At 60.8% G+C, this 57671-nt stretch carries 40 protein-coding genes and 1 riboswitch (2 of these 41 running past the window's edge); of the genes, 25 read left to right on the top strand and 15 right to left on the bottom strand.

Annotated elements, in window-relative coordinates; translation table 11 throughout:
- Window positions 1-1789 carry the 5' portion of an acyl-CoA dehydrogenase gene (locus AC3IX1_RS02365; RefSeq protein WP_489386978.1) on the bottom strand. The gene continues 14 nt to the left of window position 1, outside the view, so the window shows 1789 of its 1803 coding nt (coding positions 1-1789); it begins with the start codon at window positions 1787-1789; its stop codon lies off the left edge, out of view.
- A gap of 255 nt (window positions 1790-2044) precedes the next feature.
- The gene (gene putA, locus AC3IX1_RS02370; RefSeq protein ID WP_489386979.1) at window positions 2045-5995 is read right to left on the bottom strand and encodes a trifunctional transcriptional regulator/proline dehydrogenase/L-glutamate gamma-semialdehyde dehydrogenase; all 3951 of its coding nucleotides are present in this window, start codon (window positions 5993-5995) and stop codon (window positions 2045-2047) included.
- 460 nt (window positions 5996-6455) lie between these two features.
- Here putA and putP point away from each other — a divergent pair, with 460 nt between their 5' ends.
- The 3 genes from putP (at window position 6456) to AC3IX1_RS02385 (ending at window position 9667) form a co-directional block, all read left to right on the top strand.
- Window positions 6456-7940 (top strand): sodium/proline symporter PutP, encoded by a 1485-nt coding sequence (gene putP, locus AC3IX1_RS02375; RefSeq protein ID WP_489386980.1) that lies wholly within the window; start codon window positions 6456-6458, stop codon window positions 7938-7940.
- Window positions 7941-8389: 449 nt separating this feature from the next.
- Window positions 8390-8713 (top strand): hypothetical protein, encoded by a 324-nt coding sequence (locus tag AC3IX1_RS02380; protein ID WP_489386981.1) that lies wholly within the window; start codon window positions 8390-8392, stop codon window positions 8711-8713.
- Window positions 8714-8827: 114 nt separating this feature from the next.
- Window positions 8828-9667: a 23S rRNA (adenine(2030)-N(6))-methyltransferase RlmJ gene (locus AC3IX1_RS02385; RefSeq protein ID WP_489386982.1), complete on the top strand. Its 840-nt coding sequence runs from the start codon at window positions 8828-8830 to the stop codon at window positions 9665-9667.
- A gap of 110 nt (window positions 9668-9777) precedes the next feature.
- Here the strand turns inward: AC3IX1_RS02385 and msrA are convergent, their stop codons facing one another.
- From msrA to aceE, 5 genes are all read right to left on the bottom strand, one after another.
- Window positions 9778-10428 carry a peptide-methionine (S)-S-oxide reductase MsrA gene (gene msrA, locus AC3IX1_RS02390; RefSeq protein ID WP_489386983.1) on the bottom strand — a complete coding sequence of 217 codons (651 nt, stop codon included), beginning with the start codon at window positions 10426-10428 and terminating at the stop codon, window positions 9778-9780.
- Between the two features lie 63 nt (window positions 10429-10491).
- A complete protein-coding gene (locus AC3IX1_RS02395) occupies window positions 10492-13185 on the bottom strand; it encodes a putative bifunctional diguanylate cyclase/phosphodiesterase (RefSeq protein WP_489386984.1) in 2694 nt (897 codons plus the stop codon).
- A 235-nt stretch (window positions 13186-13420) separates the two neighbouring features.
- On the bottom strand, window positions 13421-14815 hold the full coding sequence (locus AC3IX1_RS02400; RefSeq protein ID WP_489386985.1) for an alkaline phosphatase D family protein: 1395 nt from the start codon (window positions 14813-14815) through the stop codon (window positions 13421-13423).
- Between the two features lie 274 nt (window positions 14816-15089).
- A complete protein-coding gene (gene aceF / locus AC3IX1_RS02405; protein ID WP_489386986.1) occupies window positions 15090-17042 on the bottom strand; it encodes a dihydrolipoyllysine-residue acetyltransferase in 1953 nt (650 codons plus the stop codon).
- 11 nt (window positions 17043-17053) lie between these two features.
- Complete coding sequence (gene aceE, locus AC3IX1_RS02410; protein WP_489386987.1) at window positions 17054-19699, bottom strand: pyruvate dehydrogenase (acetyl-transferring), homodimeric type; 2646 nt, start codon at window positions 19697-19699, stop codon at window positions 17054-17056.
- 383 nt (window positions 19700-20082) lie between these two features.
- Between aceE and glnE the strand changes: the two genes are divergently transcribed.
- The 15 genes from glnE to AC3IX1_RS02485 all read left to right on the top strand — a co-directional run bounded on the left by glnE (window position 20083) and on the right by AC3IX1_RS02485 (window position 38219).
- Window positions 20083-23022, top strand: a complete 2940-nt coding sequence (glnE, locus tag AC3IX1_RS02415; RefSeq protein WP_489386988.1) for a bifunctional [glutamate--ammonia ligase]-adenylyl-L-tyrosine phosphorylase/[glutamate--ammonia-ligase] adenylyltransferase — start codon at window positions 20083-20085, stop codon at window positions 23020-23022.
- 243 nt (window positions 23023-23265) lie between these two features.
- Window positions 23266-24300 (top strand): lipopolysaccharide heptosyltransferase II, encoded by a 1035-nt coding sequence (waaF, locus tag AC3IX1_RS02420; protein ID WP_489386989.1) that lies wholly within the window; start codon window positions 23266-23268, stop codon window positions 24298-24300.
- Window position 24301: 1 nt separating this feature from the next.
- Window positions 24302-25363: a lipopolysaccharide heptosyltransferase I gene (waaC, locus tag AC3IX1_RS02425; RefSeq protein WP_489386990.1), complete on the top strand. Its 1062-nt coding sequence runs from the start codon at window positions 24302-24304 to the stop codon at window positions 25361-25363.
- Complete coding sequence (locus tag AC3IX1_RS02430) at window positions 25363-26484, top strand: glycosyltransferase family 4 protein (protein WP_489386991.1); 1122 nt, start codon at window positions 25363-25365, stop codon at window positions 26482-26484. The genes waaC and AC3IX1_RS02430 overlap by 1 nt, the downstream gene beginning before the upstream one ends.
- Entirely contained in the window at window positions 26485-27291 is an 807-nt protein-coding gene (gene rfaP / locus AC3IX1_RS02435) for a lipopolysaccharide core heptose(I) kinase RfaP (RefSeq protein ID WP_489386992.1), read from the top strand. It begins immediately after the preceding gene.
- The gene (locus tag AC3IX1_RS02440) at window positions 27291-28025 is read left to right on the top strand and encodes a lipopolysaccharide kinase InaA family protein (protein WP_046039745.1); all 735 of its coding nucleotides are present in this window, start codon (window positions 27291-27293) and stop codon (window positions 28023-28025) included. The genes rfaP and AC3IX1_RS02440 overlap by 1 nt, the downstream gene beginning before the upstream one ends.
- Window positions 28022-28774 (top strand): lipopolysaccharide kinase InaA family protein, encoded by a 753-nt coding sequence (locus AC3IX1_RS02445; protein ID WP_489386993.1) that lies wholly within the window; start codon window positions 28022-28024, stop codon window positions 28772-28774. The genes AC3IX1_RS02440 and AC3IX1_RS02445 overlap by 4 nt, the downstream gene beginning before the upstream one ends.
- On the top strand, window positions 28774-30225 hold the full coding sequence (locus AC3IX1_RS02450; RefSeq protein ID WP_489386994.1) for a lipopolysaccharide kinase InaA family protein: 1452 nt from the start codon (window positions 28774-28776) through the stop codon (window positions 30223-30225). Before AC3IX1_RS02445 ends, AC3IX1_RS02450 begins: the two co-directional genes overlap by 1 nt.
- Window positions 30226-30466: 241 nt before the next feature.
- Entirely contained in the window at window positions 30467-30802 is a 336-nt protein-coding gene (locus tag AC3IX1_RS02455; RefSeq protein ID WP_489386995.1) for a YceK/YidQ family lipoprotein, read from the top strand.
- A gap of 166 nt (window positions 30803-30968) precedes the next feature.
- The gene (locus tag AC3IX1_RS02460; protein WP_489386996.1) at window positions 30969-32726 is read left to right on the top strand and encodes a carbamoyltransferase family protein; all 1758 of its coding nucleotides are present in this window, start codon (window positions 30969-30971) and stop codon (window positions 32724-32726) included.
- Window positions 32710-33840 (top strand): glycosyltransferase, encoded by a 1131-nt coding sequence (locus AC3IX1_RS02465; protein ID WP_489386997.1) that lies wholly within the window; start codon window positions 32710-32712, stop codon window positions 33838-33840. Before AC3IX1_RS02460 ends, AC3IX1_RS02465 begins: the two co-directional genes overlap by 17 nt.
- Window positions 33840-34736 carry an antimicrobial resistance protein Mig-14 gene (locus tag AC3IX1_RS02470; RefSeq protein WP_489386998.1) on the top strand — a complete coding sequence of 299 codons (897 nt, stop codon included), beginning with the start codon at window positions 33840-33842 and terminating at the stop codon, window positions 34734-34736. Before AC3IX1_RS02465 ends, AC3IX1_RS02470 begins: the two co-directional genes overlap by 1 nt.
- 8 nt (window positions 34737-34744) lie before the next feature.
- On the top strand, window positions 34745-36187 hold the full coding sequence (locus AC3IX1_RS02475) for a PIG-L deacetylase family protein (RefSeq protein WP_489386999.1): 1443 nt from the start codon (window positions 34745-34747) through the stop codon (window positions 36185-36187).
- Window positions 36184-37338, top strand: coding sequence for a glycosyltransferase family 4 protein (locus tag AC3IX1_RS02480; protein ID WP_008016942.1), 1155 nt, complete (start codon window positions 36184-36186; stop codon window positions 37336-37338). The genes AC3IX1_RS02475 and AC3IX1_RS02480 overlap by 4 nt, the downstream gene beginning before the upstream one ends.
- Window positions 37335-38219 carry a glycosyltransferase gene (locus tag AC3IX1_RS02485; RefSeq protein WP_489387000.1) on the top strand — a complete coding sequence of 295 codons (885 nt, stop codon included), beginning with the start codon at window positions 37335-37337 and terminating at the stop codon, window positions 38217-38219. Before AC3IX1_RS02480 ends, AC3IX1_RS02485 begins: the two co-directional genes overlap by 4 nt.
- A gap of 27 nt (window positions 38220-38246) precedes the next feature.
- Here AC3IX1_RS02485 and AC3IX1_RS02490 read toward each other — a convergent pair whose 3' ends face one another.
- Both AC3IX1_RS02490 and AC3IX1_RS02495 read right to left on the bottom strand, forming a co-directional pair.
- Window positions 38247-39467 (bottom strand): acyltransferase family protein, encoded by a 1221-nt coding sequence (locus tag AC3IX1_RS02490; protein WP_489387001.1) that lies wholly within the window; start codon window positions 39465-39467, stop codon window positions 38247-38249.
- Window positions 39467-41329 carry an O-antigen ligase family protein gene (locus AC3IX1_RS02495; RefSeq protein WP_489387002.1) on the bottom strand — a complete coding sequence of 621 codons (1863 nt, stop codon included), beginning with the start codon at window positions 41327-41329 and terminating at the stop codon, window positions 39467-39469. Before AC3IX1_RS02495 ends, AC3IX1_RS02490 begins: the two co-directional genes overlap by 1 nt.
- A gap of 154 nt (window positions 41330-41483) precedes the next feature.
- Here AC3IX1_RS02495 and msbA point away from each other — a divergent pair, with 154 nt between their 5' ends.
- Window positions 41484-43286: a lipid A export permease/ATP-binding protein MsbA gene (gene msbA, locus AC3IX1_RS02500; RefSeq protein WP_489387003.1), complete on the top strand. Its 1803-nt coding sequence runs from the start codon at window positions 41484-41486 to the stop codon at window positions 43284-43286.
- A gap of 204 nt (window positions 43287-43490) precedes the next feature.
- Complete coding sequence (gene hldE / locus AC3IX1_RS02505) at window positions 43491-44915, top strand: bifunctional D-glycero-beta-D-manno-heptose-7-phosphate kinase/D-glycero-beta-D-manno-heptose 1-phosphate adenylyltransferase HldE (RefSeq protein ID WP_489387004.1); 1425 nt, start codon at window positions 43491-43493, stop codon at window positions 44913-44915.
- Window positions 44916-45041: 126 nt separating this feature from the next.
- Here hldE and AC3IX1_RS02510 read toward each other — a convergent pair whose 3' ends face one another.
- From AC3IX1_RS02510 to AC3IX1_RS02525, 4 genes are all read right to left on the bottom strand, one after another.
- Window positions 45042-46010 (bottom strand): metal ABC transporter ATPase, encoded by a 969-nt coding sequence (locus AC3IX1_RS02510; protein ID WP_489387005.1) that lies wholly within the window; start codon window positions 46008-46010, stop codon window positions 45042-45044.
- Between the two features lie 32 nt (window positions 46011-46042).
- On the bottom strand, window positions 46043-46855 hold the full coding sequence (locus AC3IX1_RS02515; protein ID WP_489387006.1) for an aldo/keto reductase: 813 nt from the start codon (window positions 46853-46855) through the stop codon (window positions 46043-46045).
- Window positions 46852-48027: an NAD(P)/FAD-dependent oxidoreductase gene (locus AC3IX1_RS02520; protein WP_489387007.1), complete on the bottom strand. Its 1176-nt coding sequence runs from the start codon at window positions 48025-48027 to the stop codon at window positions 46852-46854. Before AC3IX1_RS02520 ends, AC3IX1_RS02515 begins: the two co-directional genes overlap by 4 nt.
- 195 nt (window positions 48028-48222) lie before the next feature.
- Window positions 48223-48555 (bottom strand): DMT family transporter, encoded by a 333-nt coding sequence (locus AC3IX1_RS02525; RefSeq protein ID WP_489387008.1) that lies wholly within the window; start codon window positions 48553-48555, stop codon window positions 48223-48225.
- 103 nt (window positions 48556-48658) lie between these two features.
- On the opposite strand from AC3IX1_RS02525, the gene AC3IX1_RS02530 reads away from it, so the two are divergent.
- Together AC3IX1_RS02530 and waaA are read left to right on the top strand one after the other, a co-directional pair.
- Window positions 48659-49561 carry a LysR family transcriptional regulator gene (locus AC3IX1_RS02530; RefSeq protein ID WP_191622243.1) on the top strand — a complete coding sequence of 301 codons (903 nt, stop codon included), beginning with the start codon at window positions 48659-48661 and terminating at the stop codon, window positions 49559-49561.
- An 11-nt stretch (window positions 49562-49572) separates the two neighbouring features.
- Window positions 49573-50850, top strand: a complete 1278-nt coding sequence (gene waaA / locus AC3IX1_RS02535; RefSeq protein WP_489387009.1) for a lipid IV(A) 3-deoxy-D-manno-octulosonic acid transferase — start codon at window positions 49573-49575, stop codon at window positions 50848-50850.
- An 83-nt stretch (window positions 50851-50933) separates the two neighbouring features.
- On the opposite strand, the gene AC3IX1_RS02540 is transcribed toward waaA, so the two are convergent.
- A complete protein-coding gene (locus AC3IX1_RS02540) occupies window positions 50934-52373 on the bottom strand; it encodes a TolC family outer membrane protein (RefSeq protein ID WP_489387010.1) in 1440 nt (479 codons plus the stop codon).
- A 204-nt stretch (window positions 52374-52577) separates the two neighbouring features.
- Window positions 52578-52683: riboswitch (TPP riboswitch) on the top strand.
- A gap of 166 nt (window positions 52684-52849) precedes the next feature.
- On the opposite strand from AC3IX1_RS02540, the gene thiC reads away from it, so the two are divergent.
- Both thiC and cytX read left to right on the top strand, forming a co-directional pair.
- Complete coding sequence (gene thiC / locus AC3IX1_RS02545; RefSeq protein ID WP_489387011.1) at window positions 52850-54739, top strand: phosphomethylpyrimidine synthase ThiC; 1890 nt, start codon at window positions 52850-52852, stop codon at window positions 54737-54739.
- Between the two features lie 199 nt (window positions 54740-54938).
- Window positions 54939-56231 (top strand): putative hydroxymethylpyrimidine transporter CytX, encoded by a 1293-nt coding sequence (gene cytX, locus AC3IX1_RS02550; protein WP_489387012.1) that lies wholly within the window; start codon window positions 54939-54941, stop codon window positions 56229-56231.
- Here cytX and AC3IX1_RS02555 read toward each other — a convergent pair.
- Window positions 56200-56946, bottom strand: coding sequence for an RsiV family protein (locus AC3IX1_RS02555; RefSeq protein WP_489387013.1), 747 nt, complete (start codon window positions 56944-56946; stop codon window positions 56200-56202). The two genes, cytX and AC3IX1_RS02555, sit on opposite strands and share 32 nt — an antisense overlap.
- A 226-nt stretch (window positions 56947-57172) precedes the next feature.
- Between AC3IX1_RS02555 and AC3IX1_RS02560 the strand changes: the two genes are divergently transcribed.
- On the top strand, window positions 57173-57671 hold the 5' portion of the coding sequence (locus tag AC3IX1_RS02560; RefSeq protein ID WP_489387014.1) for an NUDIX domain-containing protein. Its footprint extends 119 nt past the window's final position; the window shows 499 of its 618 coding nt (coding positions 1-499); its start codon is at window positions 57173-57175; its stop codon lies off the right edge, out of view.

Here is a 57671-nt window from a genome sequence, read left to right on the forward strand (position 1 = left end):
CCTGCATGCCCAGACAAACATCATCCCGAGCCTCAAGAATCGCCAGTTCATGGTGGCAGCCCGGCACTTCCCAGGTCAGGAAGTAGCGAGCAGCCTGCAGCTTGCCTTTATAGAAGCTCACATCTGCCGCATCACCCTTGGCCAACCCTTCTTCGGCGCGGATCGCTTGTTCCAACCAGCGCCAGCCAATGACGGTGTGCCCGAAAACCCTCAGGTACAGCGCCGAGTTCGCCAGGCTGCTGTTGACCTTGCCTTGGGCCAGGTCGGTCAGCAGGCCGATGGTCACGGTTTGCAGGCGCGCCACCAGTTTCTCCAGCGGTTCGCGCAGCGGCGTCAATGCATCAAACGCCTGTGCTCGCTCGGCAGTGTCGGCGATCAGGCGGATCAGTTGCTTGAGCCCCGCGCCACCGTTCTGCGCCAGTTTGCGACCCAGCAGGTCCAGCGACTGAATACCGTGAGTGCCTTCGTGGATCAGGTTCAGGCGGTTGTCACGGTAGTACTGCTCCACCGGGTATTCGCGGGTGTAGCCGTGACCGCCAAGAATCTGGATCGCCAGTTCGTTGGCCTTCAGGCAGAACTCCGACGGCCAGGATTTGACGATTGGTGTCAGCAAATCCAGCAGTTCATGGGCCTGTTTGCGCTCGGCTTCGGTCGTAAGCGTGGTGGTGTCATCGAACAAGCGCGCCGCGTACAGGCCGAGGTCGAACGAGCCTTCGACGTAAGCCTTTTGTGTCAGCAGCATGCGTTTGACGTCGGCGTGCTGAATGATCGCCACCGGCGCAGTGTTCGGGTCCTTGCTGTCCGGCACGCGGCCCTGTGGACGCTCGCGAGCGTACTCCAGCGAATATAGATAACCCGCGTAGCCAAGCATCACCGCACCCATGCCGACGCCGATCCGTGCCTCGTTCATCATCTGGAACATGTAGCTCAAGCCCTGGTGCGGTTTGCCCACCAGATAGCCGACACACTCACCGTTATCACCGAAATTCAGCGCGGTGGACGTGGTGCCACGCCAGCCCATCTTGTGGAACAGCCCGGCCAGCAACACGTCGTTGCGCTTGCCGAGGCTGCCGTCGTCGTTGACCAGGAACTTGGGCACGATGAACAGCGAAATGCCCTTCACCCCGGCCGGCGCGTCCGGCAGCTTGGCCAGCACCATGTGCACGATGTTTTCCGACAACGGGTGATCGCCACCGGAGATGAAGATCTTGTTGCCCTTGAGGCGATAAGTGCCGTCGGACGCAGGTTCTGCGCGGGTACGAATATCCGACAGCGACGAGCCCGCGTGGGGTTCGGTCAGGGCCATGGTGCCGAAGAAACGGCCGTCGATCATCGGCTGCAAGAAGCGGCGCTTCTGTTCATCGGTGCCGAAGCTTTCGATCAGGTTCGCCGCGCCCATGGTCAGGAACGGGTACGACGTTGAAGCAGCATTGGCCGATTGAAAGTGCGCGAAGCAGGCCTGGGACAGCAGCGTAGGAAGCTGCATGCCTCCAGCGTCGAAACTGCGCGCGGCGTTGAGGAAGCCGGCTTCGAGGAAAGCATCCACCGCCGGTTTCACTTCCGGAATCAGAATCGCCTGACCGTTCTCATAGCGCGGCTCGTTCTCGTCGCCCTTGCGGTTGTGCGGGGCGAAGAATTTTTCGGCGATGCTGCGGGCGGTGCCGATGGCGGCATCGAAGGTTTCGCGATTGTGCTCGGCGAAACGCTCACGTTGGGTCAGGCCCTCGGCATCGAGGACTTCATACAGCTCGAAAGCCAGATTGCGGGAACTGAGCAACGTCTCGGACATGGCGGCCTACCTTTTGTTGGAATGGGCCGAGTCTAAGACGGGGAATAGAGGCTGGATAGGATGATTGATAAGGGTGATGTTGGAGCCGCGCAGAAACTTAGCAGTCACCTCAAAACAACTGTAGGAGTGAGCCTGCTCGCGATGGCGGTCGCACATCCACAACAGATGTGACTGACAGACCGCTATCGCGAGCAGGCTCACTCCTACAGGGTATTGCATTCCGGGCGGCCATTGCGGCTGCCCGGCTTATCGGTTTTAGCCGATGGTCATCAAGCTCGCATTACCACCCGCCGCAGCGGTGTTAACGCTCAGCGCACGCTCGATCACCAGGCGTTCCAGCGCAATGTTGGATTCGCCTTGCGACAGGCCCTGCACACCGACGATGGCGCCGGCACGCTTGGCAACCTGCTGGCACACCGCACGCAACTGGTCGGAATGGCCGTGATGCACAACCGCATCAAACACCACTTCGTCCTTGTTCCAGTCGGAAACCAGCTTGATGCGCGCCTGAATGTCCTTCGGCAGGCGTGCGAACAATGCCTTGGTCATGTCCGCTTCTGACCATACCGCCGAACCACCGACAGCCAATACCGCCGCCAGTTGCGTCAGCAGATCGCCTTCGACTTCCGCCAGGCACAGCACGTGTTCCCGTGGCAGGATCGCGTAGCTGTTGCGCTCGCCGGTCGGGCCGGCCAGGACGCGAGTGATGCCGCTTTGCGATTGCGCGGCGAACTGCACGCACAGGGTGCTCAGGTCGGCGAACTTGTGGCTGTCGGCCCAGGCTTTCAGGGCCGTCAGCGGCTTGCTCATGGCATCGCGCAGACGAACGTCCGGTGCCGCGGCAGCATCGCCGCGAGCGAAGGATTGTTCAATCGCATCCGCAGGGCGGGTCGACAGCAGGCGGTACAGGTACAGCGGACCACCGGCTTTCGGGCCGGTACCCGACAGGCCTTCGCCGCCGAATGGCTGCACGCCGACCACGGCACCAACGATGTTGCGGTTGACGTAGACGTTACCGGCGTTGACGTTGTCGATCACCTTGGCGATGGTCTCGTCGATGCGGGTGTGCACGCCCAGGGTCAGGCCGTAGCCGGAAGCGTTGATCTGAGCGATCAGTTGGTCGATGTCTTTGCGCTTGTAGCGAACCACGTGCAGTACCGGGCCGAAGATCTCCCGTTGCAGTTCGTCGAAGCTTTCCAGTTCGATCAGCGTCGGCATCACGAAGGTGCCGCGTTTGACTTCTTCGGCATCGGCGATGGCCACCTGGTACACGCTGCGACCTTTGTCGCGCATGGCCTGGATGTGCTTCTCGATGCCAGCCTTGGCTTCGGCGTCGATGACCGGGCCGATGTCCACGGACAGGCGCTCAGGGTTGCCGAGACGGCTTTCAGCCATGGCACCTTTGAGCATTTCGATGACGCGGTCGGCAGAATCTTCCTGCAAGCACAGCACGCGCAGGGCCGAGCAACGCTGACCGGCGCTGTCGAAGGCCGAGGACACCACGTCGATCACCACTTGTTCGGTCAGCGCCGAAGAATCGACGATCATTGCGTTCTGGCCACCGGTTTCGGCGATCAGCGGAATTGGACGACCCTGGTTGTCCAGGCGACCGGCGATGTTGCGTTGCAGCAAGCGAGCGACTTCGGTGGAACCGGTGAACATCACGCCTTTGACGCGATCGTCGCCGACCAGACCCGCACCAACGGTTTCCCCACGGCCCGGCAGCAATTGCAGCACGCCTTCCGGAATACCGGCTTCGAGCAGCAGGCGCACGGCTTGGGCGGCAACCAGTGGCGTTTGTTCCGCAGGCTTGGCCAGTACCGGGTTACCGGCGGCCAGCGCAGCAGCCACTTGGCCACTGAAGATCGCCAGCGGGAAGTTCCACGGGCTGATGCATACGACTGGACCCAGCGGGCGGTGAGCGTCGTTGGTGAAATCATTGCGTGCCTGCACTGCGTAATAACGCAGGAAGTCCACGGCTTCACGCACTTCGGCGATGGCGTTGGCGAAGGTCTTGCCGGCTTCGCGAGCCAGCAGGCCCATCAGCGGCTGGATTTCGGCTTCCATCAGATCGGCGGCACGCTCCAGGATCGCGGCGCGCTCGGCGGGCGGCGTGGCCTGCCAGATTGGCGCAGCGTTCAGGGCGCACTGGATGGCGTTGTCGACGTCTTCGACGGTCGCTTCCTGCACATGGCCGACCACGTCACGCAGATCGGACGGGTTCAGAACCGGTGCCGGCGCTTCGCTGCTGGAGGCACAACCGAGCATCGGCGCCGCTTTCCAGTGGTTGTGTGCGGTAGCGAGCAGCGCGCAGGACAGGGAGGCCAAGCGATGTTCGTTGGCCATATCGATGCCGCTGGAGTTGGCGCGCTCGGAGCCATACAGGTCACGCGGCAGCGGAATGCGCGGGTGCGGCAGGCCGAAACCACCTTCCACGGTTGCCATCTGCTCGATGCTGGCTACCGGATCGGCTACCAGTTCCTGGATCGAAATCGATTGGTCGGCGATGCGGTTGACGAACGAGGTGTTCGCGCCGTTTTCCAGCAGGCGACGCACCAGGTAAGCCAGCAGGGTTTCGTGGGTGCCGACCGGAGCGTACACGCGGCACGGACGGTTCAGCTTGCCTTCGGAAACTTTGCCTACAACCTGTTCGTACAGCGGTTCACCCATGCCGTGCAGGCACTGGAACTCGTACTGGCCCGGGTAATAGTTCTGACCGGCGATGTGATAAATGGCCGACAGGGTGTGGGCGTTGTGCGTGGCGAATTGCGGGTAGATGACTTCCGGCACCGACAGCAGTTTGCGTGCGCAAGCGATGTAGGAAACGTCGGTGTACACCTTGCGGGTGTAGACCGGGTAGCCTTCCAGGCCTTCGACCTGGGCGCGCTTGATTTCGCTGTCCCAGTACGCGCCTTTCACCAAGCGGATCATCAGGCGATGACGGCTGCGACGAGCCAGGTCGATCACGTAGTCGATCACGTACGGGCAACGCTTCTGGTAAGCCTGGATCACGAAACCGATACCGTTCCAGCCAGTCAGTTGCGGCTCGAAGCACAGGCGCTCGAGCAGATCCAGCGACAGCTCCAGGCGGTCGGCTTCTTCGGCGTCGATGTTCAGGCCGATGTCGTATTGCTTGGCCAGCAGGGTCAGCGACAGCAGGCGCGGGTACAGCTCGTCCATCACGCGCTCGTACTGCGCACGGCTGTAGCGTGGGTGCAGGGCGGACAGTTTGATCGAAATGCCCGGGCCTTCATAAATCCCGCGACCGTGGGAGGCTTTGCCGATCGAGTGGATGGCTTGTTCGTACGAGGCCAGGTACTTCTGGGCGTCGTGCTCGGTGAGTGCGGCTTCACCCAGCATGTCGTAGGAATAGCGGAAACCCTTGGCTTCGAACTTGCTGGCGTTGGCCAGGGCTTCGGCGATGGTTTCGCCGGTCACGAACTGCTCGCCCATCAGGCGCATGGCCATGTCGACGCCCTTGCGGATCATCGGCTCGCCGCTCTTGCCGATGATGCGGCTCAGGGACGACGTCAGGCCGGCTTCGTTGTGGGTCGACACAAGCTTGCCGGTCAGTAGCAAGCCCCAGGTGGCGGCGTTGACGAACAGCGACGGGCTGTTGCCCAAGTGCGGCTGCCAGTTGCCGGTGCTGATCTTGTCGCGGATCAGGGCGTCGCGGGTGCCTTTGTCCGGGATGCGAAGCAGCGCTTCGGCCAGGCACATCAGTGCCACGCCTTCCTGGGACGACAGGGAGAACTCCTGCAGCAGGCCCTGAACGATGCCGGCACGGCCGCCAGCGCTCTTCTGGTTGCGCAGTTTTTCAGCAATCGAGGCGGCGAGTTTGTTGGTGGCTTCGGCCATCGGAGCCGGCAGGCGTGCCTGCTCGATCAACATCGGCACCACTTCTGGTTCCGGGCGACGGTAGGCGGCGGTGATCGAGGCGCGCAGTACCGATTGCGGCAGGATGCTTTCAGCGAATTCGAGGAAGCACTGATGGGCGTGATCCAGAGGCGCGTCGACGCTGTCGTCGGAATCCTTGGTCAAACCGCTCAGCTCGGTCAGGGTTGCACCACCCTCGAGTTTTTCCAGGTAATTGAAGATTGCCTGCTTGATCAGCCAGTGCGGCGTGCGATCAATCGAGGTCGCGGCGGCCTTGAGGCGTTCGCGGGTCGGGTCGTCAAGTTTGACCCCAAGGGTGGTGGTAGCCATGTTTTTATCCTCATGTTTGCCACGACTGCGTGGCATCAGCTGGCGGCAAGATTAGCCGTGCGACTGTTGAGGTGCAACCGGGTGCAACCCTTTTTTTGTCGGAATATTACGCAGCTCGTCAGGAAATAAATTCTGGTACGGCAGTGCTGCCTCTGCTTGGTGCTTTTTAGGTTGGTCAGCCCTATTTCTTGCTCCGAAAAGGAGCAAAAAAACGGGTTTGAAATTTATTTCCGACTGGGTGCAACTTATTCTCGAGAAACTGGTTGCACCTTATTTGCTTTGTTGAATAGCATTCGCGCCCAAGGTGCAACCCGGAAAAATCCGGGTGCTCCGGCTGATGGCTTTCCTGGGGAAACATCGGTCATAAATGCGCGGGATCCCGGATCGTCTGTCAAACGTCACCGTTTGCGAGCGGTTCACCAGCCGCCGCTACATAAAAACAAAGCCAGGGCGTAACTTAATGAGCGTAAGCAATCCAACCCTGATCACGTTCGTGATCTACATCGCAGCAATGGTGCTGATCGGCTTGATGGCCTATCGCTCCACCAACAACCTTTCCGATTACATTCTGGGCGGCCGTAGCCTGGGCAGCGTCGTGACCGCACTGTCCGCCGGTGCCTCCGACATGAGCGGCTGGTTGTTGATGGGTTTGCCCGGCGCGATCTACATGTCCGGTCTTTCCGAAAGCTGGATCGCCATCGGCCTGATCGTCGGCGCCTACCTGAACTGGCTGTTCGTCGCCGGCCGTCTGCGTGTGCAGACCGAGCACAACGGTGATGCACTGACCCTGCCGGACTACTTCGCCAGCCGTTTTGAAGACAAAAGCGGCCTGCTGCGGATCATCTCCGCGGTCGTGATCCTGGTGTTCTTCACCATCTACTGCGCTTCCGGCATCGTGGCCGGAGCCCGTCTGTTCGAAAGCACCTTCGGCATGTCCTACGAGACAGCGCTGTGGGCCGGTGCTGCGGCGACGATTGCCTACACCTTTATCGGTGGTTTCCTGGCCGTGAGCTGGACCGATACCGTACAAGCCACCCTGATGATCTTCGCGTTGATCCTGACGCCGGTTATCGTGCTGCTGGCCACCGGCGGCGTCGACACCACTTTCCTGGTCATCGAAGCGCAAGATCCAAGCAACTTCGACATGCTCAAGGGCACCACTTTCATCGGCATCATCTCGCTGATGGGCTGGGGGCTGGGCTACTTCGGCCAGCCGCATATCCTGGCGCGTTTCATGGCTGCCGATTCGGTTAAATCGATCGCCAACGCCCGTCGCATTTCCATGACCTGGATGATCCTGTGCCTGGGCGGCACCGTGGCAGTCGGCTTCTTCGGTATCGCCTACTTCTCGGCGCACCCGGACGTGGCTGGCGCAGTCACCGAGAACCACGAGCGTGTGTTCATCGAACTGGCCAAGATCCTGTTCAACCCATGGATCGCGGGTATCCTGCTGTCGGCCATTCTGGCTGCCGTCATGAGCACCCTGAGCTGCCAGTTGCTGGTGTGCTCGAGCGCCCTGACCGAAGACTTCTACAAGACCTTCCTGCGTAAATCCGCTTCGCAGCTGGAGCTGGTCTGGGTCGGCCGTGCCATGGTGCTGTTGGTTGCCCTGGTGGCGATCGCCCTGGCGTCCAACCCGGAAAACCGTGTACTGGGTCTGGTGAGCTATGCCTGGGCTGGTTTCGGTGCCGCATTCGGCCCGGTCGTGCTGATCTCCGTGATCTGGAAAGACATGACCCGCAACGGCGCACTGGCCGGTATCCTGGTCGGCGCGATCACCGTGATCGTCTGGAAACACTTCGAACTGCTGGGCCTGTACGAAATCATCCCTGGTTTCATCTTCGCCAGCCTGGCGATCTACTTCGTCAGCAAGATGGGCACGCCGACTGCCGGCATGTTCCAGCGTTTTGCTGCTGCCGAGAGTGATTATCGTCTGAACAAGTGATGAGTGATGGGTTGAACTCTACCCATCCCTGATAAAAGAACGGCTCGCAGCTTTATGGTGCGGGCCGTTTTTTTTTGCTTATCCAATATCCGTGGTGCCCGTCATCATCTGCGAATTTTCCGGGCAGGGTCCTCGGACGTTTCCTTCAAAACGTAGTGGTTTTCATGAAGTGGTGCGATGTGAGTTCCGTCGATAGTCTTTGGTGGTCACTGACAATTCAGTGGTGGGGTGTAGGAACCTCTCAAGGCCGATGGGAAGCACTTAGCGTCAATACTTGGTTTGCGGTCGTTTACATGCGCCCGTAAGATCAGTTGCGGCAGCTATGCGCGGGCACGCTTCGGCGTGGTCGGGTTTTCCCAAAGGTCTCGATATTCCTACCCCGCGCTTAGCTGCCACCCTGGCCTGTAGGAAGGCTGATGGCAGCTCCGATTCATCTTTGGGAGCTACTAATGAAAACAATTCACCCTGACCCACCTTACAAAAAACCAATCCCCCATCCTGACAACCGCTTCATGGCATTGACCAGCAACTGCACCGATATGCCCACCCTGTTCGTCGACACCCATGCGCCACTCGACATCCTCGCCGACGCCGCCAACTACAGAATCCGCGCAGTCACCCAAGTGCTTGAGAACCTGTCCATGCGCGGTTCGATCGAATGCGAGTCCTTCATCCTCAGCGATTTCTCCTTGCTCTGCGCAATTACGTTGCGCGATGGCTGTGATGTGCTGGATGTGGTTGGGCGGCGGTTGCGGGCGCGGCCGTCGGCGTAGCACATAGGGCTTTTGTGGCTAGGGGGGTGTAGTGCCTCAACTGGCCACTCAGCCGTGAACCCCTGACTTGCCGGCCGGTAAAAGGTAAACTTCCCGGCCTTCGCAGGAGCAGCCATGAATTATCGTCACGCCTTCCATGCCGGCAATCACGCCGATGTGTTCAAACACCTGACCTTGACCCGCCTCATCGCCCTGATGTCGCGCAAGGAACAGCCGTTTGCCTATCTCGACACTCACGCCGGCATCGGTCTGTATGACCTTCAGGGTGACCAGGCCAACCGTACCGGTGAGTACCTGGAAGGCATTGCGCGTTTGTGGGATCAGCCGGATCTGCCGATCCTGACCGCCGATTACATGCAAGTGCTGCACGAGATGAACCCGGATGGCCAGTTGCGCTACTACCCGGGGTCGCCGGAGCTGGCGCGACGTTTGACCCGCGCGCAGGACCGTGTGTTGCTCAACGAGAAGCATCCGGAAGACGGCGTGCTGCTCAAGGACAACATGGCCGGTGATCGCCGGGTCAAGGTGCACCTGGGCGAAGGCTGGCATGTGCCGCGGGCCTTGCTGCCGGTGCCGGAGAAACGTGCGGTGATGCTGATCGATCCGCCGTTCGAGAAACTCGACGAGATGCAGCGTTGTGCCGCGTCGTTGAAGGAAGCGATTGGCCGGATGCGCCAGACCGTGGCAGCGATCTGGTACCCGGTGAAGGATCAGCGCGCGCTGCGCCGCTTCTATCAGGACCTGGCCGGTACCGGTGCGCCGAAGTTGTTGCGGGTGGAGTTGCTGGTGCATCCGCTGGATACGCCCAACAGCCTGAACGGTTCCGGGCTGGCGATTGCCAATCCGCCGTGGGGGTTGGAGGAAGAGTTGCGCGAGCTGCTGCCGTGGCTGTCTGAGAAGCTGGGGCAGACACAGGGTGGGTGGCGGATGGATTGGTTGATTGCCGAGAGTTGATCTGTAGGAGCGAGCTTGCTCGCGAAGGTCGTGAACGTTAACGCGTAAAACCGGATGCCCAGCAGCGTCCTTTGGTTTTTCGCGAGCGGGCTCGCTCCTACAGTCAGTTGTCAGATCGGGCAGGTCACGCCTGTGCCGCCAATGCCGCAATAGCCTTCCGGGTTTTTCGCCAGGTATTGCTGGTGATACGTTTCGGCAAAGTAGACGGTCGGGGCCTGGTCGATTTCGGTGCTGATTTGACCGAGACCGGCCTTGGATAGCTCGGCCTGGTAGATTTCCTTGCTCTTGAGCGCCGCGTCCAGTTGTTCCTGGCTGGTGGCGTAGATCACCGAACGGTACTGGGTGCCGATGTCATTGCCCTGGCGCATGCCCTGCGTCGGGTTGTGCAGTTCCCAGAACATCGCCAGCAGTTCTTCGTAGCTGACCTTGGCCTTGTCATACACCACCAGCACCACTTCGGTGTGGCCGGTCAGGCCCGAGCAGACTTCTTCGTAGGTCGGGTTGGGCGTGAAACCGCCGGCGTAGCCGACCACGGTGCTGACCACGCCTTCACGCTGCCAGAAGCGGCGTTCAGCACCCCAGAAGCAGCCGAGGCCTAAGATCGCGAAGTCGACGTCTTCGAAGAACGGCCCGAGCAAGGGGGTATCTTTAAACACAAAGTGCTTTTCAGGCAGGGTCATTGCGGTTTCGCGGCCAGGCAGGGCTTGTTCTTTAGTCGGGAGCACGTTTTTGTTCACCAGGATTTCCGAGCGCAGAACCATGATCAGTCCTCTCAGTCAGGATAATTAGACAGACAAACAGTTTGCCCGAGAGTTGGATCGCTGTCAGGCGATTGGGCCGCGCGGGTAGCGTTTGAGCTTGTCGATCAGCTCATTGCCCGGGATCGGACGGTCGAACAGGTAGCCCTGGCCGACGTCGCAGCGGTGACGGCGCAGGAACGACAACTGCTCGGCGGTTTCGATGCCTTCAGCCACGACCTTGAGTTTCAGGTTGTGGGCCATGGCGATCACCGCTGAGGTGATTTCCATGTCGTCCTGGTTGTCCGGGATTTCGTGGATGAAGCTTCGATCGATCTTGATGATGTCGATGGGGAATTTTTTCAAGTAGCTGAGCGACGAGTAACCGGTGCCGAAGTCGTCCATGGCCAGGGTCAGGCCCAGGCGCTTGAGCTGGTCGAGTTGCAGGTGGGTGTCTTCGGTGGCTTCCAGCAGCAGGCCTTCGGTCAGCTCCAGCTCCAGCAAATGAGCTGGCAGGGCTTCTTCCTTGAGGATGTTGGCAATGGAGGCCACCAGGTCCGGATCGGAGAACTGCTTGGGCGACAGGTTGATCGCCACTTGCAGGTTGCCCAGGCCGGCGGCGGTCAGCGCTTTGCTCATGCGGCAGGCCTGGCGGGCGATCCATTTGCCGATCGGAATGATCAGCCCGGTTTCTTCGGCGACGCTGATGAACTGGTCCGGGCGGATCATGCCCTTTTCCGGGTGGTCCCAGCGCAGCAGTGCTTCCATCCCCAGCAGGCGACCGCTGCGCAGGCACAGCTTGGGCTGGTAGAACACGTCGAGCTCGTTCTGGGTCAGGGCGCGGCGCAGGTTGTTTTCGACGAACAGCTTGTAGCTGGCCTCGGCGTTCAGCGCTTCGGTGAACACTTGCACCTGGTGTTTGCCGTTGGCCTTGGCCTTGTGCAGCGCCAACCCGGCGTTGCGCATCAGGGTTTGCGGGTCGCGCCCGTGCAGCGGCGCGCAGGCCAGGCCCACGGAGCCGGTGACGCTGATCAACTGGTTGTCGACGAACATCGGTTTGTCGAGGGTCGCCAGCAACTGGTTGGCCACTTGCTGGCCCATCGTGAGGTCGCTGTTGTCCAGCAACACGGCGAATTCGTTACTCGCGAATCGCGCCAGGCTGCCGCTCGGGATCAGGCTGTTGCGCAGGCGCCGGGCCAGGCTGATCAGCAGTTTGTCGCCGGTCTGGTGGCCGAGGCTGTCGTTGATCCGCTTGAAGTTGTCGATGTCCACCAGCAACAGGCTGATTGGCGCGTCGCTGTCCCGGGCGAAGCGTTCATCGAGGTTGCGGATGAACGCCGGGCGGTTGCCGAGGTTGGTCAGGTTGTCGGTGTAGGCCAGGCGCTCGATACGCTGCTGAGCGAGCTTGGTCTGGGTGATGTCTTCGTAGATGCCGATGTAGTGGGTCAGCTCGCGGTTGTCGCCGTAAACCTTGGAGATCGACAACTGGCCCCAGTAGGGTTCGAGGTTTTTCCGGCGGCTCTTGAATTCACCTTGCCAACTGTTGCTCTTGGCCAGCGCCGAAGGTGCATCGAACAACAGCTCGCTGAGGTTTTCTAGGGCCGGTAGTTCTGACAGGCGCTGACCGTGCACTTCTTCGGTGGAATATTGGGTGATCGCGGTGAAGCTCGGGTTGACGTATTCCACCACGCCGTCGCAATTGACCAGCAGAAAGGCGTTGGCACTTTGTTCGACCGCACGCTGGAACAGGTGCAGGGCGCTGGTGGCGGTTCGCCGGTTATGGTTGCTGATGACCTGGGCAAACTGGTCCGCCAGTTCTCCAGCGAAGGCAATTTCATCCGACTGCCAGGCGCGGGTCGCCCCGGTTTGCTCCAGGCACAAAACGCCGACCACCTGGCCATCGACGCGGATGCTGGCATCGAGCATTGCGTTGACGTCGCGTGGGCGCAGGCTTTCGGCCATCTCCCGGGTGCGCGGGTCGCGCATGGCGTTATGGGCGTCGATGGCCCGGCCGGTGTGCAGGGCGTCGAGGTAATCGGGGAAAACGCTGACATCGATCGGTTGCGGCAGCAGGTATTGCTGATTCGTGCGGTGATAGGCCGAGATCGGCACCAGCATCGAGTCTTCGAGGTGCCACAGGCTGGCACTGTCGATTTCGTAGATGTCGCAGGCGCTGCGGGTGATCAGCTCGGCGGCTTCGCGCAAGGAGTTGTTGCTGCTGTAGCGTTGACGGGTGAGCAGCAGGATCAGGTCCTGCTGGGCACGCACCCGCTCCAGGTGCAGCAGTTGCTCCTGCTGGGCACGCTGATTGAGCTCCAGGGCGATTTGCAGGCGCGAGTTCTGGGTTTCCAGATCCAGGGCCGGTTGTAGTGGGTCATCCTCGAACAGACCGTCGATGACCAGCAGGTAGCCGCGTAACAGGTGTCGATTATGTTGTTTGAAGGCTTCGCCCAGTTCTAGCAGAGTCAGGGAGCCAGCCGCGGTGTGCAGGGTGTAGCGGATCAGGTAGTGCGTGCTTTCGCTCAGTTGTTGCTGGATCGCGTCGTGCGATTGATAGCGCGCTTGCGGCTCCATCAGGCTGGCGTAGGGCGAGCCTACCAGCGCACACAGCTCAACGGCTGGCAGGCCGAACTGGCGTTCGCAATTGGGGTCGAGAAACAGCAGTGCCCAGCTGGGTTCATTAAGCCGTTCGAAACGCAGCATGCCGAGCCGCGAGGGCACAGGCAACTGCGTCACTACCTCGGCCACCATACGGCTGGCGGCATCGGGTTGGCTTTTCATGGAGGGAAACTCGCTTCGAATATGCTGAACGCGCCGGGCTCTCGCCCTCTTTACTGTTGCCTGCGGCAAGGTTGCATCATTGCGACACCGACTGACAAGAGAGATGAAGGCCAAGTGCTATAAGAATATGTCGGCAGGCGACGGGATTTCTTCAGTCGCTGGCAAAAAGTATTGCTATTCGCTGAAAAGTTCGCAGTTTTGCAAGTATTGCTATCGGCTGCGATCCGTTTCCGGGTCAGCGAAACGGGATGCCAATGGACTGCAACAGCTTGCCTTCCCGGTCGTGATAATTCACCTGGAGCTGCCCGGCCTCGACGACCAGGTGTGCAAAGTTATCCTGGCTGATCACGTTGCTGGTCAGCTCATGCCGATAGTCGCCGGAGGCGGTGCAGACCAGGGGTTGACCGAGGACGAACGTGGAGGCCGTGGCAAAGGGCAACATTCTGCTGTTGCACAGCGGTGACGAGACGATGGTGTGGACTTCGAAATCGGGGTCCTCGCTGTGGGTCAGACGGCTGGTCAGCGAACCGTGAACATCACCGGAAATGAACACGACGTTCTTGATGCGGTGTGTGCGAATGGTCTCCAGCAACCGTAGCCGTTGTTCGGGGAAGGCCTGCCAGGCGTCATCATCCGCGCGCTTTTGGTCAGGGTAGAACATGACACTGGTGACCACTAATTTGACCCGCGCCGGGCTGTGGATCAGCCAGTCGCACAGGGCTTGTTCCTGGGTTGTATCGAGAATGCGTCGGTCAGTGGCCGACAGATTGCGTCGGGTTCGACTGTCGGTCACAAACCATTCGATATCACCTTCAGTAAATTGATACCAGTATTTGTCCAGTCGTTTATTTATAAGTCCATCATCGGTTAGTGCGTGAGCTGGACTATGGCTGGCCTGATACAACTCATAGGCCCTGATTGCGTTTGCATATAAGTAGTCATCGGACTTGCTCTTGTTGGCGGGCCAGTTGTCTTCTATTTCATGGTCGTCAAGGATCATGTAGGTGGGCAGCTTGGACATTAGATTGGCGATATTTATCTGCGAAAACGCCACACGATATTTATGCAGGATTTCCTTGAGTTCCCGATCAGGGGCAATGATGTTCAAGTCATCGACATAGATTTGGTCACCCGTCATCACCAGCGCACTGACGGGAGGACTGGCTTGCTCCACCAAGCGTGAAATTGAAGCGAAGATTCTGTCGCCCAAGTGAGGGGCTGATGCAATGCCGGCGGTCATGCGCAGATATCGGCAGGAGCCGACAATGTAGGCCCTTGGCAGGCCGGCCTGGCGGGGGCGGGTACGCAAGTGATAAACCTGCCGTGGCCATTGCAGCGGCAGTTCCTTCACCGTGTCGACGGTGTGCGCCGGGCCCGTCGGGCTGAACCACCCCGCCTGATACTCATAGTCGGAGTCGGCGGACAGATTGTTTAGTGCAAAGACTTCGCACATGTCGTGCTCGGGTTCGAGTTTCGCAAAGTTGCCTTTTGACCAGTGATCTTCGCCTTGTCGTCTATAACGAATTCCGGCAAATACCAAAGTGTATTTATTGTGTTCGCCGCGCAAAAAAATACGGGCATGATTAGTGGTGGTGTGGCCAATAATCGGGCCGACAGTTGGTTTGAGCATGTTTGAGTCCATTCTGCTGCCAACGAATTGGTTAGATGGTTGTTTCGGATGTAATAAGTAGTCTTTCAGTCAAGGCTAGTTATTTGGCCCGAAAAAATATCTGGCGGAAATGGATTCGAGTTGTGGGCGATATCAGCCACAAATGTAGGAAGAAGTCTTAAGTAAAAAAATCAGGCAAAAAAAGCCCCGCCAAATTGGCGGGGTTGAGGTACGAGCGTGGCGCTCGGAAACGTGGAACGCGATCGGCCCTCCGGTGAAGGAGGGCCGGTCGGTGTTACAGGAGCATGGTGCGGATGTCGCCCAGCAGGTCGCTCAGACGCTTGGTGAAGCGTGCAGCAGCGGCGCCGTTGATCACACGGTGATCGTAGGACAGCGACAGCGGCAGCATCAGTTTCGGCTGGAAGGCTTTGCCGTCCCAGACTGGCTGGATGGTTGCCTTGGAAACACCGAGGATCGCCACTTCCGGCGCGTTGACGATCGGCGTGAAGCCGGTGCCGCCAATGTGGCCGAGGCTGGAAATGGTGAAGCACGCGCCTTGCATCTCGTCCGACGAGAGCTTCTTGGTCCGGGCTTTTTCAGCCAGGGAAGCAGCTTCGGCGGCCAGTTGCAGCAGGCTCTTCTGGTCGACGTTCTTGATGACCGGTACCAGCAGGCCATCCGGGGTGTCGACGGCGAAGCCGATGTTCACGTACTTCTTGCGGATAATCGCTTTGCCGCTTGGCGCCAGCGAGCTGTTGAAGTCCGGCAGTTCCTTGAGCAGGTGCGCGCAGGTCTTGAGCAGCAACGGCAGGATGGTCAGCTTGACGCCGGCCTTCTCTGCAACGGCTTTCTGGGCAACGCGGAACGCTTCGAGCTCGGTGATATCCGCCGAATCGAATTGCGTTACGTGCGGCACGTTCAGCCAGCTGCGGTGCAGGTTGGCGGCGCCGACCTGCATCAGGCGGGTCATCGGCACTTCTTCGATTTCACCGAAGCGGCTGAAGTCCACGACCGGAATCGGCGGGATGCCCGCGCCACCGGTTGCGCCAGCAGCAGCGGCCGGTGCTTCCTTGGCCTTCTGCATCATGGCCTTGACGTAAAGCTGCACGTCTTCCTTCAGGATGCGACCGTGCGGACCGCTGGCACCCACTGCGTTCAGCTCGACGCCGAATTCACGGGCCAGTTGACGCACGGCAGGGCCGGCGTGAACCTTGGCGCCCGGCTTGGCTGGAGCAGCGGCCGGGGCTGCAACAGGTGCGGCCGCGGCAGGTGCAGCAGCGACTGGCGCCGGAGCGCTCGGAGCAGCAGCGGCAGGTGCCGGTGCAGCGGCCGGAGCGGCGCCTTTGACTTTCAGCTTGAGGATCAGGTCGCCGGTACCGACTTCGTCATCGAGCTTGATGGAAACGCTTTCCACCACGCCAGCGGCAGGCGACGGGATTTCCATGCTCGCCTTGTCGGATTCCAGGGTGATCAGCGACTGGTCGGCCACAACGGTGTCGCCGGCCTTGACCAGGACTTCGATGATCTTGGCCTTGCCCGCCGAACCGATGTCCGGAACGTGGATGTCCTGAACGCTGTCGGCCACTGGAGCAGCCGGAGCTGCCGCAGGAACAGGTGCAGCGGCAGCAGCTGGAGCGGCAACCTGGGCCGGGGCAGCAGCCGGTGCAGCAGCACCCGCCACTTCCAGGTCCAGGATCAGGTCGCCAGTGCCGACTTCGTCGTTGAGCTTGACGCTGATGGCCTTGACCACGCCAGCGGCAGGCGACGGGATTTCCATGCTCGCCTTGTCGGATTCCAGGGTGATCAGCGACTGATCAGCCGCGACGGTGTCGCCGACCTTGACCTGGATCTCGATGATCTGGGCCTTGCCCGACGAACCGATGTCCGGCACGTGCACTTGCTGAACGCTGGCAGCAGCCGGCGCAGGAGCAGGAGCGGCGGCAGGCGCAGCAGCCGGTTTGGCTTCAGCCTTGGCGGCTGGCGCAGCGGCAGCCGCAGGGGCCGCAGCAGCGGCACCTTCGACTTCCAGCTCCAGCAGTTCGTCGCCTTCTTTCAGGCGATCGCCCAGCTTCACTTTCAGGCTCTTGATGATACCGGCCTTCGGCGCAGGCACTTCCATGCTCGCCTTGTCCGACTCAAGTGTCAGGATGCTCTGGTCGGCTTCGATACGGTCGCCGACCTTCACAAACAGTTCAATTACTTCACCTTCACCGCTGCCGATGTCAGGTACGCGAATGAGTTCGCTCACAGAATCTCTCCTCAGCAGTCCAGTGGGTTGCGTTTTTCCGGGTTGATACCGAACTTGGCGATGGCTTCAGCCACGACCTTAGGTTCGATGTCACCACGGTCAGCCAGTGCTTCCAGGGCTGCCAACACCACGAAATGACGGTCGACTTCGAAGAAATGACGCAGTTTCTTGCGGCTGTCGCTGCGGCCGAAACCGTCGGTGCCCAGGACTTTGAATTCCTTGGACGGTACCCACTGACGGATCTGCTCGGCGAACAGTTTCATGTAGTCGGTAGAGGCTATGACCGGACCTTTACGGCCGATCAGGCACTCTTCGACGTAGCTCAGCTTAGGCTTCTGGCCCGGGTGCAGACGGTTGGTGCGCTCAACGGCCAGGCCGTCGCGACGCAGTTCGTTGAAGCTGGTAACGCTCCATACGTCGGCGCCGACGTTGAACTCTTCACGCAGGATCTTCGCCGCTTCGCGGACTTCACGCAGGATGGTGCCGGAGCCCATCAGCTGAACGTGGTGCGCTGCTTCGCGGTTGTCTTCTTCGAGCAGGTACATGCCTTTCTTGATGCCTTCTTCGGCACCGGCCGGCATGGCTGGCTGCTGGTACGACTCGTTCATCACGGTGATGTAGTAGAAGACGTCCTGTTGCTCTTCGGTCATCTTCTTCATGCCGTCCTGAATGATCACCGCCAGCTCGTAGCCGTAGGTTGGATCGTAGGTGCGGCAGTTCGGGATGGTCGAGGCCAGCAGGTGGCTGTGACCGTCTTCGTGTTGCAGGCCTTCACCGTTCAGGGTGGTACGGCCGGCGGTGCCGCCGATCAGGAAACCACGGGTGCGGCTGTCGCCGGCGGCCCATGCCAGGTCGCCGATACGCTGGAAGCCGAACATCGAGTAGAAGATGTAGAACGGCAGCATCGGCTGGTTGTGGCTGGAGTACGAAGTACCGGCAGCGATGAAGGAGCTCATGGCGCCCGCTTCGTTGATGCCTTCCTCGAGGATCTGGCCCTTCTGGTCTTCCTTGTAGAACATCACCTGGTCTTTATCGACTGGCTCGTAGAGCTGGCCGACGGAGGAGTAGATGCCCAGCTGGCGGAACATGCCTTCCATACCGAAGGTACGGGCTTCGTCCGGGATGATCGGCACGATGCGCGGGCCGATTTCCTTGTCCTTGACCAGTTGCGCGAGGATCCGCACGAAGGCCATGGTGGTGGAAATTTCGCGGTCGCCCGAGCCGTCCAGGATCGCCTTGAGGGTTTCCAGTGGCGGAGTCGGGATGTTGAAGCTCTTGGCGCGACGCTGAGGTACGAAGCCGCCCAGTGCGGTACGGCGCTCGCTCAGGTAACGGGCTTCGGCGCTGCCTTCTTCCGGTTTGAAGAACGGCAGGTTTTCCAGCTCGTCGTCCTTGACCGGGATGTCGAAGCGGTCACGGAACAACTTCAGGCTGTCGACGTCGACTTTCTTGGTGTTGTGCGCAGTGTTCTTCGCTTCGCCGGCGCCGGTGCCATAACCCTTGATGGTCTTGGCCAGGATGACGGTCGGTTGTTCTTTGTGGTTGACCGCTTCGTGGTACGCCGCGTAGACCTTGTACGGGTCGTGGCCGCCACGGTTGAGTTTCCAGATCTCGTCGTCGGACAGGTCTTCGACCATTGCCTTGAGTTCAGGCGTGTTGAAGAAGTGTTCACGCACGAACGCGCCGTCTTTGGCTTTGTAGTTCTGGTACTCGCCGTCGATGACTTCGTCCATGCGACGTTGCAGGATGCCGTGGGTGTCCTTGGCCAGCAGCGGGTCCCAGAAACGGCCCCAGATGACTTTGGTCACGTTCCACTGAGCACCGCGGAACACGCCTTCGAGTTCCTGGATGATCTTGCCGTTGCCGCGAACCGGGCCGTCGAGGCGCTGCAGGTTGCAGTTGATGACGAAGATCAGGTTGTCCAGCTTCTCGCGGCCGGCCAGGGAGATCGCGCCCAGGGATTCCGGCTCGTCGCACTCGCCGTCGCCCAGGAAGCACCAGACTTTTTGTTTGCCGGCAGGAATGAAACCGCGGTGCTCCAGGTACTTCATGAAGCGTGCCTGGTAGATCGCCTGGATCGGGCCCAGACCCATGGACACGGTCGGGAACTGCCAGAAGTCAGGCATCAGCCAAGGGTGCGGGTAGGACGACAGGCCCTGACCGTCGACTTCCTGGCGGAAGTTGTTCATCTGGTCTTCGGTGATGCGGCCTTCCATGAATGCGCGGGCGTAAACGCCTGGCGAGGTGTGGCCCTGGAAGTAGATCAGGTCGCCGCCGTGTTCTTCGGTCGGGGCCTGGAAGAAGTAGTTGAAGCCGATGTCATACAGGGTCGCACTGGAAGCGAAGCTGGAGATGTGACCGCCGAGGTCAGAATCTTTCAGGTTCGTACGCATTACCATGGCCATCGCGTTCCAGCGTACCAGCGAGCGAATGCGGCGTTCCATGAACAGGTCGCCAGGCATGCGTGCTTCGTGGGTTACCGGGATGGTGTTGCGGTAAGGCGTGGTGATGGCGTAAGGCAACTGCGAACCGCTGCGGGTCGCCAGTTCACCCATACGGGTCATCAGATAGTGAGCACGGTCTTCGCCTTCTTTGTCGAGAACCGATTCCAGGGCGTCCAGCCATTCCTGGGTTTCGACGGGATCGAGGTCTTGCATGGCTTGCTCCAGGGCGGAAAGGCTACCAGAATCGGTTGCCTGAGTTAGCGACTGGCCTTGTGGGCAGACGTTATGAATTCTTGGATTGCCGACAGGTTGTTCCGGCGGCGTGTAGTTTTACTACAAATCTTCCGGCATTTCAGCCCGGCTAATGTATATACGAGTAGTAAAACTACAGAAGAGCGGCTTGTGGCCCCCGGCTGCGTTGTGAGAATAATCGTTAAGGTTGGTCTTTTTCCAACTACAAAAGGTAAAAGCTTGATGCTGGCTGCCAAAATTAAAGAAATTTCAGCTATTTCTAACTTTTGTTCGACAGTCCCTCAGGTAGTGGGTTTTCGCAATCCACTACATGCAGTCCGTTGTACGCCGATCAAGGATAGACCATGAGCCTCCCTTCGCTTGCTGAACTGCCCGCCATTCTCCTGCCGTTTGTCACCCGCGCCGAGCAGTCATTCCGGGCTGCCGTCGCCGCTCTGGACGATGACCACGGGCTGTCTGCCTGGGCCCCGGAACGCTGGGCGCAATTTGCCCGCGTCACCGCCGCCAGCGATTTCGTGATTGAACAGTGTGTTCGTGACCCTTTGATGTTGCTGGAACTGGTGCAGTCCGGCGAACTGGACCGCAGCTTCGCTCCCGGTGAGTTGTGCGGGCAGATCGCGGCCGCCGCAAACGTGGCCGAGACCGACGATCTGCTTGGCCGCGCCTTGCGCCGCCAGCGTGCACGGCATCAGGTGCGGATCATCTGGCGCGACCTGACCCGCCAGGCTGACCTGGTCCAGACCTGCCGCGACCTCTCGGACATGGCCGATGCCAGCATCGATCAGGCCTATCAATGGTTATATGTGCGGCATTGCCAGCAGTTCGGCGTGCCGACCGGGCGGCGCAGCGGCGAGCCGCAGCAGATGGTCATTCTCGGCATGGGCAAGCTCGGCGCGGTGGAGTTGAACCTGTCCTCGGACATCGACCTTATATTCGCCTACCCCGAGGGCGGCGAAACCGTCGGCGTGAAACGCCCGCTGGATAACCAGGAGTTCTTCATTCGCCTGGGCCAGCGGCTGATCAAGGCCCTGGACCCGATGACTGTCGACGGCTTTGTATTCCGCGTTGACATGCGCTTGCGTCCCTACGGTTCGGCGGGTGCGCTGGTGCTGAGCTTCAATGCGCTGGAGCAGTATTACCAGGATCAGGGTCGCGATTGGGAGCGCTACGCGATGATCAAGTCGCGGGTGGTGGCCGGCGATCAAGTGGCTGGCGCGCAACTGCAAGACATGCTGAGGCCATTCGTTTACCGGCGTTACCTGGACTTTTCCGCCATCGAAGCGCTGCGCACCATGAAGCAGCTGATCCAGCAGGAAGTGCGGCGCAAGGGCATGGCCGACAACATCAAGCTCGGTTCCGGCGGTATTCGCGAAGTCGAGTTCATTGCCCAGGCGTTCCAGTTGATCCATGGCGGCCGCGATCTGAGCCTGCAGCAGCGCCCACTATTAAAGGTGCTGAGCACGCTGGAAGGTCAGGGTTACCTGCCGCCGGCCGTGATCAGCGAGCTGCGTGAAGGTTACGAATTCCTGCGTTACACCGAGCACGCGATTCAGGCGATTGCCGATCGCCAGACGCAAATGTTGCCCAATGGCGAACAGGATCAGGCGCGTATTGCCTTTATGCTGGGTTTCGCCAACTGGACGGCGTTCCACGAACAACTGATGTATTGGCGTGGCCGCGTGGCCTGGCATTTCGGGCAGGTGATCGCCGATCCCGACGAAGAGCAGGGCGCCGAAAGTGAAGTGGTGGTCGGCGGTGAGTGGTTGCCGCTGTGGGAAGAGGCTCAGGACGATGAGGCCGCTTGCCGCCAACTGGAAGAGGGCGGTTTCAAGGATGCCCCAAAAGCCTTGAAAGCCTTGGCCGGTTTGCGCGGCAGCCCGCAATTGAGGGCGATGCAGCGTCTGGGGCGCGAACGTCTCGATGCTTTTATTCCGCGTTTGCTGGCGCAGGCCGTGGAACATGACAATCCGGACCTGGTACTGGAACGGGTGCTGCCGCTGGTCGAAGCCGTGGCCCGTCGTTCCGCGTACCTGGTGCTGTTGACCGAGAACCCCAGTGCGTTGCGGCGTTTGCTGACGCTGTGCGCGGCGAGCCCGTGGATCGCCGAGCAAATTACCCGCTTCCCGCTGCTGCTCGACGAATTGCTCAACGAAGGCCGGCTGTTCAAGCCGCCACTGGCGCCAGAGCTGGCGGCCGAATTGCGCGAGCGCCTGACACGGATTCCCGAGGACGACCTCGAACAGCAAATGGAAGCCCTGCGCCACTTCAAGCTGGCGCACCGCTTGCGGGTGGCCGCCTCGGAAATCGCCGGCAGCCTGCCACTGATGAAAGTCAGCGATTACCTGACCTGGCTCGCCGAGGCGATCCTGGAGCAAGTGCTGGCGCTGGCCTGGCGTCAAACGGTGGCCAAGTACGGCACGCCGCTGCGCACCGATGGCACCTTGTGCGATCCCGGCTTCATCATTGTCGGTTATGGGAAAGTCGGCGGCCTGGAACTCGGGCATGGTTCGGACCTGGATCTGGTCTTCATCCACGATGGCGATCCGCAGGCTGAAACCGACGGACCCAAACCCATCGATGGCGCGCAATTCTTCACCCGGCTGGGGCAACGGATCATTCACTTGTTGACGGCGCAGACCAACTCCGGGCAGCTGTATGAAGTGGACATGCGTCTGCGGCCGTCCGGTGCGTCGGGGTTGCTGGTAAGTTCCCTGGGCGCGTTTGCCCGCTATCAGGAAAACGAGGCCTGGACCTGGGAGCACCAGGCGCTGGTGCGGGCGCGGGTGTTGGTGGGCAGTCAGGATGTCGGCCAGGCGTTCGAGAAAGTCCGCGCCGCGATATTGGGCAAGACGCGTGACCTGCCGACCCTGCGCCAGGAGGTCAGCGAGATGCGCGCCAAGATGCGCGATAACCTCGGCAGCAAGAGCACGGCGGCGGGCACCGGGGCAAATGCCTTCGAGGCCACGGCGCCGTTCGATATCAAGCAGGACGCCGGAGGTATCGTCGATATTGAATTTATGGTGCAATACGCGGCCCTGGCGTGGTCCGAAACACACCCGCCATTGCTGCGCTGGACGGACAACATCCGCATTCTGGAAGAGCTGGAGCATGAAGGGCTCATGCCCGTCGAAGATGCCAGCCTGTTGCGTGAAGCCTATAAAGCGTACCGTTCCGCCGCCCACCGGCAGGCCTTGCAGAAGGACCCGGGGGTGATTCCGGGCGACCAGTTCGCGGACGAACGGCGGCAGGTCATGCGGATCTGGCGTGAGCTGGGGCTAAGCTGAAACGGGATATTTGATACGCCAATATTCCCTGTAGGAGCGAGTCTGTGGCGAGGGGGCTTGCCCCCGTTTGAGTGCGTAGCACTCACAAGATCTTTGGTGCATCAGAGTTTTTGGGGCTGCTTTGCAGCCCGACGGGGGCAAGCCCCCTCGCCACAAGCTCGCTCCCACGGTAGATCTGCGGTGTTTTGTAGAATTTTCGAGGCGGGGAGGCGTAGGCCTCCCCGGTTCGTTTATGGAAACCACATGAATATTCTGATCGTTGGGCCCAGTTGGGTCGGTGACATGGTGATGGCGCAGACACTTTTCCAGTGTCTGAAACAACGCCACCCGCAATGCGAAATCGACGTGCTGGCCCCCGAGTGGAGCCGGCCGATTCTCGAGCGTATGCCCGAAGTTCGCCAGGCCTTGAGCTTTCCGCTCGGTCACGGTGTCCTGGAGCTGGCAACGCGTCGGCGCATCGGCAAATCCCTGGCTGGCCAGTACGACCAGGCGATCCTGTTGCCCAATTCCCTGAAGTCGGCGCTGGTGCCGTTCTTTGCCGGCATCCCGAAACGCACCGGCTGGCGTGGCGAATTGCGCTATGGCCTGCTCAACGACGTGCGCACGCTGGACAAGGATCGTTATCCGCTGATGATCGAGCGCTTCATGGCCCTGGCTTACGAGCCGGGCGTTGAATTGCCAAAACCCTATCCGCGTCCGACGCTGCAGATCGACCCGGTTACCCGCGAAGCGGCGCTGGCCAAATTCGGCCTGACCCTCGACCGCCCGGTGTTGGCCCTGTGCCCCGGTGCCGAGTTCGGCGAGTCCAAGCGCTGGCCGTCCGAGCATTACGCCAAGGTTGCCGAAACGAAGATCCGCGAAGGCTGGCAAGTCTGGCTGTTCGGTTCGAAAAACGATCACGCCGTGGGCGAAGACATCCGCGCGCGGCTGATTCCCGGTCTGCGTGAAGAGTCAGTGAACCTCAGTGGCGGCACCTCGCTGGCCGAAGCCATCGACCTGATGTCCTGCGCCGATGCGGTGGTGTCCAACGATTCCGGCCTGATGCACGTCGCCGCCGCGCTGAACCGCCCGCTGGTTGCGGTCTACGGCTCGACGTCGCCAGGTTTCACGCCACCGTTGGCCGAGCACGTCGAAGTCGTTCGCCTGGGTATCGAATGCAGCCCATGCTTCGATCGCACCTGCCGTTTCGGCCATTACAACTGCCTGCGCCAACTCATGCCGCAAGCGGTGAACGAAGCCTTGCAGCGGTTGCAAGGCACTCCGGTCGAGGTCAAATAGCTTGCGGGTTCTGTTGATCAAGACTTCTTCGCTGGGCGACGTCATTCACGCGTTGCCGGCGTTGACCGACGCGGCGCGGGCGATTCCCGGCATCAAGTTCGACTGGGTGGTGGAAGAAGGCTTTGCCGAGATCCCGACCTGGCATCCGGCGGTGGACAAGGTGATTCCGGTGGCGATCCGTCGCTGGCGCAAAAACATCTGGCAGACCATCAAGAGCGGTGAGTGGAAACGCTTCAAGCAAAGCGTTCGCGCCACCCAATATGACTTGGTGATCGACGCCCAGGGCTTGCTGAAAAGCGCCTGGCTGACCCGTTACGTCAAGGCTCCGGTGGCCGGTCTCGATAAAAACTCTGCACGCGAGCCAATCGCCGCGCGCTTTTACGACCGGCGTCTGGCCGTTGCCCGTGGGCAGCACGCGGTGGAGCGAGTGCGTCAGTTGTTCGCCATCGCGTTGGGCTATGACTTGCCCAAAGGCCTGGGCGATTACGGACTGAATATCGAGCGTCTGGTGGAATTGCCGCGCAAGAATCCGTACGTGGTGTTTCTGCACGGCACCACCTGGGACACCAAGCACTGGCCCGAAGCCTACTGGCGCGCGCTGACCGAACGGGTCGGCTACCTTGGGGTCGGTGTGAAACTGCCTTGGGGCAATGCCGTGGAAAAGGCCCGCGCCGAGCGCATCGCTGCCGGTTTCAAACACGCCGAAGTGTTGCCCAAACTGAACCTGGCCGGTGTCGGCAAGGTGCTGGCGGGCGCACAGGCCTGCGTGGCGGTGGACACCGGCCTCGGCCATCTGGCCGCCGCGCTGGATGTGCCGACGTTGTCGCTGTTTGGCCCGACCAACCCGGGCCTGACCGGCGCCTATGGCAAGGTGCAGATTCACATGGCCAGCGACTTCCCTTGTGCACCGTGCCTGCAAAAGAAATGCACTTATCAACCGACGGCTGAAGATGCCCGTCAGTTTGACCTGAAACGCGAGTGGCCGTTGTGCTTCACGCGTCTGAATCCCGAGCGTGTCGCCAGCCGACTGAGCACGTTGTTAATGGCTGAGGAGCTGCGCTGATGCAATTGGCATTTGTCTTGTACAAATATTTTCCGTTTGGCGGCTTGCAGCGCGATTTCATGCGAATCGCTCTGGAGTGCCAGAAGCGCGGCCATCAGATTCGCGTCTATACGCTGATCTGGGAAGGCGACGTCCCTCCGGGTTTCGAAGTGCTGGTGGCGCCGGTCAAGGCGTTCTTCAACCATCGGCGCAACGAAAAGCTCAGCGAATGGATGGAGGCGGACCTGGCCAGGCGCCCGGTGGACCGCCTGATCGGCTTCAACAAGATGCCGGGCCTGGACGTTTACTATGCCGCCGACGGTTGTTTCGAAGACAAGGCGCAGAACCTGCGTAACTCGCTGTATCGTCGTTGGGGCCGCTATCGCCATTTCGCCGAATACGAGCGGGCGGTGTTCGCCAAAGAGGCGAAGACCGAAGTGTTGATGATTTCCGAGGTCCAGCAGCCGCTGTTCATCAAGCATTACGACACGCCGCTGGAACGCTTCCACCTGCTGCCACCGGGCATTGCCCAGGACCGTCGCCGGCCAGCCGATGCCGATGAAATTCGCGCCGGGTTCCGCGCGGAGTTCAACCTCAAGGACGACGAACTGCTGCTGGTGCAGATCGGCTCCGGGTTCAAGACCAAGGGCGTGGACCGCAGCCTCAAGGCGCTGGCGGCATTGCCTGCTGAATTGAGGAAGCGCACCCGGCTGTTTGTAATTGGCCAGGATGACCCCAAGTTATTCCAGATGCAGAGTGCAACATTGGGCTTGGGTGACAACGTCACGTTCCTCAAGGGACGCAGCGATATCCCGCGTTTCCTGTTGGGTGCCGACCTGTTGGTCCACCCGGCGTACAACGAAAACACTGGCACCGTGCTGCTCGAAGCGCTGGTGGCCGGCCTGCCGGTGCTGGTGAGTGCGGTGTGCGGTTACGCCCATTACATCGCCGAGGCTGATGCGGGCCTGGTGCTGGACGAACCGTTCGATCAGGCACAACTGACGCAGTACCTGACCGGCATGTTGAACGACGCTCAAGCAAGGGCGGCCTGGAGCCGCAATGGCCTGGCCTTCGCCGAAACGGCCGACCTCTACAGCATGCCGCAGCACGCGGCCGATGTGATTCTGGCGGAGCACGCTTAAATGAAGTTGATGCTGGCTGAACCGTTCAAGAGCCTCTGGGCCGGACGCGACCCGTTCGCCGAAGTCGAGGGGCTTGAGGGCGAGGTGTACCGCGAGCTGGAAGCACGCCGGACATTACGCACGGAAGTCGACGGCAACGGGTTTTTCGTGAAAATCCATCGTGGCATCGGCTGGGCCGAAATCTTCAAGAACCTGCTCACTGCCAAGCTTCCTGTACTGGGTGCCGGTCAGGAGTGGAAGGCGATTCAGCGCCTGCAGGAAGTCGGCGTGCCGACCATGACCGCCGTCGCATATGGCGAGAAGGGCAGCAACCCGGCCGACCAGCACTCGTTCATCGTCACTGAGGAGCTGGCGCCGACGGTCAGTCTCGAAGATTTCAGCATTAACTGGACCAGGCAGCCGCCCGAGCCAAAACTCAAGCGCGCGCTGATCGCCGAAGTCGCACGCATGACCGGCATGATGCACCGCGCCGGGGTCAACCACCGCGACTGCTACATCTGCCATTTCCTGCTGCACACCGACAAGCCGGTGACCTTTGATGACTTCAAGCTTTCGGTGATCGACCTGCACCGCGCCCAGACCCGCCCGGCGATCACCTCGCGCTGGCGCAACAAGGACCTGGCCGCGCTGTACTTTTCCGCGCTGGACATCGGCCTGACCCGCCGCGACAAGCTGCGTTTCCTCAAAGGCTATTTCCAGCAGCCGCTGCGCCAGATCCTGATTGAAGAGGCGTCTTTGCTGGCCTGGCTCGATGGCAAGGCCAACAAGCTCTACGAGCGTAAACAGCGATACGGGGATGCGCTCTGATGTCGGGTTGGAAACTGGATCCGGCCTACAGCGAGTTGGCCGATGACTTTGGCAGCCTCGAGGCTGTGTTTGCGCTGCAAGGCGAGCGTTTGACCAGTGATGTGCTCTCGGAGGTCATCCGTGTCGAGCGCAATGGCGTCAACTATTACGTTAAGCGGTATGTGGGCGCTGGCAAAGGCTTGCGGCGTTACCTGGGCAAGCCTCGGGTGAAGATGGAATGGCAGAACCTCAAGCGCTTCGCCAAGTGGGGCATCCCCACTGCCGAAGTGGTGGCCTGGGGGCTGGAGCGGCGCGGTGCGGCCTACGCTCGCGGCGCGATGATTACCCGGGAACTGCCGCGTACCGAAGACTTGTCGGCACTGGCCGAGCGCCGCGACCCGAAACTGTCGGATCGCGCCTGGGTCGATACCGTCAGCCGTCAGCTGGCCCAATACACCCGGACCATGCACGACCACCGCTTCACCCATAACGATTTGAAGTGGCGTAATCTGCTGATCGACGATGAGGCTCGAGTGTTTTTGATCGACTGCCCCAACGGCGATTTCTGGCGCGGTTTCTGGCTCAAGTACCGTATTACCAAGGATCTGGCGTGCCTGGACAAGGTCGCCAAGTATCAATTGTCGGCTACCCAGCGCCTGCGCTTTTACCTGCAATACCGCAACCGGACCCGGCTCAATGCCGCGGACAAAAAACGCATCCGGCACGTGGTGAGATTTTTCGAGGGACGCGAATGACTGACTTTCTGGCCGCTGAAGACCGTGCGCTGCTTGAGCGCCATGGCCTCGGCACGTTCGAGACGCTCTGGGCCAAACAGCTCGATGCGGTGGACGAACCCAACACCGGTCGCGGCGGCTGGAGCAGCGTGTTTCGGCTGGATCTGGAAGGTCATGGTTTCTACCTCAAGCGTCAAAGCAACTACCTGACCCGCACCTTGCGCGCGCCGTTTGGCGAGCCGAGTTTCGCTCGCGAGTTCCGCAACATCTCCCGTTACCGGAAGATGGGCATTCCGGCGCTGGACGCGGTGTTCTATGGGGAGCGCAAGGTCGATGGCGAAGTCCGTGCGATCCTGATGACCCGCGCCCTGGACGGTTGGGACGACCTCGACTCGCTGTTGCAGCGCTGGGCTCAATTGAGCCCTGAGCAGCACTCGGAAATCCTCAAGGCCAGTGGCGAACTGGCCCGACAGCTGCACGCCGCACGCCAGGTGCATGGGTGCTTCTATCCCAAGCACATTTTCATGCGCGCCACCGGCAACGGCTATCAGGCTCAATTGATCGACCTGGAAAAGACCCGGCCGCTGCTGTACGGGCAGCGTGACCGAATCAAGGATCTGGAGCCGCTGACACGCCGCGCGCCCGAGTGGGGCGAGTCGCAACTGCGGCAACTGCTGGCCGCCTATCTGGACCAACCGCAGGACAGTTCGCTGATCGACAGCTGGCTGCAGCGGTTGACCGCGCGGCGCAGTCAAAAGGGGCCGCGCTGATGCGTTTGTCCGAACTGAAGTCTGCCGGCCGAGCCCCAAGCTTGCCGCTGAGTGTTTCGCTGGCCGACGCCGCCGGTCCCGCCGAGCTGCAACTGCTGAGTCTGTTGCGGGTGTTGCCGGGGCAGCGTTATGTCGGTGCCGGCGTCTGGCGTGGCCGGCCGGTGTTGGCCAAATTGCTGGTCGGCAGCAAGGCTGCACGGCATTTTCAGCGCGAGCTGGACGGCGTGCGCCTGCTCTCTGCCCAGGGGCTGACTACTCCGCAGCTGTTGGCCGATGGCCTGAAGGACGGCGAGGGCGGCTGGCTGCTGTTTGATTTCCTTGAGCATGCCGAAAGCCTGGGCGACACCTGGAAGCAGGTTGAGCAGCAGCCCGTACTGTCCGATGGGCAAGGGGCGGTGCTGGCCGAAGCGCTGGGTGCGATCGGCCAGATGCATCGCAAGGGCCTGTGGCAGGAAGACTTGCACCTGGATAACTTGCTGCGTCAGGGCGGCCGCCTGTATCTGATCGATGGCGCGGGTATCTGCAGCGAGACGCCGGGCCAGCCGCTGTCACGGCAGAAGGTCCTGGAAAACCTCGGGGTGTTCTTCGCCCAGTTGCCGAAGTCGATCGAACCCTTCATTGAAGAATTGCTGGTGTATTACCTGCTCAGCAACGGCGAACACGCCTTGCCCATGGAAGCGTTGCAGAAGCAGATCGACAAGGTCCGCAGCTGGCGCCTCAAGGATTTCCTGATCAAGGTCGGCCGCGAGTGCACGCTGTTCAGCGTCCAGCGCGGGGCCTTCGGATTGCGGGCGATTCGCCGCGAGGAAGTGTCGTCGATGGTGCCGGTGCTGGAGCAGGCCGACGCCTTGCTCGATCAGGGGCATCTGTACAAGACCGGCGGTGCGGCGAGCGTCGGCAAGGTCGAGGTGGGCGGCCGCACGCTGGTGATCAAACGCTACAACATCAAGGGTTTTGCCCACTGGCTCAAGCGTTTCTGGCGCCCGAGCCGGGCCTGGCATTCATGGCGCGAAGGCAACCGCCTGGCGTTCCTCGGGATTGCCACGCCCAAGCCGCTGGCGTTGCTGGAAAAGCGTTTCCTGTGGCTGCGCAGTCGGGCTTACCTGATCACCGAGTACCTGTCGGGCCCGGACATCATCGAGCGTTTTGCGCCGTATGTTGAAAGCGGTGATGCACCGGAAGCCGAGCTGGCGGCACTGGATCATCTGTTCGCCGAATTGATTCGTCTACGCATCAGCCATGGCGACTTCAAGGGGCATAACCTGTTCTGGCAGCAGGATCGCTGGGCGCTGATCGACCTCGACTCGATGTGCCAGCACGGCTCTCTTGGCAGCTTCGCCCCGGCGTATGCAAGGGATCGCGCGCGGTTCATGCGCAATTGGCCTGAGGGCAGTGCCCTTTATCAGGTCATTGATCAGCGGTTGCCCAAAGACATCTCCAGCGCTGCTTAAGCCGCTATCGCGAGCAGGCTCGCTCCCACAGGGATTGGTGGTGAACACAAAACCTGTGAACACCTCAGTTCAAATGTGGGAGCGAGCTTGCTCCGGGCGGCGTTCCGACGATGAGGCCGGAACTGCCAACCGAGAAAGCAGACAGGTTCTTGTGAACCGTCCTACGCGTTCTTGGGAAGTCATGAACTGTGGCCCGAATCGCCCCGATGCTAGTTTGCCTGACGTTCTCGGAGGGCAGGCTTTGACGATCAAAATGGCAGTTTCAGCGGGTGTTTTATCAGTGTCGCTAACGGGCTGCGGGACCGCCGCCACCATCCTGCAGGATGAAGCCCAGGCCGCGCAGGGGCTGCGCCGGCAAAAGACCTATTGCCAATCCATTCCCCGGGTCTACAGCGGCCTGGCCTACGACTTCTGTGTATTGAATGCACCACCAGACCCTACGGGTATCCTTGTGCCACTCGTATTGGTGGACCTGGCCCTGTCTGGCGCGCTGGACACCGTTGTCTTGCCGTACACGATTTACCGGCAAAGCGTGGACGGCAATATTTCCATCTATTGGCGACCTGCGCGCGGATAAAAAATGTCACGAGGCCCCGGCCGTAGTTGCATGCCGCTTGCGGCTAGAGGTTTGCCGCTGCTTTTACGCTATAATCCCGCCCTTTAGCTGTCTCTCGCCCCTTGCGAGGGCACATTAATTTTTGAGGCGCTTGCGCCTGCATGCAGACTAAAGAGGCTAGACCCCTGTGGCATTGACGATTCTTGGCCTGTCCGGCGCCCTTAGCCATGATCCTTCCGCAGCCCTGTATATCGACGGCAAGCTGGTCGCGGCGGCTGAAGAGGAGCGCTTCGTACGCGATAAACATGCAAAGAACCGCATGCCCTACGAATCGGCGAAATTCTGCCTGGAACAGGCCGGTATCAAGCCGTCCGACGTTGACGTGGTCGCAATTCCATTCGCACCGATCAGCCTGTTCGGCAAGGCCCGCTGGCAGTACGCCAAGCGTTACTGGTACGCCCCGGACCGCGCCCTCGACGCGATCCTGATGGGCAACCGTCGCTACAAGCGCTATCGCAACAAGATCGTCTGGTGCCTGGAGCAACTGGGTTTTGATCCGAAGAAGATCAAGATCGAGCCGGTCGAACACCACCTGGCCCACGCCTCCAGCGCTTATCACTGCTCCGGTTTCAAAGAGAAAACCGCGATCCTGGGCATCGACGGCAAGGGCGAGTACGCCACGACCTTCTTCGGTTATGGCGAAAACGGCAAGATCCACAAGATCAAGGAATTCTTCGATCCGGACTCCCTCGGCGGCCTGTACGGTGCGATCACCGAGTTCCTCGGTTTCGATATGCTCGACGGTGAGTTCAAGGTCATGGGCATGGCGCCGTACGGCGACGCCAGCAAGTACGATTTCTCGCGCCTGGCTTCGTTCGAAAACGGCGAGCTGGTGATCAACACCGACTACGCCAACGTGATCGGCCTGCGTCGCTACAAAGAGAAGGGCAAGGGTTACTACTTCTCACCGAAGCTTATCGAGTGGCTGGGTCCAAAGCGCGAAGGCGACATCGCCGACGAGCCTTACATCCACTACGCCGCCAGCATTCAAGCGCTGTTCGAAAAAATTGCGCTGCAGATGATCGACCATTACCTGGGCGACGTGCTCAAGGAAACCGGCAAACTGGCCTACGCCGGCGGCTGTGCGTTGAACGTCAAGCTCAACCAGAAAATCATTGCCCGCGACGACGTCAAAGAGCTGTTCGTACAGCCTGCATCCGGTGATGCCGGCACCGCAGTCGGCGCAGCGGCCTATGTGTCCCACGCCCGTGGCGTACCGGTCGAGAAGATGGAACACGTCTACCTCGGCCCGTCGTACAGCAACGAAGACGTGATTGCCGCATGCGCCCGTCACGAGAACAAGCCGGCGTGGCGCAAGCTCGACAACATGCCGGAGCAGATCGCCAAAATCATGGTCGATGGCAACCCGGTGGCCTGGTTCCAGGGTCGCATGGAGTTTGGTCCGCGCGCCTTGGGCGGTCGTTCGATCATCGGTTGCCCGAGCATTGCGGGCGTGGCTGACCGCATCAACCACCAGATCAAGTTCCGCGAGCGCTGGAGGCCTTTCTGCCCGTCGATGCTCGACACCGTGGCGCCGCAGATGATCAAGATCGATCACCCGGCTCCGTTCATGACCTTCACCTTCGAAGTGGCGGAAGAATGGAAGACCCGCGTGCCGGAAGTCGTCCATGAAGACGGCACCTCCCGCGCCCAGGTGCTCAAGCGCGAATACAACCCGCGTTACTACGACATGATGAAAGCGCTGGAAGTGCTGACCGGCAACGGTGTGTCGCTGAACACGTCGCTCAACCGTCGTGGCGAGCCGATGATCTGTTCGCCGACCGACGCCCTGAACATGTTCTTCGGTTCGGATCTACAGTATCTGATCATGGAAGACATCCTGGTGGTCAAAGAGGGCGCGAACGCCTATGACACGTTCGGCTGAACGCCATGTGCTGCAGTTCTGCCACGGCTATGACGGGCCGTTCCTGGACTGCGCACGGCAGTACGCCAGCCTGTTCGCGGGGACCGGTTATCGAGTGACCACGGTGTTTCTCACCGGGGTTGCCGATGCCGAAGTCGCCGCGGGCTGCGCCTCCGACGAAGTGCTGTTCATGGAGTACAGCTCCAAGGCCATTCGCGGCCTGAAGCTGGGTGCCATCGGCGATCTGCGCAAGATCGCCGCGTCGCGCAACTTCAGTTTCTGCATCGCCCACCGCTTCAAGCCGATCTATATCGCCTTGCTCGGCACGTCGTTGCCGGTCATTGGCGTGCATCACGCTTTTGACGATTACAAACGTGGCAGCCGCAAACTGTTCGCGCATATTTTCCGCAAGCGTTTGAGTCTGCTCGGTGTGTCCGACGCCGTGCGCGACGACATGCGCCAATGCCTGCCGAAGTGGCCGGCTTCGCGGATCCAGACCTTGTACAACCGTATCGATGTGGACGCCTTGCAGGCGACCCAGGTGTCGGCTCGCGAGGCCCGGGAAACCCTTGGTTTGTCGGCGGATGCGTGGATCGTCGGCAACGTCGGGCGGCTGCATCCGGACAAGGACCAGGCCACGCTGCTGCAGGGTTTCGCCGAGGCGTTGCCGGGGTTGCCCGCCAACAGCCAGCTGGTGATTCTCGGCAAGGGGCGCCTGGAGGAGAACCTCAAGGACCAGGCTCGGGAACTAGGCATCGGTGATCGGGTTCTGTTCCTCGGTCAGGTACCGGACGCGCGCAACTACTTCCGGGCCTTCGATGTGTTCGCCCTGAGTTCCGATCACGAACCGTTCGGCATGGTGCTGCTGGAGGCCATGGCCGCTGGAGTTCCTTTGCTGGCCACGGCGTGCGGCGGAGCGAAAGAGGTGGTCGAAGGCGTGGGCATCCTGTTCCCATTGGGTGATGCCGAGCGTCTGGCCCAAGGGCTGCAACATCTGGCCGGCATGGATGATCAGCAGCGCCGGCAGTGTGCCGAGTTGATGCTCGAGCGCTTGCGCGAACGCTTTTCCGACCGCGCAGTGCGCGATGCTTTCTGGCATTTGCCACACGTTACCGAACTGGCACAGAGGGGCTGATGCTCAACCGATTTCAAGGCTGGCGCGAGCGTGGCTGGGCGGTAGTCGACGCCTCGACTTACGCCGAAACCTGGCAGCGTTATGGCGGCAGCGTCGCGACTCATCCCATGGTGGTCGAGCGGCTGGCGCAACTGGCTGACATTCCGGTGCGTTACCTGGCCTGGGTGCAGGGTGATGAGGTCAAGGCGGCGATCCCGACCTGGGGCCGCGACCTGGCCTTGTCCAAGGACGTACTCAAGCGTCGCGGCAAGAAAGGTCTGTTCGACCTGGGCAACGCCGAGATCATCCTGCCGGCCGCTGCCGATACCCAGGCGCCTTTGCGCCATCGCGCGCGGTACCTGTCGGCGCTGAACGAAGGCCGTTTCACCGGCATCAAGTTGCAAACCGAACAACTGGCCATGGCCCGCACGCCCGAAGAACTGTCGAAAAAATTTCGCTATAACCAGCGCCGCGAATTGCGCTTGCTGGAAGAGGCCGGTGGCGTGGTGCGGCCGGTGTCCGAATTTTCCAGCGCTGAGTTGGCGGCGATTTACTGCGACCTGTTCCAGCGTCGCTGGGGTTTCCCGGCGACGGGTGCCGAACGCATGGCCGAGGTCATCGAGTTGCTGCGCGAGTTGCTGATCGGTTCGGTGATTTTCCTCAACGATGCGCCGATTGCGATTCAACTGGTGTACCGCGTCGAAACCTCGCAGTGGATCAGTGTCGAGTACATCAACGGCGGGGTCGATCCCGAGACTCGTGAGTTCAGTCCCGGTAGCGTATTGAGTTTCCTCAATACCCAAAGCGCTTGGGAGCATGCCCGAGCGCAGGACAAACCGTTGCGCTTTTCCTTCGGTCGCGCCGACCGTGAATACAAGGATCGCTGGTGCAACCCCGTGCCGGTCTTCACCGTATGAGCCAAGCCATGAGCCGCAAACAGCAACTGCTCAAGCGCCATCGGCGCAATAAACGTATCGGTCTGTTGATTGCGCTGGTGCTGTTGATCGTCATGGGTGTGCTGGTGGCCTGGTGGTTGCCGCTGGTGCTGGCGGTTCTGGGCTGGATTGCCCACGAAGCCTGGTTTGCCGACCATCTGTTCTACTCACCGAAAGACGATTACCAGTACAGCTTTCCCCCGTACACGCCCCAACCCAAGGTGCACCTGAGCGGTGAACATTTGCGGCTGGACGAGGGGGTGATGCTGGTCGACGACGCGACGCTGGTGCTGGCCCTGCGGGTAAAAAGCACCTGGCTGGGACGTTTTATCGATCCAGTGGTCGAGTTGGCGGGGGGCGAAAACCCTGACCGACAAACCTTCGAACGGGGCGTAAACGGCCTGCGTTACCTCAATCTCAGTGGTCAGGCTCAGGCGCTGTCCCGTGGTGAGCTGCGCTTGCGTGGGCGTTTCTGTCGCGTGTTCGGTGAGCCTGTGCTGTGGGCACTGGAACATCCGGATTACCGGCGTCAGCGGGTCATGGTCATCGCGCCCCATGCCGATGACGCCGAGCTGGCGGCCTACGGTTTGTACAGCCAGGCCGACGAAACCTGGATCGTCACGCTGACAGCGGGCGAAATCGAAGCCGAACACTACCGGCAGATGGGTCTGAACAAGGTCGATGCGGCCCGCTTGAAAGGTCGTCTGCGCACCTGGGACAGCATCGCCGTGCCACGTTGGGCCGGTGTACCCGAGGCCCGCTGCGTACAACTGGGTTATTTCTGTCTGCAACTGGCGAGCATGCAGGCCGCGCCTGCGGTGGCGGCAGGATCGCGGGAAGCGGACCTGTGCGATACCCGCCTGTTCCGTCAGTTGAATCCTTTCGCGCTGCCGGGCGATGCCGATGGCGTGCCGACCTGGAACAATCTGCTGGCGGATCTGCGAGAGTTGCTGCTGCGGGCCCGGCCCGAGGTCATCGTCCTGCCGCATCCGACCCTGGATCCGCATCCCGATCATATCTGCGCTCAGGCGGCGGTCCTTGAAGCCTTGCAAGGCCTGGACTGGCAGCCGACCACGCTATTGGGCTATGCCAACCACCTGCACGACAACGACCGCTGGCCGATGGGCGATACCGGTGATGGCATCGCCTTGCCGCCGGCCTTCGATCCGGCCCAACCGATGCAGCCTTATTGTCTGCCCTTGCCGCTGGAGCAACAGCGAGACAAGGCCATGGCGTTGGGCATGATGCACGACCTGCAGCCGGCGATGCCGTTCAAGCGTCGCTTGCGCCGGTTGATCCAACGCTTGTTGGCCGGCCGGTTGCCGCCCACCTATGGCCAGAACGAATTCTTTCGCAAGGCCGTCCGGCGCCACGAGCTTTTGTGGTCCATCAAGCACACACCAGGCAATGTTTCTCAGCGGGGAGAGTTATGAGTCAGCGGTCAAAGGTCCTGCAACTGCAGCCTGACTACAACGTCAAAGCCCATGATTTCGCCGACCTCGCGGAGCAAATCGTCAAGGCCCTGCCCAGTGATCGCTATGAGGTGACCGCCGCGTTTCTACGCGGCAAACCCGGGCCGGGCGAAGCAGTGAGCCGGGCCGACCGTTCGGTGTACTTCGAGTTTTCCGACAAGTCCCTCAAGGGTATGCGCCTGCGGGCCATGTGGCAGCTGTACAAGTTCTGCCGTCGGGAAAAATTCGATGTGGTGATCTGCAACCGCTTCAAACCGGTGAACATGATGCTGGCGCTCAACCGCTGGTTGAAAGTGCCGTTGTGCATCGGCATTTCCCACGGCTTTGGCGAGTACGACCGTTTTTACCGGCGCCGCCAGACCCAGCGCTTGATCGATCGTCACTGGCGCTTCGTTGGCGTGTCGCCTGCGGTGAAACAGTATCTGCTGGACTGTGACTGCGGCTTCACCGACCAGAATACCTACGCCATCACCAATGCCATCGACATCGAGCAAGCCGAAGGCCTGCAGCACAGTCGTGAAAAGGCCCGTGAAATGCTGGGCATCGATCCGTCGGTGCGGCTGATCGGTGCGTTGGGGCGACTGGTGCCGGTCAAGGGCCATATCTATTTGCTGCAGGCCTTTGCCGCGCTCAAGGACAAATACCCCAATACCCAGTTGGCGATCATTGGTGCCGGCCGCGAAGAGTCGCGCCTGGCGGCGGAAATCGACCGCCTCGGCCTCAGTGGCCGCGCCCATTTGCTGGGGTTCAAGGAAATTGCCCTGCAGTACATTCGCGCTTTCGATATCTGGACCATGCCCTCCCTGGCCGAAGGCCTCGGGCTGGCGCTGCTTGAAGGCATGAGCGGGCATTTGCCGGTAATTGCCTCGAACGTGCCGGCCATGTTGCCGCTTATCGAGGGGGCCGGTGGCCTGGCGATTACGCCGAAGGATGTGCCGACGCTGCAGGCGGCTCTGGACACTTACCTTGGTCTTTCGGATGACGAGCTCAAGGCCAAGGGCGAGCAGGCTTTCCGTTATCTGCAACAGCACCATGACATCGAGGAGTTCCGTCGCGAATACCTCAATCTGATCGACTCCGGCCTGGAACAGGCCCGCAAGGAGCAGCCATGAACGACGCGCAACCCATCGTCACGGTCATTATCGCGTCGTACAACCACGCCCCTTACATCGAGGAAAGCATTCTCAGCGTTCTCAACCAGACCTATCGGAACATCGAGTTGCTGGTGGTCGACGATGGCTCGAAGGATGACAGCGTCGAGCGGATCAAGGCGTTGCAGGCCATCCATGGTTTCGACTTCCGGGTCCAGGAAAACCAGGGGCTGACCAATACCCTCAACGGTGCGATTGCCCGGGCAAAGGGCAGCCTGATCGTGCCGTTCGGTTCGGATGACATCATGCTGCCGGAGCGAATCGCCGCCCAGGTCGCGCATATGGACGGCAAGCCAGAGGTCGGCATTTGTGCCGGTAACATCGAACTGATCGATGCCGACGGCAATCTCTACCCGGAGAAGCGCCAGCGCCGGGATGTGCCGTTCCGTCGTCTGGACTTCGATGACATGTTCCTGGAGCGCAAGCCCTATCCTCCGGCTCCCACCCTGATGATCCGTCGCGAAGCACTGGACAAGGTGGGCGGTTTCGACCCGACCATTCGCCTGGAAGACTTGCTGATCGAGTTGAAGGTGACCCATGCCGGTTACTTCATCGATGGTCTGAATATGTTGATGGCGCGCTATCGCAAGCACGCCACCAACTCCTACAAGAACCACCGCTTCATGATCGACAGCATCCTGCGTACTTACGCGCTCTTCAGCGATCACCCGCTGTATGACGAGGTGCGCTACAAGTTTCTCAATTCCATGTTCCTCAAGACCGCCAACCGTGATCGCAAGCTGGCGCGGGAGTTGCTGGCGCAGATTCCGTTCAAGGCCTGGAACAAGAAAACCTGGCGCGGGCTGGGCCGGATGTATTTCTCACGGCTGGAGAAGGACTGAGCCGCAGGCTCGACTCAAGAGGATTGCTCAACGTTGTTGAGCCGTCTTCTCCAGTTCTTCCCCGGACTTCCTGTTCTGGCGTAACCAGTGCAGGGTTTTCTTGCCGGCATTGATGCCGGGCTTCTCGATGTACTGGTAAGTCAGGCTGCTGATGATGATCAGCAGGCAACTGCACGCTGCCAGCAACGGCAGGAAGACCCAGGCTTGCCGGGCATCAAGATGCAACAGCGGCGGCAGTCGCTGCACCAGAACCCAGAGCACGAAACCGTGCAGCAAATACGTGCTGTAGCTGATTTCCCCCAGCCAGCGGATGCTGCGTGGTCTCAGGGCGCCGAACAAGGTATTGCCGGACGCCACGATGACAAAGAACAGTGAAAGCAGCAGCAGCGCTCCCAGGTTGAATGCCCGGTTGAACGCCGTAAAGGCGATCGCCAATGCGAGCAGGGCGATGATGCCCGCCAGCGGAGACAGGCTCCAGGCGACCCATTGTGGACGGCGAATCCAGTACGCCGCAGCGATGCCGCCGAGGAAGCTGGCCAGGAAGTGCTTCTTCAGCGAGTGTTCCCAGCCGACCACCTGGTACAGGACGTAGATGCCGATCAGGCACAGCACCGTCTGCATCCAGCCGCCGCGATAAATGAACACCATGGCGGCCAGTGGCAGGGCCAGGTAGAAAAACACCTCATACCCCAGCGTCCAGGTGACGTTGGAGATCAGCATGCCGGTCTGGTGGTACTGGTTGACGTCTGGCCGGTCGAAGGCCAGCCAGGCCAGGGTCTGGCCGATGAGCTGGGTACCGGAGTCCTTGAGTTCCCAGTCCTGTAGATAGAACACGCAGATAAACACGGTCAACATCAGCGGCAGGTAGAGCGGGTAGAGGCGAAACAGCCGCGATACCGCAAATGCCAGCCAGTCGTGTTGCCGCCCGTGGGTGAGCAAACGGTCCCAGAACAGAAAGCCGGTGATCATGAAAAAGAGGGCGACGCTGCCCTGGCCGAGTTGCGAGTAGAAGCTACTCGGCGGAAAATCGATCACACCGGTTTGCAGAAAGATCCAGGTAATGATCGAGTGGTGCACGAACACGCCGAAGGCCAGATACCCGCGCAAGCCGTCGATGCCGGCAAAGCGGCTTTCGCCGCAATGCTCCAGCTGTCGGGTGAAACTCGGCACGCTGCGCAACAGTAGTGCAGCGGTCGCGATGGCGAGCAGGTAGGCCGTCATCGCGATAAGCGGGTTGGTTTCTATCATCAGTGAGCCTGGGCTGGAGGACTCCCGGCCAGCACGTGCCTGTGCAAATTATCCACGTCGGCTTTCGAAGCCGCCGCGGCGTATCCCTGCAGCAGCGCTTCGAAGTGATCCTCGAACAGCCAATGCCGATCTGATGCGTAGCGCTGCATGTGGCGCAGATTACGCCGGCGCAGGGAAGGGCTCAATGCCGAGGGGTATATTCGCAGGTCGGCCAGGTCGATCAGGCCGAACTCGCCGTCCTCCAGCACCAGCACATTGCCCAGGTGCAGGGAGCGGAAGTAGACCCCTTGCTGGTGCAGTTGAGCCATGAATTTGCCGAAACGCTCCACCAGTGCCTGGCGCACCGCCGGGGCGGTGATGCCTTGCAGGATCTGGCGCAGCGTGTTGCCCGGCAACGGGGAGTAATGCACGGCGGTGCTGCCGTCTTCGAACCGGTAAAGGTCGAGGATGTGCGGTGTCGCAATGCCCATGCTGCGCAATTGCAGGCTGTTGATGGCGAAACGATTGGAATAGGGCGTGAAACTGCCCGAGGTGTACCAGCGACGGCGGCGGAACAGCTTGAGAAAACTGCCGTCGGTCAGGCGCAGGACCTTGGGGCCCAAACCATCCTCTTCGATAATCCGGGCATCGGCAGTCAGCTGTTGCAGGGCGCCTGGCGTCGTGGTCTTGATCGGCATGTCCAGCAGGCGCCGGGCCCGTTGATTGATGCTCAATGCGGCAATCAGTGCCAAGGGGATCCACAGCAGGAACCAGTGCTCCTTGGGGCGAGAGATAATTCCGCCACCTTCGGTCAGGCCCGCGCCGATACCGAAGGCCAGCCAGGCTGAGGCAATGATAAACAGCGGTTGCACGCGATGGCGCCGGCTGCTGATGAAGCTCCATGTGAGAAAGAACAGCCATGGCAGCAGGCCGATAATGCCGACGTAGTAGAGCACGCCCAAGGAAAAGCTATGGGGTTCCTGAAGGCTGTAGCCGACGCCGGGGTCCAGGGTCAGTTTGGCGTTGTAGCCGTGCCCGATCCATGGGTGCTCAGCGATCCTGCCCAAGGTCAATTGCCAGAGCTCGAGGCGGAAGGAACTGCCTCTTTCGAAGATCTTGTCCGCAAACAACGCGAAAGTCGCCGTACCGGCGAAGAATATGGCACCAAGCATGAAGACCGAGCGTCGATTCCAGCAGATGAAACACAGCCACAGCGCAGCCAGCGTCAGTGCAACCAGTGGGGTCCTGGAACCGGTGGCCAGCACTGTGGCGAACATGATCGCCATCGCTGGTACGCTCAGCCAAAGTATCTGACGTCGCTTGCAGGTCATGCTCAGGCTTAGCCAGTAGGTACAAAAAAAGCCGAAAACGTGGGAGCTGAGCAGTGGATTGTCGAAAGCGCCCAGGCCGATCAGACGCATTTCCGGTTGATAGATCTGGTCGAACCAGTACAGGTTGTAGACAGAGATGACCAGCGCCACCGTCGCGGCGCAGAACAGCAGGGGCTGAATGATTTCGCTGCGATAGCGCACCAGCAGGTAGCAGCCAACGAACAGCATCAGGGTATGCAATGACGGTTTGACCTGACCAAAGTCGATTTCGCCGCCCGGCCCCCAGCTCAGGCTAAGCAGTGCCCACGCCACAAACAGCAGGGCTGCAATGACGATCGGTTCGTGCAGCAACTCTTTGCCGATCCGTGGACGCAGGCACAGTGCAATCAGTGCGGGAATGCTGAACAGGCCGTAGTAAAGCTTGTGATGCACACTGCGCCCCGGCAGGAAAAACAGCGCACAAAGCAGCAATAAATAACCGAGCGGAAGGATCCACAAACAAATGAAATCGAAGATTCTGTTGGACGTGCTGTTCAAAGCGTTTAATTGCATACGGGGTAACTTATTCCTGAATTGAGCGACCATACCAAGGCAGGGACATCTGGTGGCTATTTGACGCGCCACAATACACAGACTGTATGCGATTGCCAGAACCCTGGGGAAGCTGTGGTAAAGTCAGCGTCCTTTTCATCGACTTTCGCGTGATATGACCGACTCCAGTCTCTCCGCAAGCCCATCGAGCTTGAAAATCTACTTCCGCCTGCTCGGCTATGTCCGGCCGTATATCAGCCTGTTCCTGATCAGCATCGTCGGTTTTCTGATTTTCGCTTCGACGCAGCCAATGCTGGGCTACATCCTCAAGTACTTCGTCGACGGTCTGTCCAACCCTGAAGCGGTGCTGTTTCCGAGTGTGCCTTACCTGCGGGATCTGCAACTGCTGCAGGCGGTGCCGTTGTTGATCATCCTGATCGCCGCGTGGCAAGGGTTGGGGTCGTATCTGGGCAACTACTTCCTGGCCAAGGTTTCCCTGGGCCTGGTCCATGACTTGCGGGTCCAGTTGTTCAACAACCTGCTGGTGTTGCCAAACCGGTATTTCGACAAGCATAACTCGGGGCACCTGATTTCACGTATCACCTTCAACGTGACCATGGTCACGGGGGCGGCAACAGATGCGATCAAGGTCGTAATCCGTGAAGGCATGACGGTGATCTTCCTGTTTGCCTCGCTGTTGTACATGAACTGGCGCCTGACGCTGGTCATGGTCGCCATCCTGCCGCTGATCGCCCTCATGGTGCGCACGGCCAGCAAGAAATTCCGCAAGCAGAGCAAGAAAATCCAGCTGGCCATGGGGGACGTGACGCACGTTGCCTCCGAGACCATCCAGGGTTATCGCGTGGTGCGCAGCTTCGGCGGTGAAAAGTACGAAGAGAAACGCTTCTTCGACGCCAGCCAGGGCAACACCGACAAGCAATTGCGCATGACCCGCACCGGCGCCATCTACACGCCGCTGCTGCAGTTGGTGATCTACACCGCCATGGCCGTACTGATGTTCCTGGTGTTGTTCCTGCGTGGCGATGCGTCCGCCGGCGACATGGTGGCCTACATCACCCTGGCCGGCTTGCTGCCCAAGCCGATTCGCCAGCTGTCCGAAGTCAGCTCGACCATCCAGAAGGGTGTGGCCGGTGCCGAAAGTATCTTCGAGCAACTGGATGTCCAGCCTGAAGTCGATACCGGCACCGTCGAGCGCGATGTCGTCAGCGGTCGCCTGGACGTGCGCAACCTCAGCTTTACCTACCCTGACACCGAGCGTCAGGTGCTCAATGACATCAGTTTCTCGGTCGAGCCCGGGCAAATGGTCGCGCTGGTGGGACGTTCGGGCAGCGGCAAGTCGACCCTGGCCAACCTGATTCCGCGTTTCTATCACCACGACAAGGGCGAAATCCTCATCGATGGCGTCGAAGTGGAACAGTACAAGCTGTTGAACCTGCGTCGGCATATCGCCCAGGTGACTCAGCACGTAACTCTGTTCAGCGATACCGTGGCCAACAACATTGCCTATGGCGACCTGGCTGGTGCACCCCGTGAAGACATTGAAAAGGCGGCCAAGGATGCCTACGCGATGGACTTCATTGCTCAATTGCCTGAAGGCCTGGACACCCAGGTCGGGGAAAACGGCGTGCTGCTGTCTGGTGGCCAGCGCCAGCGCCTGGCGATTGCCCGGGCACTGTTGAAGAATGCTCCGCTGCTGATTCTCGATGAGGCGACTTCGGCACTCGATACCGAGTCCGAGCGGCATATTCAGGCAGCCCTGGATCAGGTCATGAAAGGTCGCACCACGCTGGTAATTGCTCACCGCTTGTCGACCATCGAGAAGGCCGACCTGATCCTGGTCATGGATCAGGGGAAAATCGTCGAGCGCGGCACCCATGAACAACTGCTGGCGCAAAACGGCTACTACTCGCGCCTCAACGCGATGGGCCTCGACGCCCCGGCCGAAGATATCGCCTGACCCCGAAAGGGCGAGCCTGGCTCGCCCTTTCGCATCGATATGCAAGCGATGGAAATGAGCGATGCGTGTCGTCGTCTGGCGAATCTGCTGCTCAAAAAATGAGCAATAAAACCCGGCGAATCATCCGGTTGCAGCCACCGCACTAGCCGACACCAACCCTGTGTTAATATCGCGCCCCTGTTCATTCTGTATGTGGGTTGCACCATGAAGTTGTCCATGCCGCGATTCGATCAAGCCCCTGTCTTGGTAGTCGGCGATGTCATGCTCGACCGTTACTGGCATGGTGGTACCTCACGGATTTCTCCTGAGGCACCGGTGCCGGTGGTCAAGGTCGATCACATCGAAGACCGCCCGGGCGGTGCTGCCAACGTTGCCTTGAACATCGCCGCCCTGGGGGCTCCGGCCTCGCTGGTCGGTGTCACCGGCGACGATGAAGCCGCCAACAGCCTGGTCAACAGCCTCAAGGGCGCTGGCGTGCGGGCCATCTTCCAGCGCATTGCGCACCAGCCGACCATCGTCAAGCTGCGGGTCATGAGCCGTCACCAGCAATTGCTGCGCATCGACTTCGAAGAACCCTTCGCCACCGACGCGCTGGCGCTGGCCACGCAGGTCGACGAGTTGCTCGAAGGCATCAAGGTGCTGGTGCTGTCCGACTACGGTAAAGGCGCGCTGAAAAACCATCAGGCGCTGATCCAGGCCGCCCGTGCCCGTGGCATTCCGGTGCTGGCCGATCCCAAGGGCAAGGATTTTTCGATCTACCGTGGTGCGAGCCTGATCACGCCAAACCTCAACGAATTCGAAACCATCGTCGGTGGTTGCGCCGACGAGCACGAATTGGTGAGCAAGGGCGCGCAGTTGATGCATGACCTGGACCTCGGTGCCTTGCTGGTGACCCGTGGCGAGCACGGCATGACCTTGCTGCGTCCGGATCACCCGGCGCTGCACTTGCCGGCTCGCGCCCGTGAAGTGTTCGACGTGACCGGTGCCGGCGACACAGTAATTTCCACCCTGGCGGCCGCTATTGCCGCGGGCGAAGAACTGCCCCACGCGGTGGCCCTGGCCAACCTGGCGGCGGGTATCGTGGTCGGCAAGCTCGGTACGGCGGCCATCAGTGCGCCGGAACTGCGTCGTGCGATCCAGCGCGAGGAGGGTTCCGAGCGCGGTGTGCTGGGTCTTGAGCAGCTGTTGCTGGCGGTCGATGACGCCCGCGCGCACAACGAGCGGATCGTGTTCACCAACGGTTGCTTCGACATCCTGCACGCCGGTCACGTGACCTATCTGGAACAGGCGCGGGCCCAGGGCGATCGCCTGATCGTTGCGATCAACGACGATGCATCGGTCAGCCGCCTGAAAGGGCCGGGTCGTCCGATCAACAGTGTCGACCGGCGCATGGCGGTACTGGCCGGCCTGGGTGCGGTGGACTGGGTGATCAGCTTCTCGGAAGGCACTCCGGAAAACCTGCTGAGCGCGGTCAAGCCGGACGTGCTGGTCAAGGGCGGCGACTACGGGATCGACCAGGTGGTCGGCGCGGACATCGTGACGGCCTACGGCGGTACCGTGAAAGTGCTGGGGCTGGTGGAAAACAGCTCGACCACGGCGATTGTCGAGAAGATCCGCAAGTCCGAATAACGCAGCTTTTGTAGGAGCGAGCTTGCTCGCGATGGAGTCAGGGCGCACGCGTTGAATCAGTAGATACGCGTCATCGTTAACGACCATCGCTGGCAAGCCAGCTCCTACAGGGTTATGTGCACACCTTCAGGAACTGACTTTTTTACGCGGCACGATTTTCTTCAGCAGCAATTTGGCCTTGCCGCGCAACCGCGCCAGGCCCGAATCCTTTCCCGGCGGCGTCAAACCCTGCTGGCGAACCCAGTCCTTCCAGCGAATCCGCTCATCGCGAACCAGCCAGCCTTCCTGTTGGGCGAAACTCTCGGCCAGGTACAGTCCGCGGGTGCTGGCCGGGTACAGCTGATCCTTTTTCAAGGTGTACAGCTCAGCCATCGGGTGGCCGTCCTGCAAGGGCATCAAGTACAGATCGGGGCGCTTGCGGTCGAGGCGGGCGACGAGTTGATCGCCTTCCAGTCGTTCATCGACATGGAACAGGCTCAGGGATTTGGCTTCCTTGGGAACGTCCAGGCGCAAGTCGTAGATCAGTTGCAGTGAGGCCGTTGGCAAATGCACGTAAGCCCGTGGACGCTCTATCAGCATCAGGTTGGCGCAACGTACCGGCCGCGCCGAGCCGGACAGTGGCGACAAGCGAAACGGCAGGGCTTCACGGTAATGCAGCGCGGCCGAGTAGGGCGCCGGCAGCCAGGTGTCATTGAACCGCCCGCCGAGCCAGCCTTCCGGGGTTTCCAGCAGGCATTCTTCGGCAATCTCCTGGATCGCCGTGTGCAAGGGCAGGTTCAGTTCATGGGCCGGCACGTAACCGGAAATCAGCTTGAGCACCACATCGCCACGGTCCTGCCGGCGTTGGCGCACCAGCACCCAATAATCGCGATTCTGCCAATGCAGGGTCAGGCGTACCGAAACTCCGAGATTGGCCAGCTCCAGGGCAAACCGCTCGCTGTCGCCGACCGTCACCGGGCGACGACGTTGCAGGGTCTGGGAGAAATTCAGCGGCCTGCCGACGCTCTGATAAGCCAGGCCTTCGGGGGTCGCTTCGACGAATAACGGCAGGGTCTTGAAGTTGCTCGGGTTCTTTCTGATGAGCGTACGCGACATGTCGGCTCCTGCTTAAGGCCGCGTGGGCGGCGTCAGTGGCTACGTAGGACCTGGGCAACGGTCGCGACATTGTGGGCGAGGTGCAGCGGATTGATGGTCCCGACAATAGCACTGGCAACACCCGGATGTTCAAACAACAACTGGAAACTGGCGCGCACCGGATCCACGCCCGGACTCAGGCAGACATGACCACTGGCGAGGGCTTTCTTGACCAGAATGGCTTTGCCGTGTGCAGCAGCATAGTCAATGACGGCCTTCTCGTTTTGTTCGTTGAGATTGTAGGTGACCATCGCGCAGTCGCCTTGCTCCAGTGCCTTGAGGCCACCGTCGACGGTTTTTCCGGAAAAGCCGAAACCGCGAATCTTGCCTTCGTCCTTGAGCGCGGCGAGAGTCTCATAGGCTTCGCAGTCATTGAGGATCGCCAGGTCGTTACCATCGGAGTGCACCAGCACCAGGTCGATGAAGTCCGTTTCCAGGCGTTGCAGGCTGCGCTCCACCGACATGCGTGTGTGCGCAGCGCTGAAATCGTGACGGGACTGGCCGTCGGCAAACTCTTCACCGACCTTGCTGACAATCACCCAGTCCTGACGCTGGCCGCGCAGCAACGGGCCGAGGCGTTCTTCGCTGCGACCATAGGCCGGGGCGGTGTCGATCAGGTTGATGCCCAGGTCGCGGGCGAGTTTGAGCAGCATGCGTGCTTCATCGTCATCGGGAATCCGGAAGCCATTGGGGTACTTCACCCCTTGGTCGCGGCCCAGTTTCACCGTGCCCAGGCCCAGGGGTGAAACCAGCAGGCCAGTGCTGCCCAGCGGGCGATGCAAGTCATGCAGGGTCGGTTGGCTCATGGCAGCAGTTGCTCCCAGGCAGGTACGCCCATCGGCGGTTTCGGCAGTTCAGGCAGTGCTGCCGGGTGGCTTGGCTGGATACCGTCACGGGTCAGGCTGGCGATCACGCGGTCGGCGAAGTCCGGTGCCAGGGCGAGTTTGGTCGGCCAGCCCACCAGCAGTCGCCCCTCCTCGGCCACAAAGGCGTTGTCGGGTCGGGTCAGGCCTGATTGCAGCGGTTCGGCGCGATCCACGCGCAAGGTCGCCCATTGCACCGTGCTCAGGTCGATCCAAGGCAGCAATAGGCCGAGTTCTTTCTGTGCGGTGGCGATCTGCTCGGCGGGCTCGCGGGTCACGCCTTCGGATTCGGCGATATCGCCGCCCAGGTACCAGACCCATTGGCCATCTGCCGCCGGGTGTGTGGTCACGGTGATACGCGGTTTGGTGCCACCACCCAGGCAGTGGGCGTACAGCGGTTTGAGGCTTGGCCCCTTGGCGATGATCATGTGCAACGGGCGGCGCTGCATGGCAGGCTGGCTCAGACCCAGCGTTTCAAGCAATGCCGCGGTGCCGGCGCCGGCGCTCAGGACGATGCGCTGGGCACGGATCTCGCGCTCGTCCACCTTCAGGCCGACCAGTACGCCGCCTTCGAGCAGCGGCTCGATCTTTTGCCCGGCGAGCAAGCCATCTCCGGCCAGATCGGCCAGGCGCTGGATCAGGCTCGGCACATCGACCACCAGTTCCGCCAGGCGATAGACCTTGCCCTTGAAGCGCTTGTCTTGCAGGGCTGGCGGCAATTGCTCGCCCTTGACCTGATCGACGCGACCGCGCACGGCTTTGCTGGCAAAGAAACTGGTGAGGTTACCGGCGAGGGTGCCGGGGGACCAGAGGTAATGGGCTTCGGACAGCAGGCGTACGCCGGACAGGTCCAGCTCGCCGTCACCGGCCAGGGCTTCACGCCAGCGGCGCGGCATGTCGGCAATGGCTTCCGAGGCACCGGTCAGGGCGCCATGCAGCGCGTATTTGGCGCCGCCGTGGATGATGCCCTGGGACTTCACACTCTGCCCGCCGCCGAGGCTGGCGCTTTCCACCAGCACGGTCGAAAAACCCTGGCGACGCAGGCGCGCATTCAGCCAGAGGCCGGCGACACCAGCGCCGACAATCAGCACGTCGGTGGAAATAACGGATGGCATTCGGCGACCTCTGTGTTCAAGACGAGGGCGCAGTATACAGACTCGAAGTGGAGGGGATTTACTGGATCAAGAGGTGAACACAAAACCTGTGGGAGCGGGCATGCTCGCGATGAGGGCGTGTCAGTCGATATCAATGTCGACTGACACACCGCTTTCGCGAGCAGGCTCGCTCCTACAATGAATCATGCTTCGGACTTAATGCCCGGCCGTCTTGGAGAAGAGCTGGATGACCACAACGCCCAGCACAATCAGCGCCATCCCCAGCATCGCCGGCACGTCCAGCTTCTGCCCATAGACAAACAGTGCCGCAACGCTGACCATCACGATCCCCATGCCGGCCCACACGGCGTATGCCACACCCACCGGAACGCTGCGCACCACCAGGGTCAGCATCCAGAAGGCAATGCCGTAACCGACGATGACCAGCACCAGTGGCAGCGGGGTGCTGAAGCCTTTGACCGCTTTCATCGAAACAGTGGCAATCACTTCGGCGCAGATGGCAATGGCCAGGTAGTAGTAGGCGGTCATGGTTCAATCCTCGTGTGAAGTGTTGCTCTCTGAGGTCGGCATTCTAGAGATTCGCCAGATGCGGTAAAGTCATTACCTATCTGTTTTGAAGATGGGTTAAGCCATGAGCATGCAATGGAATCTGGAGCAGTTGCGGTTGTTTGTCAGCGTAGCGGAGCAGCGTTCGTTTTCTGCCGTGGCGCGGGATCAGCGCAAGGCGCAGTCGGCGGTCAGCAGTTCGATAGCGTTGCTGGAAGAAGACCTGGGCGTCAGCCTGTTCGACCGCAGCAGCGGCCGTCAGCCGAAACTCACTGAAGCCGGTACGGCTTTGCTGGACGAAGCGCGGGAGGTGTTGCGCCAGTGCGAACGGCTCAATGGCCGGGCGCTGGCGATGATGCGCGGGCAGGAGGCGCGACTGCGCGTGGCGCAGGATGAGGCGATGCCTTATCAGCCGATCATCGAAAGCTTCGAGGCCCTGGCGGAAAAATTCCCCAGCCTTGAAGTGCAACTGACCAGCGCCGCCCAAGGCGATGTCGCGCGCAAGCTGGTGGAGCGGCGCGCCGATCTGGGGCTGCTGTTCTTTCACGATCAGATTCCCGAGGCGCTTGAGCGGCGGGTGCTGGGCAGCGTGGAAATGGTCACGGTGTGCGGCAAGGATCATCCGTTGGCGCGCAAAGGCGCAGTGGACGGCCAGCAACTGGCGCAACATCGGCAGTTGCTGATGTCCACGGAGTCGAGCATTTATCCCGGCAGTGATCCGGCCAGCCCGCAGGTCTGGCGCGCCGACAGCTTCTATGTGATGGCCGAATGGCTGGTGCGTGGCCTCGGCTGGGCCTGGTTGCCGCGCCACGTGGTGCAGTACCCGACCTATCAGAACCAGATGGTCGAACTGGTCAGCGAATGGACCCCGCCGGCCCTAGTGGTGGAACTGGTATGGCGCCGGGATGAACCGCTCGGCCCGGCCGCGCGCTGGCTCGCCGAACGTTTTGCCGTGCACTTGCAGACGATAGGCGAAAAAAGCCGATAAACTCCGCCGCCATGAATAGAACTCTCTACACCGCGCTGTTTTATCTGGGGCTGCCATTGGTAGCGATTCGGCTTTGGCTGCGCGCGCGCAAGGCGCCAGCGTATGCCAGGCGCATCGGCGAGCGCTTTTCCTGCGGGATGCCGGCGATGAAACCGGGCGGCATCTGGGTGCACGCCGTATCGGTGGGCGAAAGCATTGCGGCCGCACCGATGATCCGCGCCTTGCTGGCGCGTTATCCGGATCTGCCGATCACCGTGACCTGCATGACGCCGACCGGTTCGGAACGCATCCATGCACTGTTCGCCAATGAGCCGCGCATCCAGCACTGTTATCTGCCTTATGACTTGCCATGCGCTGCCCGGCGTTTCCTCGATCGGGTCCAGCCGAAACTGGCGGTGATCATGGAAACCGAACTGTGGCCCAACCATATCCATCAGTGTGCCAAACGCGGGATTCCCGTGGCGTTGGCCAATGCGCGGCTGTCCGAGCGTTCGGCCAGGGGATATGGCCGGTTCCCCAAGCTGACCCAGCCAATGCTGGCGGAGATGAGTCTGTTCGCAGTGCAGACCGAAACCGAAGCCCAGCGCTTACGCGACCTGGGCGCGCGAGCGGAAACCGTCGATGTGACCGGTTCGATCAAGTTTGACCTGACCATCGACCCGCAACTGCTTGAGCGCGCCAGCCAATTGCGCGGGCAATGGCTGGCGCTGGAACGACCAGTGTGGATCGCCGCCAGTACCCATGTCGGCGAAGACGAGGTGGTGCTGGCGGCCCATCGTCAGTTGCTCGCCAGTCATCCCGATGCCTTGCTGATTCTGGTACCGCGTCATCCTGAGCGATTCAATTCGGTGTACGGGTTGTGCCAGCAACAAGGGTTTGCCACGGTCCGGCGTTCCAGCGGCGATGCGGTCAGCGCGAATACTTCAGTGCTGCTGGGCGACACCATGGGCGAGTTGCTGTTTCTCTACGCCCTGGCAGACAGCGCATTCGTCGGTGGCAGCCTGGTGCCGAATGGCGGGCATAACCTGCTGGAGCCGGCGGCCCTGGCTAAACCGGTGTTGAGCGGGCCGCATCTTTTCAACTTCCTCGAAATCGCCGCACAGTTGCGCAGCGCCGGGGCGTTGCAGGAAGTGGAGGATGCAGAAGGGTTGGCGTTGGCGGTGCAGCGGCTGTTCGAACTGCCGCGAGATGCGCAGCGCATGGCAGAGGCCGGGTTGAAAGTGATGCGTACCAATCAGGGGGCGTTGCAGCGGTTGCTGGATGGGTTGGGGCGGTTGATCGAGCGTTAGACCGAGCTGTATTCATTCGCGAGCAGGCTCGCTTCCACACTCGAATCATTGTGGGAGCGAGCCTGCTCGCGAAGCTTTTGCTTTTACTGATCAGGTCGCGCTTTCAGCTGCTCCGCTGCCGCCTTGGCCAGATCCGGTGGCAGGAAGTCCTTGTCCGGGTTGTAGTTCGGATTGAGCCAGCGTGCCAGGGTTTGCAGATCCCCCGGATTCAACGTGCCGGCCTGTTGCTTCAAGCGCAGGTTGTCGAGGATGTAGTCGTAGCGGGTGTTGTTGTAGTCGCGCACCGAGGTGTAGAGCGAGCGCTGTGCATCCAGCACGTCGACGATGTTTCGCGTACCCACCTGATAGCCGATTTCAGTCGCTTCCACCGCGCTCTGGTTGGAGATGATCGATTGCTTGCGCGCCTGTACCTGCTCGACATCGGTGTTCACCGCACGGTGCAGGTCGCGAGTGTTTTCCACGATCTGCCGGCGCAGGGATTCGCGTTGCTGCTCGGTCTGGTCCAGTTGTGCATAGGACTGACGCACCTGGGAGTTGATCAGGCCACCGCTGTAGATCGGGATGTTCAGTTGCAGGCCCACGGTCGTTTGGTCGACGTTGCCGCCGTACGCCTGGGGCAGGTTGTTCGGATTGCTGAAGCCCAGTGCGTCGTTGTCGCCTTTCTCGTACTGGGCGATTGCATCAACCGTTGGCAGGTGCCCGGACCTGCGCTGCTTGACGGTTTGCTCGGCGGCGCTGACGGCATAGTTGCTGGCCAACAGATTGAGGTTCTGCCTGCCCGCCGTTTCGACCCAGGCCTTGGCGTCGTTCGGTACTGGCGGCAGGATCGGCAGGTTATGGCTGATGCCCCAGATCGAGTTGTACTGGCGGTTGGTCAGGGTGATCAATGCTTCAAAGGCGTCGTCCACCTGGCGCTGCGCAACGATGCGGTTGGCGCGTGCGGTGTCGTAGCTGGCCTGTGAGTTCAATACGTCGGTCTTGTCCGAGAGGCCGACATCGAAACGCTCGTTGGATTGATCGAGCTGGCGTTTGAACGCCGCTTCTTCGGCCTTGGTCGAGGCCAGGTTGTCCTGGCTGCGCAGCACGTTGAAATAGCTGTCAGCGGTTTGCAGGATCAGGTTTTGCTCGGTCGCCGAGAGTTGCAGGGCAGCCTGTTCGTTGACTTCCTTGGCGGCCTGGAACTGGAACCAGCGATCGGCGCGGAACAAGGGTTGCGCCAGGGTGGCCTGGTACGAATGAGCATCGCGGTTGGTCGTGCCCGAAGGTTGATCGAGCGACGTACGCACCTCGGAAACATTGGCGCCGCCCGAGAGGTTCGGCAGCAGCCCGGCGCGGGCCTGGGGCACGACTTCTTTCTGCGCGCCGTACTGGGCGATGGCAGCCGCCAGGTCGGCGTTGTTGTTGACGGCTTCCTGATAAACGCTGACCAGGTCCGTCTTGGCCGATAAGGGCACATCTGCTGCCCAGGCCATTCCGTTGGACGCACAAGACACGGCGAGGGCCAGTGAGAGTTTGCGCAGCATAGACGATCCCTAGAATTGATATTACAGAGGTAATTTGAGCGCCAAGGCTAAGGCCCCGCTTTGACAGCGTCAATGCCGGCTCAGCGTAGCGAGTGTAGTTGTGCATTGGGGCGGCAACAATCCTGATACTGCGTGTAATTACGCCATTCATCACGGTATTTGCAGTGGGGTTGGCGTTCTTTGCCAGTTGTGTCTAGACTGGCCGGGTTCTTGTCGGGGTGCCTTGCTATGAGGCTGAGATCGAATAATTTCGGATCCCGTTGAACCTGATCAGGTTAGCGCCTGCGTAGGGAACAAGATTTCTCGTCACCCGGCGAGTCCTCTTGTGCTTCGTCCGGGATGTTGTTCGACAATCGAACACCCCTCGAGCACTGAGCACAGCACAGCTGGTTTTCCCAGCGCCCGTGCGTCCATTCGTTTACAGGTTCGCTCCGACAAAAAATCCACTGCCTGGATGTGTGTCTGGAGAGCCCGTGATGACTACAAAATCAAAAATCGCCACCAACCTGAGTGACTCGGCCAAGGTCGATCAGCAATCGGTTCAGCCGTTTACCCGCTCGCAAAAAATCTATGTCCAGGGCACCCGCCCGGACATCCTCGTGCCGATGCGCGAAATCAGCCTGGACGTGACCCCGACCGACTTCGGCGGCGAAATCAACGCACCGGTGGTGGTGTATGACACCTCGGGCCCGTACACCGACCCCAACGTGATCATCGACGTGCGCAAAGGCCTGGCCGATGTGCGTTCGCCGTGGATCGAATCCCGCGGCGACACCGAGCGCCTGAGCGGCCTGAGCTCGAATTTCGGCCAGGAGCGCCTTGCCGACCCGGAGCTGACCAAGCTGCGCTTCGCCCACGTCAACAACCCGCGCCGCGCCAAGCCGGGTGCCAACGTCAGCCAGATGCACTACGCGCGCCAAGGCATCATCACCGCCGAGATGGAATACGTCGCCATCCGCGAAAACATGAAGCTGGAAGTGGCCCGCGCCGCCGGCCTGCTGGACCAGCAACACGCCGGCCACAGCTTCGGCGCCAGCGTGCCGAAAATCATCACCCCCGAATTCGTCCGTGACGAAATCGCCCGTGGCCGCGCGATCATTCCGGCCAACATCAACCACACCGAACTGGAACCGATGATCATCGGCCGTAACTTCCTGGTGAAGATCAACGGCAACATCGGCAACAGCGCACTGGGTTCGTCCATTGAAGAAGAAGTGGCGAAACTGACCTGGGGCATTCGCTGGGGTTCGGACACGGTCATGGACCTGTCCACCGGCAAGCACATTCACGAAACCCGCGAGTGGATCATCCGCAACTCGCCGGTGCCGATCGGTACGGTGCCGATCTACCAGGCCCTGGAAAAAGTCGGCGGCGCTGCCGAAGACCTGACCTGGGAGCTGTTCCGCGACACGCTGATCGAACAGGCCGAGCAGGGCGTCGACTATTTCACCATCCATGCCGGTGTGCTGTTGCGCTACGTGCCTATGACCGCCAAACGCGTGACCGGTATCGTCTCCCGTGGCGGTTCGATCATGGCCAAGTGGTGCCTGGCGCACCACAAAGAGAACTTCCTCTACACCCATTTCGAAGACATCTGCGAAATCATGAAGGCCTATGACGTCAGCTTCTCGCTGGGCGATGGCCTGCGTCCGGGCTCGATTGCCGACGCCAACGACGAAGCGCAGTTCGGCGAACTGGAGACCCTCGGCGAGCTGACCAAGATTGCCTGGAAACACGACGTGCAGTGCATGATCGAAGGCCCGGGCCACGTGCCGATGCAGTTGATCAAAGAGAACATGGACAAGCAGCTGGAGTGCTGCGACGAGGCGCCGTTCTACACCCTCGGCCCGCTGACCACCGACATCGCACCGGGCTACGACCACATCACCTCCGGTATCGGCGCGGCGATGATCGGCTGGTTCGGTTGCGCCATGCTCTGCTACGTGACACCAAAGGAGCACCTGGGCCTGCCGAACAAGGATGACGTGAAGACCGGGATCATCACCTACAAGATCGCCGCGCACGCCGCCGATCTGGCGAAGGGGCATCCGGGCGCGCAGATCCGCGACAATGCCTTGAGCAAGGCGCGTTTCGAATTCCGTTGGGAAGACCAGTTCAACCTGGGTCTGGATCCGGACACCGCGCGTTCGTATCACGATGAAACCCTACCGAAGGATTCGGCCAAGGTCGCGCACTTCTGCTCGATGTGCGGGCCGAAATTCTGCTCGATGAAGATCACCCAGGAAGTCCGCGAGTATGCGGCCAACCAACGGATCGAAGCGGTCGACGTGGACGTCGCCCAGGGCATGGCCGAACAGGCCGAACGCTTCAAGCAGGAAGGCAGTCAGCTTTACCAGAAAGTTTGATTCGGCACTGATAACCCTGTGGCGAGGGGGCTTGCCCCCGTTCGGCCGCGAAGCGGTCGTAAATCCGGCGATGAATTCTCACAGGCAGAATTCAGTTGTCTGTTTTGGGGCTGCTTCGCCGCCCAACGGGGGCAAGCCCCCTCGCCACAAGGGAGTGTGTGAACAACACAACAACAAATGTCCCTCTGAGATAACACCCTTGAGCATTCAACCGAGTACTTATTCACCCGACATCGCGGTGCCGACCGACAAACGTGTGTTCGGCGGTCGCGATCTGTTTTCCCTGTGGTTCTCCCTCGGCATCGGCCTGATGGTGCTGCAAACCGGTGCATTGCTCGCGCCGGGCCTGGGCCTGTCCGGTTCGTTGCTGGCGATTTTCCTCGGCACCCTGGTCGGCGTTCTGCTGCTGGCGGCGGTCGGGGTGATTGGCAGCGACACCGGCCTGTCGTCGATGGCCGCGCTCAAGCTCAGCCTCGGTGCCAAAGGCGCGAGCCTGCCGGCGGTGCTGAACCTGCTGCAACTGATCGGCTGGGGCTCGTTCGAAATCATCGTCATGCGCGATGCCGCCAGCCTGCTGGGCGCAAAGGCGTTCAGTGACGGCAGCCTGATGTCCAATCCGGTGTTGTGGACACTGTTTTTCGGCGCCCTGGCGACCTTGTTGGCCGTTAGCGGTCCATTGACGTTCGTGCGGCAGATCCTGCGCAAATGGGGCATCTGGCTGCTGCTGGCCGCGTGCACCTGGCTGACCTGGAACCTGTTCGCCAAGGCCGACCTGGCTGCGTTGTGGGCCCTGGCCGGTGACGGTTCGATGCCGTTCGCCGTGGGTTTCGACATCGCAATTGCCATGCCGCTCTCGTGGTTGCCGCTGATCGCCGACTACTCGCGCTTCGGCAAGCGGGCGAAAAACGTCTTCGGTGGCACCGCCATCGGTTTCTTCATCGGTAATTTCTGGCTGATGAGCCTGGGCGTGGCCTACACCCTGGCGTTCGCGCCGAGCGGTGAAGTCAATGCCTTGCTGCTGGCGCTGGCCGGTGCCGGCCTGGGGATTCCGCTGCTGCTGATTCTGCTGGATGAATCGGAAAACGCCTTTGCCGATATTCACTCGGCGGCGGTGTCCAGCGGGATTCTGTTGCGCGCCAAAGTCGAGCACCTGGCACTGGCCATCGGTGTGATCTGCACGCTGATTGCCCTGCTGGCGCCGTTGGCCCAGTACCAGAACTTCCTGCTGCTGATCGGTTCGGTGTTTGCGCCGTTGTTCGGCGTGGTGCTGGTGGACCACTTCATCCTGCGCAAGCGCAGCGCCCAGGTGGCCTCGGCCGCACTACGCTGGCCGGCGCTGCTCGCCTGGCTGGGCGGGGTCAGCACCTATCACTTGTTGGCCAACCTGTATCCGGATATCGGCGCAACCCTGCCGGCACTGGTAGTGGCAGGGTTGCTCCAGCTAGTGCTGGGCCGGGCCTTCAGTTACGGCCTGGAAACAGCTCGGGCTTGATGATGCCGTTCAGGCGAGGGTAGGGGATCTTCAGTTCGACATGGCCCAGCGCGTAAGGCGCGATGGTGCTGGTTTCGTACTTGAGGATCACCCCACCGTAGGTCAGCGCCACGTTCTGGGTTTTCTGGAACGGCCAGCTCTTCACGAACTCCGGTTCCTGATCGAGCTTGGTGCTGATAAGCCAGCTGTTGTGTGCCACTTGCGCGGCTTTCCAGAACGCGTCTTCCTGCCCTGGGACCAGCATGTCCGACAGCGTCAGCACTTTATGCTGCTGGCGCGAATAGTTGATGAAACCTCGACCCGGGGTGCCATGGGCGCCGCCGGTGTCCAGGTAGCTGGACAATTCGATGATCACCAAGCCGTCATGCTGCTCACGTACCTTTGCCTGCAGATAGCTGCTGAAGCGCGGGCCGGCGGTGCGCAAAAACTCTTCGCGATAGGCCGCCAGGGTCGGGGCAACCGGCGCGTCGGGCGAGGTTCGGGTCATTTGCAGCAGGCGCTTTTCGATGATGCCGTCCAGTGCCGGCTCGTCCGCAAAGTGCAGGGTGTCGATGTTGACCAGCGGGCAATCCGGGTTGCTGCAACCGGGCTTGAGTTGCTCGGAGGCGTCGCGGGTGGTTTCCAGCGGCGTCCGGTAGTTGGGCTGGAACAGGCTCGCGCAAGCGCCCAGAGTCAGGGCGATAGCGGCCACGGAGGCGATTTTGAAAAGCGACATGAGCGTCCTTTCTGAAACAGGGGAAGGCAAAAAGTTACCGGCTTCGACTCTCAACAAAGCAGTCAGTTCGCCACTAAGCTAATTAGAGTGGGTTTCGCCCTCACCGTCCATCCCGCTGACGGTAAAGGGGCTGCATCAAACGTCACGGGCGCGTTAGGATGGCGCGAAGTCGAGGCCCAGGAAAAAAAGCAGCCTCGAACAGGATTTGCAGTAAAAGAGGATAGTCATGACGGATTTTGCCAACGCCATTCCGACCGCCGTTGATATCGTGCGGCGCGAAAAGTGCTACGAGGGCTTCTACAAACTCGAACGCGTGCACTTGCGCCACGAATTGTTCGCAGGCGGCATGAGCCGCGAGATCAATCGCGAAGTGTTCGTTCGCCATGACGCGGTGTGCATGCTGCCTTACGATCCGCAGCGCGATGAAGTGGTGTTGATCGAGCAGTTTCGCGTCGGCGCCATGGACAAGACCGACAACCCGTGGCTGATCGAACTGGTCGCTGGTCTGATCGACAAGGATGAAGTGCCGGAAGCAGTTGCTCACCGCGAGGCGCAGGAGGAAGCTGGGCTTGAAATCGGGGCGCTCTGGCCAATGACCAAATACTTTCCATCGCCGGGCGGCAGCAACGAATTCGTGCATCTGTACCTGGGGCGTTGCGATACTACCGGGGTTGGCGGCCTGCATGGGCTGGAGGAAGAGGCAGAAGATATTCGCGTCACGGTCT

The sequence above is a fragment of the Pseudomonas sp. KH_046_2 genome (assembly GCF_057838985.1).

Excerpts from the sequence above, each read along its gene's own strand:
- AC3IX1_RS02515 (WP_489387006.1), bottom strand. The coding sequence starts at position 46,855 with ATGAGCCAACCGACCCTGCATGACTTGCATCGCCCGCTGGGCAGCACT.
- AC3IX1_RS02495 (WP_489387002.1), bottom strand. The coding sequence starts at position 41,329 with ATGCAATTAAACGCTTTGAACAGCACGTCCAACAGAATCTTCGATTTC.
- thiC (WP_489387011.1), top strand. The coding sequence starts at position 52,850 with ATGACTACAAAATCAAAAATCGCCACCAACCTGAGTGACTCGGCCAAG.
- putP (WP_489386980.1), top strand. The coding sequence starts at position 6,456 with ATGAGCGTAAGCAATCCAACCCTGATCACGTTCGTGATCTACATCGCA.
- AC3IX1_RS02530 (WP_191622243.1), top strand. The coding sequence starts at position 48,659 with ATGAGCATGCAATGGAATCTGGAGCAGTTGCGGTTGTTTGTCAGCGTA.
- AC3IX1_RS02485 (WP_489387000.1), top strand. The coding sequence starts at position 37,335 with ATGAACGACGCGCAACCCATCGTCACGGTCATTATCGCGTCGTACAAC.
- msrA (WP_489386983.1), bottom strand. The coding sequence starts at position 10,428 with ATGGTTCTGCGCTCGGAAATCCTGGTGAACAAAAACGTGCTCCCGACT.
- AC3IX1_RS02400 (WP_489386985.1), bottom strand. The coding sequence starts at position 14,815 with ATGCTCAAACCAACTGTCGGCCCGATTATTGGCCACACCACCACTAAT.
- aceE (WP_489386987.1), bottom strand. The coding sequence starts at position 19,699 with ATGCAAGACCTCGATCCCGTCGAAACCCAGGAATGGCTGGACGCCCTG.
- glnE (WP_489386988.1), top strand. The coding sequence starts at position 20,083 with ATGAGCCTCCCTTCGCTTGCTGAACTGCCCGCCATTCTCCTGCCGTTT.
- rfaP (WP_489386992.1), top strand. The coding sequence starts at position 26,485 with ATGAAGTTGATGCTGGCTGAACCGTTCAAGAGCCTCTGGGCCGGACGC.
- AC3IX1_RS02445 (WP_489386993.1), top strand. The coding sequence starts at position 28,022 with ATGACTGACTTTCTGGCCGCTGAAGACCGTGCGCTGCTTGAGCGCCAT.
- AC3IX1_RS02465 (WP_489386997.1), top strand. The coding sequence starts at position 32,710 with ATGACACGTTCGGCTGAACGCCATGTGCTGCAGTTCTGCCACGGCTAT.
- hldE (WP_489387004.1), top strand. The coding sequence starts at position 43,491 with ATGAAGTTGTCCATGCCGCGATTCGATCAAGCCCCTGTCTTGGTAGTC.
- waaF (WP_489386989.1), top strand. The coding sequence starts at position 23,266 with ATGAATATTCTGATCGTTGGGCCCAGTTGGGTCGGTGACATGGTGATG.
- AC3IX1_RS02470 (WP_489386998.1), top strand. The coding sequence starts at position 33,840 with ATGCTCAACCGATTTCAAGGCTGGCGCGAGCGTGGCTGGGCGGTAGTC.
- AC3IX1_RS02540 (WP_489387010.1), bottom strand. The coding sequence starts at position 52,373 with ATGCTGCGCAAACTCTCACTGGCCCTCGCCGTGTCTTGTGCGTCCAAC.
- AC3IX1_RS02555 (WP_489387013.1), bottom strand. The coding sequence starts at position 56,946 with ATGTCGCTTTTCAAAATCGCCTCCGTGGCCGCTATCGCCCTGACTCTG.
- AC3IX1_RS02510 (WP_489387005.1), bottom strand. The coding sequence starts at position 46,010 with ATGTCGCGTACGCTCATCAGAAAGAACCCGAGCAACTTCAAGACCCTG.
- AC3IX1_RS02430 (WP_489386991.1), top strand. The coding sequence starts at position 25,363 with ATGCAATTGGCATTTGTCTTGTACAAATATTTTCCGTTTGGCGGCTTG.
- AC3IX1_RS02520 (WP_489387007.1), bottom strand. The coding sequence starts at position 48,027 with ATGCCATCCGTTATTTCCACCGACGTGCTGATTGTCGGCGCTGGTGTC.
- AC3IX1_RS02440 (WP_046039745.1), top strand. The coding sequence starts at position 27,291 with ATGTCGGGTTGGAAACTGGATCCGGCCTACAGCGAGTTGGCCGATGAC.
- AC3IX1_RS02490 (WP_489387001.1), bottom strand. The coding sequence starts at position 39,467 with ATGATAGAAACCAACCCGCTTATCGCGATGACGGCCTACCTGCTCGCC.
- msbA (WP_489387003.1), top strand. The coding sequence starts at position 41,484 with ATGACCGACTCCAGTCTCTCCGCAAGCCCATCGAGCTTGAAAATCTAC.
- AC3IX1_RS02450 (WP_489386994.1), top strand. The coding sequence starts at position 28,774 with ATGCGTTTGTCCGAACTGAAGTCTGCCGGCCGAGCCCCAAGCTTGCCG.
- AC3IX1_RS02480 (WP_008016942.1), top strand. The coding sequence starts at position 36,184 with ATGAGTCAGCGGTCAAAGGTCCTGCAACTGCAGCCTGACTACAACGTC.
- AC3IX1_RS02380 (WP_489386981.1), top strand. The coding sequence starts at position 8,390 with ATGAAAACAATTCACCCTGACCCACCTTACAAAAAACCAATCCCCCAT.
- AC3IX1_RS02525 (WP_489387008.1), bottom strand. The coding sequence starts at position 48,555 with ATGACCGCCTACTACTACCTGGCCATTGCCATCTGCGCCGAAGTGATT.
- AC3IX1_RS02475 (WP_489386999.1), top strand. The coding sequence starts at position 34,745 with ATGAGCCGCAAACAGCAACTGCTCAAGCGCCATCGGCGCAATAAACGT.
- waaA (WP_489387009.1), top strand. The coding sequence starts at position 49,573 with ATGAATAGAACTCTCTACACCGCGCTGTTTTATCTGGGGCTGCCATTG.
- AC3IX1_RS02395 (WP_489386984.1), bottom strand. The coding sequence starts at position 13,185 with ATGAAAAGCCAACCCGATGCCGCCAGCCGTATGGTGGCCGAGGTAGTG.
- AC3IX1_RS02385 (WP_489386982.1), top strand. The coding sequence starts at position 8,828 with ATGAATTATCGTCACGCCTTCCATGCCGGCAATCACGCCGATGTGTTC.
- putA (WP_489386979.1), bottom strand. The coding sequence starts at position 5,995 with ATGGCTACCACCACCCTTGGGGTCAAACTTGACGACCCGACCCGCGAA.